The 44,626-nt window shown below is 41.7% G+C and carries 43 protein-coding genes and 1 riboswitch; of the genes, 20 read left to right on the top strand and 23 right to left on the bottom strand.

What is annotated here, in order from left to right; translation table 11 throughout:
* The first annotated feature begins 169 nt into the window (after nt 1–169).
* Nucleotides 170–955 (top strand): hypothetical protein, encoded by a 786-nt coding sequence (locus H9629_RS13875; RefSeq protein WP_064095440.1) that lies wholly within the window; start codon nt 170–172, stop codon nt 953–955.
* A 432-nt stretch (nt 956–1,387) separates the two neighbouring features.
* Here H9629_RS13875 and H9629_RS13870 read toward each other — a convergent pair whose 3' ends face one another.
* From H9629_RS13870 to H9629_RS13860, 3 genes are all read right to left on the bottom strand, one after another.
* Nucleotides 1,388–2,437 (bottom strand): 3-deoxy-7-phosphoheptulonate synthase, encoded by a 1,050-nt coding sequence (locus H9629_RS13870; RefSeq protein ID WP_191731311.1) that lies wholly within the window; start codon nt 2,435–2,437, stop codon nt 1,388–1,390.
* 521 nt (nt 2,438–2,958) lie between these two features.
* Nucleotides 2,959–3,489 (bottom strand): hypothetical protein, encoded by a 531-nt coding sequence (locus H9629_RS13865; RefSeq protein ID WP_191731310.1) that lies wholly within the window; start codon nt 3,487–3,489, stop codon nt 2,959–2,961.
* A 220-nt stretch (nt 3,490–3,709) separates the two neighbouring features.
* Nucleotides 3,710–4,822, bottom strand: coding sequence for an S-(hydroxymethyl)glutathione dehydrogenase/class III alcohol dehydrogenase (locus H9629_RS13860; protein WP_064095363.1), 1,113 nt, complete (start codon nt 4,820–4,822; stop codon nt 3,710–3,712).
* Nucleotides 4,823–4,943: 121 nt separating this feature from the next.
* On the opposite strand from H9629_RS13860, the gene H9629_RS13855 reads away from it, so the two are divergent.
* From H9629_RS13855 to H9629_RS13845, 3 genes are all read left to right on the top strand, one after another.
* Nucleotides 4,944–6,500: a phospholipase D family protein gene (locus H9629_RS13855; RefSeq protein ID WP_191731309.1), complete on the top strand. Its 1,557-nt coding sequence runs from the start codon at nt 4,944–4,946 to the stop codon at nt 6,498–6,500.
* Nucleotides 6,501–6,773: 273 nt separating this feature from the next.
* Complete coding sequence (locus tag H9629_RS13850; protein WP_191731308.1) at nt 6,774–7,211, top strand: hypothetical protein; 438 nt, start codon at nt 6,774–6,776, stop codon at nt 7,209–7,211.
* Nucleotides 7,212–7,370: 159 nt separating this feature from the next.
* Nucleotides 7,371–7,847: a pyridoxamine 5'-phosphate oxidase family protein gene (locus H9629_RS13845; RefSeq protein ID WP_191731307.1), complete on the top strand. Its 477-nt coding sequence runs from the start codon at nt 7,371–7,373 to the stop codon at nt 7,845–7,847.
* Between the two features lie 92 nt (nt 7,848–7,939).
* On the opposite strand, the gene H9629_RS13840 is transcribed toward H9629_RS13845, so the two are convergent.
* The 7 genes from H9629_RS13840 to H9629_RS13810 form a co-directional block, all read right to left on the bottom strand.
* Nucleotides 7,940–8,524, bottom strand: a complete 585-nt coding sequence (locus H9629_RS13840) for a uracil-DNA glycosylase family protein (protein ID WP_191731306.1) — start codon at nt 8,522–8,524, stop codon at nt 7,940–7,942.
* Nucleotides 8,525–8,556: 32 nt separating this feature from the next.
* On the bottom strand, nt 8,557–9,267 hold the full coding sequence (locus tag H9629_RS13835) for an SGNH/GDSL hydrolase family protein (RefSeq protein WP_191731305.1): 711 nt from the start codon (nt 9,265–9,267) through the stop codon (nt 8,557–8,559).
* Nucleotides 9,268–9,473: 206 nt separating this feature from the next.
* The gene (locus H9629_RS13830; RefSeq protein WP_191731304.1) at nt 9,474–10,532 is read right to left on the bottom strand and encodes a fatty acid desaturase; all 1,059 of its coding nucleotides are present in this window, start codon (nt 10,530–10,532) and stop codon (nt 9,474–9,476) included.
* Between the two features lie 292 nt (nt 10,533–10,824).
* Nucleotides 10,825–11,568, bottom strand: coding sequence for an SDR family oxidoreductase (locus H9629_RS13825; protein ID WP_191731303.1), 744 nt, complete (start codon nt 11,566–11,568; stop codon nt 10,825–10,827).
* A 47-nt stretch (nt 11,569–11,615) separates the two neighbouring features.
* Complete coding sequence (locus H9629_RS13820) at nt 11,616–12,314, bottom strand: histidine phosphatase family protein (RefSeq protein ID WP_064102936.1); 699 nt, start codon at nt 12,312–12,314, stop codon at nt 11,616–11,618.
* Complete coding sequence (locus tag H9629_RS13815; RefSeq protein ID WP_064102937.1) at nt 12,311–13,432, bottom strand: phosphotransferase family protein; 1,122 nt, start codon at nt 13,430–13,432, stop codon at nt 12,311–12,313. Before H9629_RS13815 ends, H9629_RS13820 begins: the two co-directional genes overlap by 4 nt.
* 54 nt (nt 13,433–13,486) lie before the next feature.
* Nucleotides 13,487–14,728, bottom strand: a complete 1,242-nt coding sequence (locus H9629_RS13810; protein ID WP_191731302.1) for an acyl-CoA dehydrogenase family protein — start codon at nt 14,726–14,728, stop codon at nt 13,487–13,489.
* Nucleotides 14,729–14,822: 94 nt separating this feature from the next.
* On the opposite strand from H9629_RS13810, the gene H9629_RS13805 reads away from it, so the two are divergent.
* On the top strand, nt 14,823–15,740 hold the full coding sequence (locus H9629_RS13805; RefSeq protein ID WP_064102939.1) for a LysR family transcriptional regulator: 918 nt from the start codon (nt 14,823–14,825) through the stop codon (nt 15,738–15,740).
* Between the two features lie 228 nt (nt 15,741–15,968).
* Nucleotides 15,969–16,529 (top strand): thermonuclease family protein, encoded by a 561-nt coding sequence (locus H9629_RS13800; protein WP_064102940.1) that lies wholly within the window; start codon nt 15,969–15,971, stop codon nt 16,527–16,529.
* An 80-nt stretch (nt 16,530–16,609) separates the two neighbouring features.
* Here the strand turns inward: H9629_RS13800 and H9629_RS13795 are convergent, their stop codons facing one another.
* From H9629_RS13795 to H9629_RS13785, 3 genes are read right to left on the bottom strand one after another with little or no spacing between them, the layout of a single operon-like run.
* The gene (locus H9629_RS13795) at nt 16,610–16,717 is read right to left on the bottom strand and encodes a DUF2474 family protein (protein ID WP_144724873.1); all 108 of its coding nucleotides are present in this window, start codon (nt 16,715–16,717) and stop codon (nt 16,610–16,612) included.
* Between the two features lie 9 nt (nt 16,718–16,726).
* The gene (cydB, locus tag H9629_RS13790; RefSeq protein WP_064102941.1) at nt 16,727–17,731 is read right to left on the bottom strand and encodes a cytochrome d ubiquinol oxidase subunit II; all 1,005 of its coding nucleotides are present in this window, start codon (nt 17,729–17,731) and stop codon (nt 16,727–16,729) included.
* A complete protein-coding gene (locus H9629_RS13785; protein WP_064095351.1) occupies nt 17,728–19,173 on the bottom strand; it encodes a cytochrome ubiquinol oxidase subunit I in 1,446 nt (481 codons plus the stop codon). The genes cydB and H9629_RS13785 overlap by 4 nt, the downstream gene beginning before the upstream one ends.
* A 256-nt stretch (nt 19,174–19,429) precedes the next feature.
* Here H9629_RS13785 and H9629_RS13780 point away from each other — a divergent pair, with 256 nt between their 5' ends.
* Nucleotides 19,430–19,870, top strand: a complete 441-nt coding sequence (locus H9629_RS13780) for a MarR family winged helix-turn-helix transcriptional regulator (protein WP_064095350.1) — start codon at nt 19,430–19,432, stop codon at nt 19,868–19,870.
* Nucleotides 19,870–21,072, top strand: a complete 1,203-nt coding sequence (locus H9629_RS13775; protein ID WP_064102960.1) for an MFS transporter — start codon at nt 19,870–19,872, stop codon at nt 21,070–21,072. The genes H9629_RS13780 and H9629_RS13775 overlap by 1 nt, the downstream gene beginning before the upstream one ends.
* 6 nt (nt 21,073–21,078) lie before the next feature.
* Here H9629_RS13775 and H9629_RS13770 read toward each other — a convergent pair whose 3' ends face one another.
* Nucleotides 21,079–22,059: a GlxA family transcriptional regulator gene (locus tag H9629_RS13770; protein WP_191731301.1), complete on the bottom strand. Its 981-nt coding sequence runs from the start codon at nt 22,057–22,059 to the stop codon at nt 21,079–21,081.
* A 114-nt stretch (nt 22,060–22,173) separates the two neighbouring features.
* On the opposite strand from H9629_RS13770, the gene H9629_RS13765 reads away from it, so the two are divergent.
* Entirely contained in the window at nt 22,174–23,961 is a 1,788-nt protein-coding gene (locus H9629_RS13765; RefSeq protein ID WP_191731300.1) for an acyl-CoA dehydrogenase, read from the top strand.
* A gap of 54 nt (nt 23,962–24,015) precedes the next feature.
* On the opposite strand, the gene H9629_RS13760 is transcribed toward H9629_RS13765, so the two are convergent.
* The gene (locus tag H9629_RS13760) at nt 24,016–25,230 is read right to left on the bottom strand and encodes an alkane 1-monooxygenase (RefSeq protein WP_191731299.1); all 1,215 of its coding nucleotides are present in this window, start codon (nt 25,228–25,230) and stop codon (nt 24,016–24,018) included.
* Nucleotides 25,231–25,417: 187 nt separating this feature from the next.
* On the opposite strand from H9629_RS13760, the gene H9629_RS13755 reads away from it, so the two are divergent.
* Nucleotides 25,418–26,368, top strand: coding sequence for an AraC family transcriptional regulator (locus tag H9629_RS13755; RefSeq protein WP_184413633.1), 951 nt, complete (start codon nt 25,418–25,420; stop codon nt 26,366–26,368).
* 2 nt (nt 26,369–26,370) lie between these two features.
* On the opposite strand, the gene lpxB is transcribed toward H9629_RS13755, so the two are convergent.
* Nucleotides 26,371–27,543, bottom strand: coding sequence for a lipid-A-disaccharide synthase (lpxB, locus tag H9629_RS13750; RefSeq protein ID WP_184413635.1), 1,173 nt, complete (start codon nt 27,541–27,543; stop codon nt 26,371–26,373).
* Between the two features lie 387 nt (nt 27,544–27,930).
* Here lpxB and H9629_RS13745 point away from each other — a divergent pair, with 387 nt between their 5' ends.
* The 3 genes from H9629_RS13745 (at nt 27,931) to H9629_RS13735 (ending at nt 30,629) form a co-directional block, all read left to right on the top strand.
* A complete protein-coding gene (locus H9629_RS13745; protein WP_064095344.1) occupies nt 27,931–28,821 on the top strand; it encodes a sulfite exporter TauE/SafE family protein in 891 nt (296 codons plus the stop codon).
* A gap of 127 nt (nt 28,822–28,948) precedes the next feature.
* On the top strand, nt 28,949–30,040 hold the full coding sequence (locus H9629_RS13740) for a 3-deoxy-7-phosphoheptulonate synthase (RefSeq protein WP_191731298.1): 1,092 nt from the start codon (nt 28,949–28,951) through the stop codon (nt 30,038–30,040).
* A gap of 64 nt (nt 30,041–30,104) precedes the next feature.
* A complete protein-coding gene (locus tag H9629_RS13735; protein ID WP_064095343.1) occupies nt 30,105–30,629 on the top strand; it encodes a protein tyrosine phosphatase family protein in 525 nt (174 codons plus the stop codon).
* Nucleotides 30,630–30,631: 2 nt separating this feature from the next.
* On the opposite strand, the gene ispF is transcribed toward H9629_RS13735, so the two are convergent.
* Nucleotides 30,632–31,120: a 2-C-methyl-D-erythritol 2,4-cyclodiphosphate synthase gene (gene ispF / locus H9629_RS13730; RefSeq protein WP_064095367.1), complete on the bottom strand. Its 489-nt coding sequence runs from the start codon at nt 31,118–31,120 to the stop codon at nt 30,632–30,634.
* 100 nt (nt 31,121–31,220) lie between these two features.
* On the opposite strand from ispF, the gene H9629_RS13725 reads away from it, so the two are divergent.
* Nucleotides 31,221–31,874 carry an A1S_1983 family putative colistin resistance protein gene (locus H9629_RS13725; protein ID WP_064095342.1) on the top strand — a complete coding sequence of 218 codons (654 nt, stop codon included), beginning with the start codon at nt 31,221–31,223 and terminating at the stop codon, nt 31,872–31,874.
* 286 nt (nt 31,875–32,160) lie between these two features.
* Here H9629_RS13725 and H9629_RS13720 read toward each other — a convergent pair whose 3' ends face one another.
* The 6 genes from H9629_RS13720 to H9629_RS13695 form a co-directional block, all read right to left on the bottom strand.
* Entirely contained in the window at nt 32,161–33,405 is a 1,245-nt protein-coding gene (locus H9629_RS13720; protein ID WP_191731297.1) for a D-amino acid dehydrogenase, read from the bottom strand.
* A 135-nt stretch (nt 33,406–33,540) separates the two neighbouring features.
* A riboswitch (glycine riboswitch) is annotated at nt 33,541–33,628 on the bottom strand.
* Nucleotides 33,629–33,949: 321 nt separating this feature from the next.
* Nucleotides 33,950–34,858: an AEC family transporter gene (locus H9629_RS13715; protein ID WP_191731296.1), complete on the bottom strand. Its 909-nt coding sequence runs from the start codon at nt 34,856–34,858 to the stop codon at nt 33,950–33,952.
* A gap of 155 nt (nt 34,859–35,013) precedes the next feature.
* The gene (locus H9629_RS13710) at nt 35,014–35,448 is read right to left on the bottom strand and encodes an Imm44 family immunity protein (RefSeq protein WP_191731295.1); all 435 of its coding nucleotides are present in this window, start codon (nt 35,446–35,448) and stop codon (nt 35,014–35,016) included.
* Nucleotides 35,449–35,580: 132 nt separating this feature from the next.
* Entirely contained in the window at nt 35,581–36,675 is a 1,095-nt protein-coding gene (aroC, locus tag H9629_RS13705; RefSeq protein ID WP_144724904.1) for a chorismate synthase, read from the bottom strand.
* Nucleotides 36,676–36,688: 13 nt separating this feature from the next.
* Nucleotides 36,689–37,699: a 50S ribosomal protein L3 N(5)-glutamine methyltransferase gene (gene prmB, locus H9629_RS13700; protein ID WP_004647103.1), complete on the bottom strand. Its 1,011-nt coding sequence runs from the start codon at nt 37,697–37,699 to the stop codon at nt 36,689–36,691.
* Between the two features lie 204 nt (nt 37,700–37,903).
* Nucleotides 37,904–38,290: a lysozyme inhibitor LprI family protein gene (locus tag H9629_RS13695; RefSeq protein ID WP_191731294.1), complete on the bottom strand. Its 387-nt coding sequence runs from the start codon at nt 38,288–38,290 to the stop codon at nt 37,904–37,906.
* 200 nt (nt 38,291–38,490) lie between these two features.
* Here H9629_RS13695 and H9629_RS13690 point away from each other — a divergent pair, with 200 nt between their 5' ends.
* The 6 genes from H9629_RS13690 (at nt 38,491) to H9629_RS13665 (ending at nt 44,400) form a co-directional block, all read left to right on the top strand.
* Nucleotides 38,491–38,799: a hypothetical protein gene (locus H9629_RS13690; protein ID WP_064095336.1), complete on the top strand. Its 309-nt coding sequence runs from the start codon at nt 38,491–38,493 to the stop codon at nt 38,797–38,799.
* A gap of 160 nt (nt 38,800–38,959) precedes the next feature.
* Entirely contained in the window at nt 38,960–40,336 is a 1,377-nt protein-coding gene (locus H9629_RS13685; RefSeq protein WP_191731293.1) for an ABC1 kinase family protein, read from the top strand.
* A 242-nt stretch (nt 40,337–40,578) separates the two neighbouring features.
* Entirely contained in the window at nt 40,579–41,865 is a 1,287-nt protein-coding gene (locus H9629_RS13680; protein WP_191731312.1) for an acyl-CoA dehydrogenase family protein, read from the top strand.
* A 23-nt stretch (nt 41,866–41,888) separates the two neighbouring features.
* On the top strand, nt 41,889–43,088 hold the full coding sequence (locus H9629_RS13675) for an acyl-CoA dehydrogenase family protein (RefSeq protein ID WP_191731292.1): 1,200 nt from the start codon (nt 41,889–41,891) through the stop codon (nt 43,086–43,088).
* Between the two features lie 112 nt (nt 43,089–43,200).
* On the top strand, nt 43,201–43,692 hold the full coding sequence (locus tag H9629_RS13670; protein WP_064102955.1) for a GNAT family N-acetyltransferase: 492 nt from the start codon (nt 43,201–43,203) through the stop codon (nt 43,690–43,692).
* 126 nt (nt 43,693–43,818) lie between these two features.
* On the top strand, nt 43,819–44,400 hold the full coding sequence (locus H9629_RS13665) for a lytic transglycosylase domain-containing protein (RefSeq protein WP_144724910.1): 582 nt from the start codon (nt 43,819–43,821) through the stop codon (nt 44,398–44,400).
* Nucleotides 44,401–44,626: the final 226 nt, after the last annotated feature.

The following is a 44,626-nucleotide window of genomic DNA, read 5'->3' as shown; positions in this document are numbered from 1 at the left end:
GAAATTGCAAAAGTGCATATTCTAAAAGCGGACATTTTTACTTTGGAGAAACCGGACATTTCTATTTTGGGCTTACAATTTTGACTTCGCATAAGGTGTATTATGTTAATTTTAGGAAAACTAAACTCACTCAGACTTAAAATAATAAAATCCATTCAAGAGAAAAATAATGCAGAAAAAGATAATGGTCTCTTTATGTTTGGTTCTTCTCACAGGATGTTTTCAGCGAGAGAAACCTATGTTTCCAAAAGAGGGAAATATTGAGACATGGAAGCAAAATGATCATTTAGTTGTGAAAGCTAAACTTGGTCCAAGGAGAGAACATGTTGATACAGGTTGTAAAAGATGTGAAGCAGAGTTTTATCAACCAGAACATGAACAATATATTGGTCAGTTTCCAATAGATTATGTACCTGAAAAATTTCCAAAAATTAGTGTAGTAGAAGCGGAAAGTCTGCCATTCCCTTATTCTAATGGACAACTTGAGTTTGACTTAATGCTCAATGGCTCAACTGCACAGGCAACAGATCGAACGATAAATAGTGATCAAGGATTAGATCATCCAGATCAAGTAAAAGTTAGACTGCTAAATACAAGGCTTGATGGTAGAACAAGTGATGTAATTAATTACAGGTTGAAAAATAAACCGAATGATTTTAATGCAGAAAATTCAAATAAGTATGGTATGCAATGTTGGCGTAATCAATCAACAGATAGTTTGCGATGCTATGGACAATCAAAACATAAAGTAGACGTGGGTGTTCTTTTTAAGAATATGGGTGGGGATCAAAGTAATTGGGTGTTGGCAGAATCATGGGAGCCTTTATATGGGGGGATTACAATAGAGTGGAGTATAGATAAACGTAATTTGCATAGATGGAAAGAGGTGGATGCTGCAATTTGGAGACTTTTAGACACATGGAATGTATCTCCAATTTCGGATTCAAGCCAGTAAAATAGTCATCACTATCTTTTATTTAACATAATAGCGATTATGCGAAATGCATTTTTAAATAATGTTATTTATCAAATATTTAACTCAATAAATCCAAAACCCAAAAGATCAAAAAACATACGTTTTAATAACTAGTGTGTTTTTTGATCAACTTTGTAATGTTTCGCCAATAAAATTGATTGTTTTTTGATCAAATCGAGGATTTTTTCAATGTTCCCGGTCTTCCCAGGGCAAAAACTATCCCCAATTTCTGGGGATAACATTTAGACATATATTATGCATATCTTAGTAAAAATTAATCTCGACCTTTGCATCTATTTATTCATTATATTTTTAAACTATTTAATGAGCAATTTTAAACATCAAGGTAAATTCCCTCATTAGCTTCTTCTGCCTTCCCCCAATGACTTGGAGAAAGACAGAACCTGATTTTTAAGCACTACGCCTTAAACCTTCAAGTCGCAGTGAGTCAGTCATATTTAACAACATCTGTTCGGTTTTAGCCCAACCCAGACATCCATCAGTGATTGATTGACCATAAGTCATTTGCTCAGAGATTTTCTGATTTCCATCGACCAGATGACTTTCAAGCATTACACCGCGAACCTTGGTGTGTAAACGTTCTGCCAGGATCTGTTTCAGCACTTCAGGTTGTAGCATCGGATTTTTTGAGCTGTTGCCATGACTACAGTCAATCACCAGTGCCGGCAATTCCATCTGATGTTTTGCCTGTATTTTCTCGATTTCAGCCAGCTGGTAATTAGGTCCACTATTTGAACCACGTAAAATTAAATGCGCTTTAGGATTACCTTGAGAATGTAAAATACATGGCAAACCGGACTGGCTCATACCCAGGAATTGATGCGGATGAGAGGCAGACTGAATAGCATCTAGGGCAATCTGGATCGAACCATCAGTACCATTTTTGAAACCAATGCTATATGGCATATGACTTGAGATTTCACGGTGAATTTGTGATTCGCTGGTACGTGCTCCAATCGCGCCCCAAGCCAGCAGATCATCGAAATAAGCGGTTGCCATCGGGCTGAGAATTTCCGAAGCGATTGGCAGACCCATTTCAATAATTTTAAGATATAAGTCACGGGATTTTTCCAGACCCAGTTGCATATTGGATGAACCATCCAGATTCGGATCGTAAAGGAAACCTTTCCAGCCTACCGTAGTCCGCGGTTTTTCAATATAAGTACGCATGACCAGAAAAATCTGATCAGAAACCTGAGTTTGTAGCTGTTTTAATTTTTTTGCATATTCTAGCGCGCAAGCTTCATCATGAATGGAACATGGGCCTGTAATCACCATTAATCGATGATCTCTGCCTTCTAATATATTTTGAACAGTTTGACGATGTTCAGCGACCTGGCTAGCTAATTGTGGAGACAGTGGCAATTGCTGCTTAAGTTGCTGGGGTAAAGTTAAAATGCTTTCAGCGTGATGTTGTTGTGATGTATTTGGGGTATTCATGACTTTAATCCTGGGACTGTAAAGCAGTCCAAACTTTTATTTGAGCGTTATGGGTCTAATCGAAACTGTTTTGAGGGTCATTAGCTGACTAAAATAAGACCAATAAAAGCTATTAAAGTATGAATAGTTAAATGTTGTCATGATTGTCTCCAAAATATTCTTAAAAATTAAAGGCATAAAAAAACCTGATCAGGGTTGCCGATCAGGTATAAACTGGTGGGCAACCTTTTCATTGCCCAAACGCATTCAGGCAATTATCTAAACTGCCAGAAATAAAAATATGCGTTTGAAATGAGAGGTTGCGTTAACATATTATGTCTTTCATAAAATATGAATCTGAAATTAAAATACGCGCTCTAGGATCATTTGACAAGTATTAAATATAAAAAAATATTTATTAACTTTTCTACTTTTTTTTATGATTTTATCACACAGTTAAATATATCAATAAAAATGGCAAAACCCACAGAAATGTAGATTTTGCCAACAGTACTTCACTTCATTTTCATGAAGATGAATAATTAACGTGAAACACGATTCCAGGCATCACGTACTGCAAATTTCGCCTGTTCCCAGTTTAAACGAGATTCGCCTTTCATTTGTTCCCATTTTAATTTCAGATCTGGTTCTGCATCTTCAAAACGGGTGTGGGCATCATAGCTGCTACGGTTTTCATAACCTACGCGGTAAGCAGTATCGTAATCACGGTCATAATCCAGATCGCTGTATGTGGTACGGGCATCTGAATAGTATGGGGTATTTACAGAATTATCACGCCAGTAAGCCTGTTCTTCGGTTGGATTTACTGCTTCGCCTATACCTTTACCGGCCAGACCACCGACCACAGCACCCACAACACCACCTACAGCAGCACCAACAGGACCACCTGCTGCACCAACTGCTACGCCTGCGGCTGCACCGCCTGCAGCACCCAAACCTGTTCCTACAGGATGTGCACCAGGTTCACCAGTAATCGGATCTGCATTTAAATCGTCGCGGACATCTTTTGGAGAGTTCTTAATAACATCACGATCAAAATTATCATTCGACATAAAACTTATCCTTATTTTTTAAAATGGTTTCAATCACGTATGTTGATACGTTCTATTTAATATAAACATCTGGAATGTAATGACCTTAGTTTGCTTGTGTTCTTTGGGTGAGTCTGTGTGATGCTTTAATGCACTAATGTATCCTGAATCAAGTGAAATCCGCATAAAAAAAGACCGGTTTAATACCGGTCTTTTTTTATCTTAAGCCTACGATAATCATTTATTCAAAATGAATAACCGTACGGATTGATTTACCTTCATGCATCAGGTCAAAAGCTTCATTGATCTGATCTAATGGCATGGTATGAGTTACAAAAGGTTCAAGCTGAATTTCACCTTTCATTGACTGCTCTACCATTCCCGGTAATTGTGAACGGCCTTTCACGCCCCCAAAAGCGGTACCCATCCATTTACGCCCTGTGACTAACTGGAATGGACGGGTTGAAATTTCTTTACCCGCACCGGCTACGCCAATAATCACCGACTGGCCCCAGCCACGGTGCGCGCATTCCAGTGCTGAACGCATCACATCCACATTACCGATACATTCGAATGAATGGTCTACACCCCAACCGGTCATTTCGACGATCACTTGCTGGATTGGCTGATCATAGTCTTTTGGATTCAAGAAATCTGTCGCACCAAACTGTTTTGCCAGTTCAAACTTATCTGGATTGGTATCTACCACAATAATACGGCCGGCTTTTGCCTGGCGGGCGCCCTGTACCACAGCAAGACCAATACCGCCTAAACCAAATACAGCAACACTGTCACCTTCCTGTACTTTGGCAGTGTTATGGACAGCACCAATGCCTGTCGTCACGCCACAGCCCAGCAGGCAGACATGCTCATGGTTAGCTTCAGGATTAATTTTTGCCAAGGATACTTCAGCAACTACGGTATATTCAGAGAATGTTGAACAGCCCATGTAATGGTAGATTGGCTCGCCGTTATAAGAAAAACGCGTAGTTCCATCTGGCATGACACCTTTACCTTGGGTCGCCCGTACAGCAACACACAGGTTGGTTTTTCCAGATTTACAGAACAAGCACTCACCACATTCAGCAGTATAAAGTGGAATTACGTGATCACCTGGTTTCAGACTGGTGACACCTTCACCCACTTCAACCACTACACCTGCACCTTCATGACCCAGGATTGCAGGAAATACACCTTCAGGGTCTTCACCAGACAAGGTAAATGCATCGGTATGACACACACCTGTATGGCTAATTTTCACCAGTACTTCACCTGCTTTTGGTGGAGCAACATCCACCTCAACAATCTCTAAGGGTTGGCCCGGACCAAACGCAACCGCTGCACGTGATTTCATGTAAAACTATCCTTTTTTTGCTGGTTTACAGATGACTAACAGTAACCTCTTTCTATTCGTAGATTCAACTATTAACATCGGGAGTTAAGGAATAAAAAATCCTATAATCAATGGAAGATCAATGACTAAACCTTCACCGTTTATCTGTTTAAGTGTTTTTACTTTAACCCTCATGATTTCTGGCTGCGAACTGGCTCCCAACACTGCCAAAGATGCAGAAATTACTCCAGCCCAACCCGCGCAATGGATAGAGGGTCAATTTTCAAAACAGCAGATTCATGAAGGGAAAACTGCTTTTTTACCCTTATATGACGGCTTTATAAGCATGGCGGCACGCCTGTACCTGATTAATAAGGCCCATCACCATCTTGATCTGCAATATTATATCTGGAAAGATGATTATATCGGTAACATGATGTTGGCCCAACTGTTAAAAGCTGCGGAGCGTGGAGTCAAGGTACGGTTACAGATTGATGATCAGAATGGTACGCAGCTAGATGACAAATTGCTGGCCCTAAGCCAGCATCCAAATATTCAGGTAAAGCTTTTTAATCCCTATAAATTTCGTAAATTACGTGCACTTGATTATGGTTTCCGGATGAAACAGGTTAATCATCGCATGCATAATAAACTGATCATTGCTGATGGAACTGCAGCAGTGACTGGTGGTCGTAATATCAGCAGTGAATACTTTGATGCCAGTGAAGATTTCCAGTTTACCGATGTCGATATCTTTTTTACAGGTCAAAGCGTAAATGCTGCGAATCAGACCTTTATCAAGTTCTGGAATGATGATCTTAGTTATAATCTTCAGCAGGTGCTAAATGATGCAGGCAATCCTGAAATGCTCAAAAAACTCAAAACTGAGTTTGCGCGCGAAGATGTTGATGAAACTGAATTAAAACGCCGGGTAGGAATAGCCGAGAAACAAGTCGAACAGCAATTGAAAAAACAGCCCGTTCACTGGGCACCTGCTTATTTCGTCGCGGATACTCCCGCTAAAGCACGTCCCCATGCAAAAAATGGCGATTATATTTATACTCATATGCTCGAACTCATGGGTGAGCCCAAAAAACATCTGGAACTGGTGTCTTCATATTTCATTCCAACACAAGAAGGCACCGACTATTTAACTCATCGTGCTCAACAAGGCGTCAAAATCAGAATCCTGACCAACTCTTTTCAGGCCAATGATGTGGCTCTGGTATATGCCTATTATCAACAATATCGTCAGCAGTTACTACAAAACGGCATCGAACTCTGGGAATTTAAACCTTATATTATCCGGCCTGAACGTACCTGGTATGAAGTCATGACTGGAAATATTATTCCGGCAAAGAATAAAAATAGCTCAAGTTTGCATGCCAAATTCTTTGATCTGGATGGCATGGTATTTATTGGTTCCTTCAATTTTGATCCGCGTTCAGCTTTTTTGAATACTGAAGTCGGCCTCGTGATCCAGTCGGAAGATTTCCAGAAGGAAATTACTTACGCAATGGATCAGTATTTGCCACGTATCGCTTATCAGCTCAAGCTGAATGAAAAAAATGAAATCATTTGGCTGGAATATCAAAAAGATGGTCGTATCATTCAACATTTACATGATCCAGACACTACAAAATTCCAGCGCTTCATGATGAATCTTGTGACCAAATTTCCAGGCGAATGGTTAATGTAATGACAAAAAAATTACGTTTTAATTACACAAATTATTTTAATGATTAAAAATCATAAATGAAATTTCATTTTTTGAGTAATCTCCTTCTTATCATTCCAGTCTATTCCCTGTGGGAGGAGAGATTTTCAATATTAATTAAATTCTTATACTTATATTTATTAGTTTTTTTCTTATACATTAATCAGCTCAATCACGACAAAGCTTTTACCTCCTCCCTCGATTGCTTTAAAATTACACTTTTCCAATCTTTTGCGATTATTCGCCCTCACTCCCATGCAATTTTTTGATTTAAGTCGCCAGTTTAAGTTTAGTGACATTCTGACGCCTGTTAAAACTCTCCATGATTTATCCCAGCAAGAGTGGTATCTGGCCAAGATTCGGGTTGAACATGACTGTCTGTCTGAATCCGATACAGTCGAGGGTCAGGTAGTTTTAAAATCGAATGAAAATATCCAGCTCGAACTGGAATGGCTGATTCAGGATAATGGCTATGAGTTACAGGTTTTATTTAAAGGTGTAGAAACTGAAGCTACTGATGAGGCTGGCATTATATTAAAAGGTGCTCAACTGGTCGATGAACAGCAGCAAGTGCTCTCTGCACAAGCTTTGAGCTTATGGATTGATGGTAGTTTATTACCGATGTTACCTGAAATCCGCCGGGAGATTAAAGCACGTTTAAACTTGTGGGATTATGTCGAATACGATGGCTAATCGCCTGCTCCCATTTTTCAAAGAGCCATTTGGCTCTTTTTTTATAATCTGAAACATATTTTAGATTGGTAAAGCTACCTGTGTTCAAGGTTTTTTCAGACAATGCTATATGGAAAAATTTACTATAAGCTTTATAAAAAATAATAAGAGAATCAATACATGATTTCTGATAGTGAATGGCAACAGATTCGCCAGATCGTTGCTGATGCACAACGTGCTGCCATGCATTGCTCTATTGCAACAGTCAATTCCAAAGGCTTTCCTAGTATTACCCCGATTGGAACGGTATTTTTAAATCAAAAGACCAGTATAGGTTTCTTCTTTGATACCTATTCCACTACCTTTACTGAAAATTTACAGCATCAGCCACTGGCCTGCATACAGGCTGTGAATACTAGTAAACTGTTTTGGTTGAATGCGCTGCTCAAGGGTAAATTCAAACGTTATCCAGGAGTACGTTTGTATGCAGAAATTGGCCCTTTACGTTCAGCCACATCTGAAGAAATACAGCAGGTGGAATCTCGTATTCGAGTTTTAAAATGGACTAAAGGCAGTCAGTTAATCTGGTCCAACTTTCATCATGTTCGGGATATTCAAATTCATAGCTATCGTTGGGTCGAATATCCAAATATGTGAATAATAAAAACCAAGTTACTAAGCATAAGTTAATTTCATATTTACAGTTTTAAACTTTTCTAGCTATTTTCATCTGAATATTGAATTAAATATTAAATCAGCCCCACATGCTTAAACATCAATCTGTAACTTTCGGCTTTTTTCTCTAAAGAAACCGGATAAGCGCGGGAAGATGAAGGCATACGATATAAATACAGATCACGTCCGGCAAAATGAGCCTGACTTGGTTGACCAATGCTCGGTTTGACCGTACCTTCCGGCATGGACAACATCATAGTATCTGTAGCCTTATCTCCAGTAGTCATAATATGATTGCACTGCGGCATTTGACTAAGCAGTTGCTCGATATTGGTGGGCACGACAATTTCCAGAAATTTGTCTGAAGCATTACCTTTTAAACGCCGGATCTGATAACCACTGTCAAAGATTGCAATTCCCCTTTCTTTCAAAAACTCCCGGATTAAATTTTCCTTAAACTTTTTGTTGGATAGATCTAAAAAATAATCTTTATTATTAAAAAAAATCAGTCCAAAAATCCGCCACATATCATTTTGATAGTTTGGATAATAAAAATTCATTTTCCAGCGTGTGGCAGGTGGCGGAAAACTACCCAACATCAGCAATTTGGCATTGGGCGGTAAAAATGGCGGTAACGGATGGGTTTCAATATCGGACATAGGATTAACTAAATTGAGAGATTTTTACTATTTTAGAATGCCTTCTGAATCTTGCCAGCCACTTCTTGTCCCCAAAGTGTATAAACTTCCTTACTCGGGTGAAAACCATCTGCAGCCATTTGTAAATTCATGGCACGGTATTTTTCAATATCGTATTCAATCCATTGCATATTTACCTGCTGATTTACAAATTTTTCCAGTTGCAGATTCATCTGTTTGGCATATTGGCCAAATAACCAGGCTAAAGGATTAGGCAGTGCCGGGAACATATTCATGGGGGGAACACCGGCAGCAATAACCAGCTTCGGACTAAATTTTTGCTGGATTTTGCTATAAAGTTGTTGCTGTTTCTGAATCCAGACTTCTGCAGACATGAGCCTAGTTACATCATTGACCCCAACTGAAGTAACAATTACATTATAATGCTGGACTTCCATCTGGTCCAAAGTACGCAGTACATTCGAGGTGGTATCACCGGTTTTGGCTTGCAACTTCCATTCAACCTGAAAGTCATTTTTCAGTTCATGCAGAATTGCACCCAGTAATGCATCATCCTGATGTTCTACGCCTACGCCTGCTGCCGCGGAATCTCCTAAAATGAGCAGAGACAGTTTTTTGCCTGTTCCGATTTTTCCTTTACGCGCACCTTCAGGTTCCGGAAGCCTTAAGGTATTTTTCTTAACGCGACTACCTTGAATGACAAGTGCAGGAATCAAGGCAATGGTGGCGGCTTTCAGCAACATAGCGGGCTATTTTATATAGAGATATATTTGATTTTACCTGAGTTTGTTCTTTTGAACTATTTCCTCAGCAGTCACTTTAGATGAATAATCACCTAAATTTGACTGAGATAGGATTCTTGCAAAATATAGGCTTAGATATCTTTATCTTATCTTCGATAAATAATAAAAAATCCCGCTAAAAAGCAGGATTTTTACAAGCTCACTTATCAGATTTTATAATCATTCCAGCGATTCATACGCTTGAAGGTTCCAACATCATTGAAACGTACACCTACTTCTTTCATCACTTTATGCGCCGTTTTGGATGTCAGTTGACGGATATAAAATGGCTCCTTGACCACAAAATGATGAATGGCATGAGTTGAACCAAAATTACAGCAGAATAACTGGAACGGAACCATCCACCATGGATTGAGTACCTGGGTTTGTTTGATCACATCACGTGGATCAATATCGCCATAATAATGCATATTTGAACTGACAAACTGCAAGCTAAAAGAACGGATAAAGTTCGGAATCACCCAGATGACTGCCAGCAGATTTACGATCGGCATAGCATCGACAATGCCTTGCGACCAAAGCATCTCATAACCGAACAGTGGTGTAACTGCATTTAAACCATGAAAGACCACAAACAGATAGCACAATCCATAATAAATAATGCTGAGTGGCAAAAAGCCGAGTAACTGGGAGATCATGGCAATTTTACGTTCTTTTTCAGGCTGTTTTTCCAGAAAAAGATGAATCATTTTAAACATCTGAAATGGACGCAGATACACTGACATTAACTGGTCACTAATCACCAGAATTCGGTGAATGCCCCAAGGCATACCATTACTGATGCCACGTTCTTCCAGGTCATGTTCAGTGCCTGAATATTTATGATGATGCAAATGTAAACGACGACGTGCCCAGGGACTAATCGTGTTTGGACGCGCCAGCCAGACAAGTGCCAGCATCAGATGATGGGCCCAAGGCGTTTTCTTGAAATACATATAATGAATCAGGTCATGTTCCAATTCATGCGTTAAAGATGCAAAAATCGCGATTAAAGGAATGGTAAACCATGCTGAGAGATAACCCGTTCCATATGCTACTGCGCATGTAATCATACCTGCCCACGCCAAGCCTAGAATACTTGCACCGATAAAATTCTGATGTTTAAGTATGGGATAACGAGCACGCACCTCTTCCCCAGCCTGAATAACGATACTTCTAACCTTGGAGATTCGCTGCTGGTCAGTCATATCGGAAGATGTAGACATATGGACAACCTTTGATTTTTGAACAGTTGTACATTAAAGGAAATTCTAGAAAAAAGAAGTTATCTTTCCACTTTTGAAGCGAGTATGTCTAAGTTTTGGACAGTTGAGATAATTCTTTAAATTGGAGGGAATTATGAAAATTGAGAGATTATCTTTTTCATGAAATCAACAGTCAAAATTAGTCGAATTAACTGGTCATTAATCATTAAAGTTTTTTAAGGTTTGGCTGTAATATCGTTATCATAAAAAGAGAAGCATTCTCGCTTCTCTTTTTAAATATCTAAAATTGCTTTTAGCCCAATTTATTTACCAGTTTAAGTGGTAATACTTTCATGGCTAGACCAAGTGGCAACCAAGGCCATTTCGGTACATAGGCTTTAACTGGCGCTTTTTCAATTTCTGCTGCCAATAAACGTGAACCAGTTTTCTCATCTACTTCAAAAGGTAGCTTTTTCGCCCCCTCATTGATTTCAGTCCGAATATATCCTGGGAAAATGGTGGTCACTTTTATTGGCGTATCGATCAATTCAGCTCGAATGCCTTCCGCTAAATGAGCCACGCCGGCCTTACTTGCGCCATAAGCCGTTAAATGTTTTGGCATACCACGCATGGCACTCATGGATGAGATCATGACCAGATGGCCAGAGTTTTGGGCGCGGAAAATTTCCACTGCAGCTTCACATTGTGCCAATGCCGAAATAAAGTTGGTTTCAACCGTGGCTTTATTGATAGCAAAATTACCTTTACCAATCCGGCGACCTTCACCCACACCTGCATTCACGATAATCCGGTCAATGGTGCCGAAGTCTTCTTTAAAAGCGCGCAAAACTTCAAAAACCTGATCGTAATCGGTGACATCCAGTGTTTTGGCAATGACTTTAATATTATATTGGCTTTCCAGTTCCTGCTTTAAGGTTTCCAGACGATCCAGGCGACGTGCACAAATCGCCAGGTTATAGCCTTTCTTGGCAAATTCACGTGCCATACCGGCACCGATCCCTGAACTTGCACCGGTAATTAAAATTGTTTTAGCCATGGGTTTATCCTATTCCTTTATTTTTTTACAGTAGTATTCGATATGATTTAGATCCAGGTCAGCAATTCCGGATGCTGTGCCTTGATAAAATGATGTTCATTTAAACTGAGTAGTTGTGGTTCATTACCTACCAGCCGCAGTGTCGTAATACTGGTATTGGTAATCGCCCAGTTCAAAGCAAAGGTTTTTTCTGGGCTAAGGCCCAAAATTTTGCCTACAGCCACAGAAATCACGCCACCTGAGGTATAAACGACTGCATAACGTGGGCGGCTTTTGGCCAGCTGGTCACACAGATTTTGCAAACCGGTTTCCACACGGTCTTTAAAATTCGGCCAGGATTCATCATATTCATGGTGGTAATCATCGCCGGTCCAACGTGCAATCGCACCGGTAAAAATTTTGCTGAGGTAATCCCGAGGATTTGCATGCTCTGACACGTCCTGTTTGAGCAATTCAGGCTGATTAAAACGCGGTTCATAACGTGCAAATACCTGCTGATGATTAAATTCATTCCAGGCACTATCCGTCAGAATCTCACTTTCCGGAAAACATTCTTCCAGAGATAATTTTGCTGTCTGTTGATGACGCTGCATGGAGCCTGCAACCACATAAGGTGCTTCTTTCAGAATTTCATCAAAATAGCGGCCCAAAAGCTTTGCCTGTAACTCGCCATTGGGCGAAAGCTGATCATAACTTTCTGCGCCAAAAGAGGCTTGGCCATGCCGGATCAGGTAAATAGTGGTCATTTTGGCATTATCTCTTTAAATTTCAGAATATATTTCTGTGCGATCTCATTAGCTTCCAGTTTTTGGCTGCCAATCAGTTTTAAAGCACGAATATGCAAGGCATGAATTATCACCCAGAAATCCTTAAAGGCCGGATTATTGGTTTGTTTGTGGTAATAACGATAATAAATCTGCTGGGCGATGACCGCGAGGCGGAATACACCAAACACCTCATAAAATGTCCAGTTCTCAGGCTGCAAACCGGTTTTTTCAAGATAGTAATCTACGACCTCTTTACGGGTAAACATACCTTTTAGATTGGTTGGCTGACGACGAGTCGCTTTAAAAATGGCATTATCGGTATCTTCTACCCAATAGGCCAAGGCAGAACCCAGATCCATCAGCGGATCGCCGAGAGTGGCCATTTCCCAGTCCAGTACACCAATCACTTCAGTCGGATTCTCTGGATCCAGAATGAGATTGTCAAAACGCCAGTCATTATGAATGACGCAGGTTTTAGAGTCGGAAGGAATATTTTCATTAAGCCAGTTGCGTACATATTTAAAAGATGGAACATTTATGGTCTTGGCTTTCTCATAACGATTATCCCAACCTTCTACCTGACGGCGGCAATAACCCTCACCTTTGCCCAACTTTTCCAGCTCGGTGCCTGTATAAGGAACCTGATGCAATTCGATCAGTTTATCAATCATATTGATACATAATGTCCGAATATCAGACTCAGTCAGTTGCAATTCAGGTGGCATTTTGGCGCGTGGAATAATGCCTTCGATGCGTTTCATCACATAGAAGTCACAGCCAATCACCGATTCATCCTGACAAAGCGCGACCATTTCAGGTACGACCGGATAGTACCCAGCCAAAGCTTTCTGCACATGATATTCACGTGCCATATCATGGGCTGATTTGGCTTTGGTGCCTTGTGGCGGGCGACGTAAAATTAGATCGGCATTGGCATACTTTAGACGATAGGTCCAGTTTGAAGCCCCACCTGAATATTGAGTCACTTCAACGGGGCTTTCAACATTGTTACCGTTTTGGATTAACCATTCGGTAATGGCCTGTACATCCAGTTCTTCACCTTGACGAACTCTTCCACCAACATCAATAACCGCCATAATGTTTCCTCAAAATTTTTTAATACGTTTCAATCTTCTTGTTAAAAAACCAGATTACTTTTTGCGACGAGTACTGTAGCCACGTTTTGCCAGTTCCAGTTTGGCAATCATGCCTTTATGCACTTCATCCGGGCCATCGGCCAGACGTAAGGCACGTGCCTGAGCAAAGAATCCTGTCAATGGCGTATCCCGAGAGACTCCGGCACCGCCGTGGATCTGGATCGCCATATCGACCACTTTTTCCAGCACACTTGGCGCAACGACTTTAATTGCAGAAATTTCAGTCAATGCAGCCATATTCCCTAAAGTATCCATTTTATAGGCAGCATACAAGGTCAAAAGACGCGCCTGATCAATTGCAACCCGTGCTTCCGCGACACGCTCCAGGTTGCCGCCAAGTTTTAAAATCTCTTTGCCAAATGCGCTGCGGCTCATACCACGGTCTATCATCAACTCCAAAGATTTTTCCGCCGCACCAATACAGCGCATGCAATGATGAATACGACCTGGTCCTAAGCGACCTTGAGCAATTTCAAAGCCCTGACCGGCACCACCAATAAAATTTGAAACAGGGACACGGACATTATCAAAACTGATTTCGCCGTGGCCATGTGGTGCATCATAGTCACCAAACACTGGCAGCATACGTTCGATTTTAACGCCGGCAGTATCTACCGGAACCAGAACCATCGAATGCTGATGATGACGGTCTTTTGTTTCATTTGGAGTATGCGCCATAAAAATAATGATTTTAGCATTCGGATCACCCAGACCTGATGACCACCATTTACGACCATTCAGAACAATCTCATCACCTTGAATTACCGCCGTTGCCTGCATATTGGTGGCATCACTGGATGCAACTGCAGGTTCAGTCATACAAAAGACCGAACGGATTTTTCCTTCTAAAAGTGGCATCAACCATTGCTGTTTCTGTTCTTCAGAACCATAACGCCATAAAACTTCCATATTGCCGCTATCAGGCGCATTACAGTTAAATACCGTTGGCGCAATCAGGCTACGGCCGGAAAGTTCCGCGATATGTGCATATTCCTGAACCGACAGGCCTTGACCAAGTTCTGGACAAGGAAGAAACATATTCCAGAGGCTTGCAGCTTTGGCTTTGGCTTTTAAATTTTCCAGTTCTACAGGCCATTGCCATTTGGTCCAGTCTCCCCCTTGGTTCAACTCGTGAACCTGCTGCCAGAATTCAGCTTCGACCGGTTCAATTTCTTCAGTAATAAACTTTTTAGTTCTGTTTAAATAATCCTGTGCATGTGCTGAAAGTTCAAACATTGATTCATCTCTCTAAATATTCTAATTCATACTCTTTACAACACCTTAACCCAAATTCTATTATGAACAAAATGATTTTAACCCATATAATATTATGCATAGTATTCATTCTAAAACCGTGATGGATCTTCGAAATTTCCATCGTATTGACATTAACCTTTATCCACTTTTTATTGCGATTTATGAGCAAAATAGTATTTCTAAAGCTGCACAGATTTTATCAGTTAGTCAGTCTGCTGCCAGTCACGCGTTGCAACGTTTAAGACAGCATTTACAAGATGATTTATTTGTGCGCACCGGTAGCAAAATGCAGCCTACCCCATTTTCAGAACAGATATATCCTGGAGTAAAAAACGCACTTTTTGCGATTCAAAATATTTCGATTCAGCATCAGCAGTTTAACCCTGAAATGATCCAGAGCCTGAAGATTGCGGTTCATGATGAAATTGAGCCGATGATTTTTCCTAAACTGGTTCAGCACTTTCAGCAGCTTAGCCTCGATATTCAACTTAGCAGCATGAAGCTGGATCGTAAAAATATTGCAGCAGATCTGGCGTCTCAGCAGGTCGATTTCGTCATAGATCTGGAACAAAATATTGCTGAAAAAATTCAGTTTGAGCGCCTGGTACAAGATGAATTTGTAGTATGTACACAATTGACAGAAATGAGTGAACAGATTTATCTTGCCTCCCCTCATATTGGCGTGTCCTCACGTCGTACTGGGGTTTTAGTTGAAGATATTTATTTAAATCGGAAACAGTATTCACGGCAGATTTTTTTACGTTGTCAGCATTATTCAACTGCACTACAAATTTTGCAGCAACAAAAAACAGCTATGTTGACTATTCCTAAAAATGTATTGGCACATTTACAACTGGCTTCTTGTCTTAACGTTTTTAAAGTTCCTGTAGAACTGCCTGAAATTAATATGGGTATGTATTGGCATAAAGATTTACAAGAGAATAAAAGATATCAATTTTTGAGAAGTGAAATCTATAAAATTTTTACTTAGGCTATTTATAAAGGAATTTAAATTTGCTTAGGCTATTTAAAATATTAATTTTTGATGGCCGTGGATTTATCTTATCAGCAGAAAAATATACTTAGGCTATTTTAGTCGGTACAAAACTAAACACTAAGTGATTAGCTTTTAATCCGTAGATCTACTGGCTTTGCTCTAAAATGACCCAACTTTTAGCTGTGTTCTCGCAGCTGTATCTTGCTGATTTGGATCTCGCCCTTGTTAAATCTCTCCACCAGCTGGCAAATTGTGCTGGGTCTAGTACTGCTGTGTTTTTCCTATTATCTGCTGCACAAAATTACGGTCTATTTAAAAGACATATTCCGTCCCTTTAAGAAAGGTAAAAAATATTGGTGCCGCGTAAAAGCTGTGAGTGATGGGGATACACTCACCTGCTACCGTTTTAATATCCGTCGCTCTGAAACCAAATTACGCTTTGCTTTTGTAGATGCACCAGAATCTAGTCAGGCCTATGGCAAGGAATCACAGCGACTAGTCAAAAGTATGGTGCATAATAAAATGGTTCGGGTAAAGATTACCGACATTGACCGTTATGGCCGTTGCGTCGGGGTGGTCTACCGCTATCGTAAAAATATCAATGAAGAGATTGTTAAACGTGGTGCAGCTTGGGTTTATGAGGAATACATTAAAGATAAAAACCATTTACGCTATATGATTGGACTGCAAGATAAAGCTAAGAAGCAGAAGAAGGGCCTTTGGAAACATACTCGTCCTGTACGTCCAAGTGTTTATCGCAAACAGTTAAAATCCTCAATTTAATTTTTTTATAATAGATTAATTGCAGCTAAAAAAAGTGATCAGGACATCCAGATCACTTTTTTCATCTTGGTTTTAATAATTTAGTAAGCTAAATGCACCATAAAGCGGAATGCACCGGCAATCACTGCCAGCGTTAAAAATCCCGCTAGCCATAATCCTACAAACCATAATACCTGTTTGCCTTTCATGACCGCTCCTTAATGATAGCCATCATCGCCGACCCTGACCTTATGCCGGAATACCCAATAGGACATACCCGTATAAATCACAATAATCGGGATCAGGATCAACGCACCAATCAAAGTGAATAACTGGCTATTTTCATGCGCTGCTGCCTGCCAGATGGTCACGCTTGGCGGAATAATATATGGCCACAGGCTGATTAAGAAGCCAGTATAAGCGAGGAAAACCAGCACCAGCATATAGGTAAATGGACCTAATTCACTGCGTCTCTTACAGGCACGCAAAGCCAGCCAGGTAAATAGCAGAACCAGAATTGGAACCGGCATAAAATACGTAAGTTGAGGCTGGCTAAACCAGCGTTCAGCAATTTGCGGATGGGTTAACGGCGTATATATACTCACACCGGCCAGTATGATCAGCAAGGCAATAATCAGCTTTGGCATCAGTTTAAACATTCGATCCTGCAAGTCATCTCCAGTTTTATAGATCAGCCAACCACAACCCAATGCTGCATAGAGTACTACCACACTAATACCAGTAAAAATACTAAATGGACTAAGCCAGTCCAGACCACCTCCGACATAGACACCGTTCCGGGTTTCAATGCCCTGAATATAGGCTCCTAGAATCATGCCTTGCAGAAAACTGGTAAGTACAGAGCCGCCTATAAAGGCTTTATCCCACCAATGCTTGCTACGGTTTGCCTTGAAGCGGAATTCAAAAGCCACGCCCCGGAAAATCAGAGCAATCACCATCAGAATAATTGGCATATACAATGCCGAGAGTACGGTTGAGTAAGCAAGGGGGAAAGCTGCAAATAGCCCGGCACCGCCCAACACCATCCAGGTTTCATTACCATCCCAAACCGGAGCAACAGTATTCATCATGACATCACGTTCATCCTGATGCGGGAAAAAAGGAAACAAGATACCGATTCCCAGATCGAAACCATCAAGAATGGTATATACCAGTACACCAAGACCAATAATCGCAATCCAGATTAATGATAAATCAATCATTTTTTATCCTCCTGATCCGGTTGTTCAGGAACTTCTTCAATACGCTCGCGAATACTACTTAATGGTCGACGCGAAGCCTGAACCACATCGCTATCTGTTTCATGATGCGGTCTGGAATGAATGAACTCTGGACCTTTGTGCATAAGACGTAACATGTAGTAGATCCCGATGCCAAATACCACACAGTAGACGACTACAAAAATTATCAGGGTTAGCCCCACCTGTTCGGCGGATACCGGTGACAGTGCATCCTTGGTCCGCATGATGCCGTAGACTACCCAAGGCTGACGGCCGACTTCCGTCGTAAACCATCCAGCCAGCAAGGCAATAAATCCGGAGGGACCCATAATCAAGGCAAAACGGTGTAATGCGCGGGACTCATAAAAACGACCTCGGTTACGTGCCCACGCCCCCCATAATGCCAGTAACAGCATGAGGACTCCCAGACCGACCATGATCCTGAAGCTCCAGAAAACGATTAATGAATTAGGCCGGTCTTCAGGTGCAAAATCTTTGAGTCCTGTGACCGTTCCATCCATTGAGTGAGTCAGAATCAGGCTCCCCAAGTTCGGAATTCCGATTGCATATTTGGTTTCTTCAGCTTGCATATCGGGAATCCCAAAAAGATATAAAGGCATGCCTTCATCATGATTGGTTTCCCAGTGCCCTTCTATTGCGGCCAGTTTCGCTGGTTGATGCTCAAGAGTATTAATACCATGCATATCACCAATAACCACCTGCAATGGCGCAAGTACCAGAATCAACCACATTGCCATAGAGAATGAAGTTTTAACCAGTGGATCACGACGTCCCTTGAGCAGATGCCAGGCTGCTGCAGAAGCTACCAGCAAAGCAGAAACCAGAAAAGCAGCTGTACCCATATGTGCCAGACGATAAAGGAAAGAAGGATTAAATATGATAGCAATCCAGTCTTGCGGGATAATCAGGCCATTTTCTATTGCAAAACCGTGTGGAGTCTGCATCCAGCTGTTGGAAGATAAAATCCAGAACATGGAAATACAGGTTCCAAGCGAAACCATCAAGGTCGAGAAAAAATGTGCCTTCGGTCCCACTCGTCCCCAGCCAAATAACATGATGCCGAGAAATCCGGCTTCCAGAAAGAAAGCGGTTAAAACTTCATAGGCCAGTAAAGGTCCGGTGACACTACCCGCCACCCGTGAAAACTCACTCCAGTTCGTTCCGAACTGATAGCTCATGACCACGCCTGAGACTACACCCATCCCGAATGCAACAGCGAAAATTTTCACCCAGAATTTGAACAGATCCTGAAAAATCGGGTTTTTGGTTTTGAGCCAGCGCCATTCCAGAATAGCCAGAAAACCGGCCAGCCCAATTGAAATGGCAGGAAAAATGATATGAAAAGATACAGTAAAGGCGAACTGTATTCGTGCTAACTCTAATGCAGTTAAACCCAGAGTCATAAGCTTCACCTATGTATTGTTATTTGGCATCTTTGCCTTACAATTTTTAAGTCATGAATTCTTCTAGTGACATGGCTAGCTTAGGCGCGACCATTATAAAAAGTATGTATTCTTTTGTTGGTTATTTTTTAATCATGTTAAACCATGTAACTATAGCTAGCAAAAAGAACATGCTTAATCATTTTAAAAATCCCCCCTTGAGCTTTAGATAAAACAGGCGTAAATTAAGCAAAAATTAGTTACCCAGGTTAACTATATGTTCTATCAGACTTCCAGATTTCGTTCCTTGTTGTTGCGGTGCGCACGACTCATGAGTGATGAGATCAATACTATTTTATTATCCTCTCAGCTCAATTACTCCCTATGGCAAGTGCTTTACATCATTCAAGCCCACCAACAATGTACATTGGTTGATATTTCAAGCTATTTGAATGTGTCGAAGCCCGGTATTACCAAGCGGATTCAGCAACTGGTGGAGCTGGATCTGATCGCCCAGATCGAAACTGAAGATAAGCGTCAAAAACTATTCAAACTGAGTGAACAAGGCATAGAAACCTTTGCCATGTGTTCCAAGCAGATTGATGCATTTGAAGATCAGTTACTTGAACAGATTGAGGCAAATGATCTGCAAAAAAGTAAAACCACCCTGGTACAACTTATTCAGCAGTTACAACCTAATTCTCAGGAAAATTCATGATGAGCCAAGAACAAGAAGCGCCTTTATGGACGCCCAACTTTATCCTGATCAGTCTGGTAAATTTTCAACTGGTTCTGGTGTTTTACTTGCTAGTGATTGTCATCGTCGGTTACTCGGTTGCTGAGTTAGGTGCGTCGACTGCTCAAGCCGGTCTGGTATCCGGTCTGTTTATTGTGGGTACGTTATTTGGACGATTATTGATTGGAAAATTACTGAATCGTCTAGGTTTGAAAAATACTCTTGTTATTGGTTTGACTGGTTTCCTTCTTTTTTCCGGACTGTATTTGATTCCAGCCAAGCTGGAGGTTTTATTAGGGATCCGGCTGATACACGGTTTTATGATGGGTATGGCTTCTACTGTACTGGGTACAGTGATTGCACAGACCATTCCTGCCACCCGGCGTGGTGAAGGAATTGGCTATTACAGCATGAGCAGCACCCTTGGCACAGCGATTGGTCCCTTTGTCGGAATCTGGCTGATGACAAATTTTAATTATCAGGTTATTTTCATCTTTACCAGTATCGTTGCGCTCAGCTGCCTGATTTGTGGCTTGTTCATCCAGCCACCACGCCTTAAGGCAAGTCATTCATCAGCAGATTCTACCTCGCAAAGCACCAGCAAACTGGCTCAGTATATTGAACCGAATGCCCTACCGATTGCACTGATTGTACTGCTGGTGGCTACTTCTTACTCAGGTGTACTGTCCTTTATTCATTTTTATGCCAAAGACATTAATCTGGTCGAAGCAGCATCATTCTTTTTCTTAATGTATGCCTTTGCCATTTTGCTTTCGCGTCCTTTTACCGGCCCGCTCATGGATCGTAAAGGCGAAAATATCATTATCTATCCTGCCATTGTGATTATGGCACTGGGGATATTGCTACTCAGTCAGGCGCAAAACTCTGTGATGTTACTTGCCAGTGCTGCCTTGCTTGGTTTTGGTTTTGGTAATATCCAGTCGGTGTGTCAAACCATTGCGGTGAAAAGTACGACATTGCAGCGTATGGGACTCGCAACCTCAACCTTCTTTATTGCCCTGGATGCAGGTCTTGGTTTTGGCCCTTATTTCTTGGGTATTCTGCTGGATCAGATTGGTTATCGCCAGCTTTATCTATTCTTGGCACTGCTCACCCTGAGCTGTCTGGTCTGGTATTACCTTGTGCATGGCCGTAAAGCAGGAAAAGTACAGCCTTCTCATTAAACACTTTTAAAAGCGCCGGCTAAACCGGCGCCGGTATTCCAACGGCGTCAGACCGGTTTTTTTATGAAATAAACGGCGGAATGAACTTGGATCCTGATAGCCGACATTTTGCATGATCACATCCACAGCTTGATCGGTTTCTTCCAGTCGTTTACGGGCAGCTTCAATTCGGATCGCTTGTAGATACTGATTGGGCGGTATGTCTAAGGCTTGTTTAAAGCGTCGAATCAGGGTTCGGCCAGTCACATTAAACTGCTCTGCCAGCTGGTTCAAACTAAAATCTTCATGAAAATGCTGCTCTAGCCAGTTCTGGATTTTTTGTACCAGTTCATCATGGTGCGGCTGGCCAATATTCAGCAATGAATAAGACAACTGGCTATCTCTGCGGTAATCAATTACGAAAGATTTAGCCGATTGCATGGCCACCTCAAAGCCATACAAGCGCTCAATCAGATGCAAACCCAGGTCAAACCAGGCCAGGCCTCCACCCGCGCAATAGATATTCTGATCCCGGCTAATCATCAGATCGGCATTCAGTTTCACCTTTGGATAGCGTGAACGGAACATTTCCTGAAAACCCCAATGCGTTGTTGCAACTCGGTCATCTAAAATGCCTGCTTCTGCCAGAAAGAAATTCCCGGTACAGTTTCCTGCAATTAAAGTCGCATCTGCATGTGCAGATTGTAAAAAATGAATCAGTTCTGGATTCTGTTGCAATACATCCTGAATCGGTGCGGCAATAGTCGGCACCACCAGAATATCAGCAGTTTGAATCTCTTGATAAGAAACATGTGCCTGCAACTGCAGCCCATTGATACACCGAATCGGGTGTCCATCCGGACTGGCGATACTCACCTTAAACAAGCGCTTTACATCCTGCTGCTGGATCCGGTTCCAGCTTACGCCAGCCATGGCAAATAAATCGACCACACCCGTAATGGCCGAAGCCAGAGCGCCATCAAAGCCTAAAATCACCACATCTTGCATATTTTTCTATTTGTCATTTTTCACCCGATTCATGTCATTATTGACAATCCTCCTCAATAAAAGCAACTGCTAGTCTTGATGCTATCTCAAGGATTGCACATTTAGGATAGTACCGTGACCCAACTGATTAATGATAAAGATCTGTATTTCCAGCTTTATGACGTATTCAAACTTGAAGCGCTGACTAAACTGCAACGCTATCAGGATCATGACAAAAATACTTTCGACAGTATTCTGGAAACGGCAAAAGGTATCGCGACTGATTATTTTGCACCGCATAATGCCAAAGCTGATCAGCATGAACCGAACTTTGATGGCAAACAGGTCAAAACCATTGATGAAGTGAAGACAGCCTGGCAACAGTTTGCCGATGCCGGCCTGCTTTGCGCCCAGCATGATTATGCAGATGGTGGCATGCAACTGCCCACTTTGGTGAATATGGCTTGTAATGCGTATTTCATGTCGGCCAATCCGTCCACCGTGGCTTATTCTTTTCTAACAGCCGCTGCGGCGAACCTGATACAGGCTTTTGCTTCCCCAGAACAAAAGCAAATATTCCTACCGCATATGCTGAGTGGCCGCTTTGCCGGCACCATGGCCATGACCGAGCCGAATGTAGGTTCCTCTTTGGGCGATCTGACCACTAAAGCCATTCCTCAAGCAGATGGAATTTATAAAATTAAAGGCCAGAAAATGTTTATTTCGGGGGGCGATCAGGACATTAGCGAAAATATTGTGCATCTGGTCTTGGCGCGGATTCATGATGCACCACAAGGCGTAAAAGGAATTTCCCTGTTTATCGTACCAAAATTCAAAACTCATGAAGATGGTTCACTCGGTGAAGCCAATGATGTACAGCTGGCTGGCTTACTGCACAAAATGGGCTATCGAGGTACCACATCCACAGTTTTAAGCTTTGGAGAAAATGATAATTGCTTAGGCTATTTAATTGGTGAACCCGGTCATGGCTTAAAATACATGTTCAAGATGATGAATGAAGCACGTGTGGGTGTCGGTCTGGGCGCAGCCATGATTGGTTATCGTGGCTATCTGGAATCTCTGGATTATGCTAAAAACCGTCCGCAAGGCCGGCCAGTTCATGAAAAAACACCTGACTCGAAACCAGTGAATATCATTGAACATACAGATGTCAAACGTATGCTGCTGGCGCAAAAGTCGTATGTAGAAGGTTCGCTGGCACTTTGCTTATTTGCCGCCCGATTAATTGATGAACATCAGGCAGCTCAAGATGAAGATAGTGCAATTCTGCTTGATCTCATAACCCCGGTGGTCAAATCTTTCCCTTCTGCCTATGGTCCGAAAGCCAATGATCTGGCCATTCAGGTCTTGGGCGGCGCGGGTTATACCCGTGAATATCCGGTGGAGCAATGTTATCGTGATAACCGTTTAAATCCGATTCATGAAGGAACTTACGGCATTCAATCTCTGGATCTGCTGGGACGTAAACTCTGGCAGCATAATGGCAAAGGGCTCAATCTGCTCATGCAGCGCATCCAGAAGACCTTGTCAGAAATTCATGAACCTAAGCTAGTGGAACTCGCAGATATCTTTAAACAGCACCTTGCCACTGTGCAAAAGACTACACAGATTTTAGGCCAGGCCTTGCATCAAGGCAAAGTCAGTGAAGCTTTGGCCAATTCAGGACTGTATCTGGATATGATGGGAAAAACCATCCTATCCTGGCTATGGCTGGAAATGGCGAATCAAGCTCAACTCAAGTTTGGCACATCTTTGCAGACAGAAGATCAGACTTTTCTGGCAGGGAAAATTCAGGCAACTCAATATTTTATTCGCTGGGAACTCCCTGAAATTGAACATCACGCCAAATTACTGATGAATCTGGATGATACTTGCCTCAATATGCAAGCTGACTGGTTCTAGACAGAATTCATCAAAAAATGCGCCTTTATCGGCGCATTTTTATTTTGTAATTCATTAAGCTATAGAGTCTTTTACACGAAATTTTTTAAACAGCTTGGCACGCTTGGAAGGCAAGATATTGGCCTTGCTTAAATCGCCCTGATAGTGCTGATATACCCGCTGATCCATGATTTTGTACCATAAAGGTGGAATCAAGGCTGGAATTAACATGGTTGCATAACCGCTCGGTAATTCTGGCGCTTCATCAAAATGCCGTAACGCCTGAAATGGCCGGCCTGGAAAGGCATGATGGTCAGAATGGCGCTGTAACTGGTACAAAAACAGATTAGTCACGATATTGTTGTTGTTCCAGCTATGTTCCGGCAAGGTTCGCTCATAACTGCCATCCGCTTTCTGTCCGCGTTTTAGTCCGTAGTGCTCGATATAATTCACAATCTCAAACAGGCTGACGCCATAAAATGCCTGTGTCAGTGTATAAGGAATAATTTTCTTGCCATACGCCTTCAGCATCAAGGCATGATAGCCAGCACTCATGGCCCAACCATGAAACAGTTCATTTTCCTGACTAAAGAATTTCAGTCCTTTACGCTCGAGCCGTCTTTTTTCAATCTGGATTGCAGATTTTAATCCGCCTATTACGGTACGTGGCCAGAAACGGTAAAAAGATTCACCCATTTTCGAAGATGCCGGATCTTCAGGCGTGGCCACCCGTTTATGGTGTCCATAAGGATGTTCAATCCGGAAATGGTTATAGCCCAAAGGCATCAGGCTGGCATGAGACCAGTAATGGTCTTTTTTCTGTGGACGATGGCTGAGTTCATGTGCGGTATTCACGCCCACCCCATTAATCGCACCCATAGAAACTCCCAGCAGTATCTGATCCAGCAAAGACACATTTGGCCGGCTTACGACATAGCCGGCAAAGGCATTGGCTGCCATTTGCAAGGGAATAAATGCTTTTACAATGCGGTCATAATAAGGATCGTTAACCAGTGCCTTGATCTGCGCATCATTTGGGTTATTGGCATCATCGCCAATCAGGGCATCTAAAGTGGGAATAATTACATGCAGTAATAAAGGCCCGCCCATCGCAAAGATTTTTTGAGTGGCTTTGGGACCAAAATGATAACCAGCCAGAATTCCCATTCCGATCACAGGCAGACCTGGGCTGAGCAACCAGCCAAAACGTTTTTTATCCAGCTTGACACCCTTTAGTGCCGACGCTTCCTGCGTAAACTGCGCTTTCTGGATTTGTGCAGGGGCATTCATTGCGACCTTCCTTTTTTATGTTACTCTGCACTTATAGTTGAATATTTCAGCAGCAGCGAACAGTATTCAACGTCCAGAAAAGCTATGTCAGCGTCTTTGGCACATGCTGCCAAATTCTGGCCTAAAATCACAAAGTTAAAAATTTATAGTCAATTAAATGAAATAAAACAGAAGAATAGAGTTAGGCATGGATGCTTTAAGTAAAATTTTTGATGATATTCATCTGGAAAAATCAGAATATCTTTATCTGAATGTATTTCATCCAGGCGGCTTTGACTATCAGCATGAGCCTTTTATGCTAGCCTATATCCTGTTACAGGGACAAGCCCAATTAAAGTTCATGAATGGTGATCGGCTGGAGCTGCAGCAAGGTGATCTGGTGCTATTACCTGCAGGTTCTGCCCATCATGTTTCCTGTCCAGACAATGCCGATTTTTCTGAGCATCATGCGATTAATCCTTATTTTCAGAGCCATGCACAGCAATGTGTCGATCTCAATCGGGAAAATTCGGCGGAGCATAGTTTCATACTCGCCATTCGTTCCAGCCTGGATATCCAGATGGCCAAACCTCTTTTGAGTGCCTTACCTAAATACCTGCATATTCAACATATTCTGGGTGATACGGCGCCGGAATGGTTACAGGTCGGCTTGCAGTTTCTGGCACTGGAAACCCAGCAACTTCGTCCGGGACGTGACAAGATTCTGGATCATCTGGTCAGTATTCTACTGATTGAATGCGTGCGTGATTATATTTTAAACCTGGAAAATGCCTCGAGCTGGCTGAATGCTCTCTCGCATCCGGAATTATCCAATGCACTGGCAGCGATTCATGGCAAACCTGAACAGTCCTGGACTGTGGAAAGTCTGGCCGAACAGTGTCATATGTCACGTTCCAAATTCGCCCAGTTGTTTAACCAGATTGTCGGTGAACCGCCACTGGCCTATCTGCAACAGCACCGTCTGCGTCTGGCTGCGCAATATTTGAGAAATAGTGGATTTGGTATCCAGCAGATCGCTTATCTGGTTGGTTATTCATCCGAGACGGCGTTTAGTCAAAGTTTTAAAAAACAGTTTGAACAGACGCCGACCCAATACCGGCTGAATTCTCAGAAGAATCAGTCTATATTACCAGACTAAAATTACTGGACTAAAGCGAGTACCGCTTTGACCGGGTCTTCACTATTACCAGAAAGCAGCTGCTTGTGCATAGTAATATGCTGCATGACCTGAGTCTGCGCCACTTCAATATCCATTAACTTTTCAATTTCAGCAGCCAGATTTTCCGGAGTAGCATCGGACTGAATCAATTCCTGAATCACTTTTTTGCCGGCAATAATATTTGGCAATGAAAAATAAGGGATTTTTACCAGTAATTTGGCAATTTGATAAGTCAGCCAGTGCAGTTTATAAAAAGTCACCATCGGACGGTGCAGCAACATCGCTTCAAGCGTTGCAGTTCCGGAAGCCAATGCAATGATATTGGATGCATTCATGACCTGACGACCAATTTTGGACTCAGGGCTGGTATTTTCCATCAGGCGCATCTGGGCCTTTAGGCTCTCAGAATAAGTGACCAGTAAACTTTCGATTTGCTGCTTGCGTGCATCATTAATGGCAGGAATCAGAAAGGTATATTCCGGATATTTCTGATGCAAAATATTGGCAGCATCCAGAACCAAAGGCCCTAAACGTTCAATTTCACCACGACGGCTGCCCGGCAATAAGGCAATATATTTCTGATGTGGATCGAGACCTAGTTCTGTCTTGGCCGCCAGAATTGGATTTTCAAGCGGTAACTGGCTGGCCAATGGATGTCCAACAAAAGCTGCTGGCACATCCCATTGCTTGAAAAAGGCTTTTTCAAATGGAAATAAGCACAGTACCAGATCAATACTGGCTTTAATCCCATGCACACGTCCCTGACGCCATGCCCAGACCGAAGGACTGACGTATTGCACCGTTTTAATCGGTAACTGTTTTTGTTTAATAGTTTTTGACAAACGCAGGTTAAAATCAGGCGCATCAATCCCGATAAAAATATCGACCGGGTCTTTAGTCCAGGTTTCCACCAGACCATCCCGCACAGCAAAAAGTTTTTTAATATCTTTTAAAACTTCGACAATGCCCATCACCGATAAAATATCCATCGGATAATAGCTTTTAAAACCTTCCGCGATCATTTGCGGACCACCGATACCTTCAAATTCAGCATCAATGCCTTGCTCACGAAAACGGCGAATCAATTTTGCGCCAAGCGTATCTCCAGAAACTTCACCGACCACGATTCCAATTTTAAGTTTTCGATTTAGCAAGTGGGTTTCCTCTCAGATCCGCATGGAAATTTATTGAATCGGGATTCTAACATAATCCTGTCGCTATTCCGGAATAAGCTTAAGCATCTTCTAATTTTAAGAAACTCACCGTTTAGAATGACTTAGTCAATGATCGAGCTTGCATAACAAGAATTAAATCGACATTTACAGGTACATTAAATTAGACAGAAATGGGTTAAATCGGGCAGTTAAAATCAATCATCATATTCGCACTTTATACACAACCCGGTGAATCAACATGAAAGATCACCTAATATTCTTCACCTAGCTTTATCTTTTTTATGCATAAGTAAATCAATAATCAAGACAACGACTTATATCCAAAAGTCATAAGATATGCTCGTTTTTTGATTTTGGCATATATGCATGTTTGGTCCGATTGAATTTATTTTAGCAGGGGTTCTGGTAGGTTTTTGTGTAGGTGTCACCGGTGTAGGTGGTGGTTCATTGATGACGCCAATTCTCATCAGTTTATTCCGGATTGAACCACATATCGCGATTGGTACTGATCTTCTTTATGCCGCGATTTCTAAATTCTGTGGCTCGTTTGTGCATGCCAAGAAAATGAATATTGTCTGGCCGATTGTGATCTGGCTGGCTGTCGGCAGTATCCCCGCTTCTTTTGCAACGCATTGGGTTCTTGATAACTATCTGAGCCAATCAACGCATTACAAGGCCGTCCTGACCATGGTATTGGGCTTTATGCTGACCATTACCGGCTTATCTATTCTGTTTCGCACCCAGATCGAAAATCTTATCAATAAATACAGAAAACAAGAACTGCCTGACATGACGCAGGATCTGGAAAAAATAAAACTGCAAGCCAAAGATAAGCGTGTAGCCATTATCATTATGGGCATTATCTTAGGCATATTTGTCACGCTCTCTTCAGTGGGGGCCGGTGCATTTGGTATCATGGCTCTTGTAGTGATGTTCCCGAATCTACCGATGATTCGTATCATTGGCTCAGATGTTGTGCATGCAGTGTTACTGACCCTGGTTGCAGGGCTGGGTCATATGTCTTCAGGCAACGTCGATTTCATGCTACTCATGTGGTTATTGGTGGGATCTATTCCGGCGATTATTGTGGGGACCTTGCTTAGTTCACGTATGCCGGAAAAACTGATCCGCAAAATTTTAGGTATCACCCTATTTGCCCTAGGTGTAAATTTCATGATTAATCCTGTGAAATCAAAACCGGCCCAACCTGCTGAAACAGCAATGATAATCATGAGCCAAAATTCACAATCTGTTTAACTTAACTATCCGATTCATCACTTTTTTTTCAAAGAAATATTCATCTTTTTTATAACAAAGTGACGCATCATTCATGTTATATTCGGGCTATTAAACAACCTTTTGTATGATCGAACCAGTGACGGCAATGAATACACAACAGTCAAATCCTATTTCAGCATCAGATATTGATGACGTGAATATCCACAGCATGATTCCTCTTGTAACCCCTGCCGAGCTTAAAGCAGAATTACCGTTGACTGAAACTGCTTATCAAACCGTACTGCATGGTCGTGAAACGATTCGTAAAATCCTGGATGGCGAAGACAAACGCCTGTTCGTAGTGATTGGCCCTTGCTCTATACATGATCCGGCGGCTGCACATGAATATGCAGAACGTTTAAAAGTACTGAGCGAAAAAGTTAAAGACAGCTTATATATTGTGATGCGGGTTTATTTTGAAAAACCACGTACCACAATAGGCTGGAAAGGCCTGATCAATGATCCAGATATGAATGATTCATTCAATATTGAAAAAGGTCTGCGTATTGGTCGCAAACTGTTACTTGAACTAAATGAAATGGGCTTGCCATGTGCCACTGAAGCACTTGATCCAAACTCTCCACAGTATTATCAAGACTTGATTTCATGGTCAGCGATTGGTGCACGTACGACTGAAAGCCAGACCCATCGTGAAATGTCTTCAGGCCTTTCTTCTCCGGTCGGCTTTAAAAATGGTACTGACGGCGGTTTAACTGTCGCAACCAATGCGATGCAGTCGGTGAAACACGGCCATAGTTTCCTGGGTCTGAATGACCAGGGTCAGGTGGCTGTCATTCGTACCTCTGGTAACCCATATGCGCACGTGGTATTGCGTGGTGGTAATGGCAAACCGAACTATGATGCAGGCTCGGTCGCAGATGCAGAAGCTGCACTGGCCAAAGCCAAGGTCAGCGGCAAGATCATGATCGATGCCAGTCATGCAAACTCGAACAAAGATCCGTACTTACAACCGCTCGTCTTAAAAAATATTACGGAACAAATTCTTGATGGAAATAAGTCAATTGTTGGTATTATGGTAGAAAGTCACCTGAAAGGTGGCCGTCAGGATATTCCTGCCAATCTATGTGATCTGGAATATGGAAAATCAGTTACTGATGGCTGTATCGACTGGGAAACGACTGAAAAAGTTTTACTCGACATGCATGAGGCATTGAAAGACATTTTACCTAATCGTTAAATGATCTGACAAACGCCATCGCCAAGATGGCGTTTGCATTTCTAGAACAAGGAAATTATATCTGATGAATGACATTGAAACGGCATTAAGCCAGATTGAGAATTTTCAGTTCATACATGAACATCTGTTTAGTTCGGGTCAGCCGACCATTGCCCAGCTACAGCTGATGAAAGAATACGGCGTGTCTACAGTCATTAACGTAGCATTAACCGATAGCCAGCAGCATCTACCACATGAAGATAAAATTTGTCTTGAACTGGGATTGAACTATATTCAGGTTCCACTTTCCTGGGAAACGCCTTCAGACAATCAGTGCCTGCTGGTACTAGACCTGATCGATCACCTGGTAAAAGATCAAATGATCTGGGTACATTGTTCGCAAAATTACCATGTCAGTTGTCTCATGTATCTATATCGCCAATACTATATGGATATTGAACTGCCTCACGCACAACAGCATTTGCATAAAATTTGGGAACCTAATGAAACCTGGACCGGTTTAATGCATGCGGTTGCCCTACAGTTACAAGGCCGTAAAGCAACACAGGAACTGGAACTTTCCCTGATTAATCCGAATCATTTTACTTGAGCTTATTTACTATGGCTCAACAGCACGATTGCCGTGGACATAATTCCTTCCTGACGACCAGTAAAGCCTAGCTGCTCAGTAGTGGTGGCTTTAATACTGATCTGTGTCACATCGACATCCAAGACATCCGCGATACTTTGACGCATTGCCAGATTGTGTTTCGCCAGTTTTGGACGTTCACAGGCTACGGTAATATCGGCATTATTCAAAAGATAACCACGATCCAGAATCAACTGATAAACATGTTTGAGTAATACCCGGCTATCTGCACCTTTAAACTCAGGATCTGTATCCGGAAAATGCTGGCCAATATCTCCAAGCGCCAAGGCCCCCAACAAAGCATCACAGAGTGCATGCAACACCACATCACCATCCGAATGTGCTTTCAGACCATGAGTATGCGGAATTTGAATGCCTGCCAAAGTGACAAAATCACCTTCTTCAAATGCATGCACATCCAGCCCCTGGCCAATACGAATTTGTGCGATCACCTTATACATCCTTTAGAAATAGCCAATTGAAATCTTGTACACTTGCTTTCTATTTCGCTATAGTTAGACCAAGCGTAACACAGTGAAAGTATAAGCGATCATGCTACTGAAAACTGATATAAAAATGTTGAAAATAATTGCAATGATGCTCGGTCTGGGGATGATTTCTACGGGCAGTTCGGCGATTACACTAGACTGTAATAACGACAGTAAAAAAACGGCTGCCATGAAGAAACTCTGTTCAGCAGCACTGGCCGAATCTCGTGAAAAACTTACAGACCAATACTTTACTGCTTTCCTGATTACTGATGCACCTGTACGCTTATTGCAAGATACCCAAAAATTATGGGTAAGCCGCTTGCAGCAATGCAAAACCATAGACTGTTTTAAACAGCAGTTCGAATGGCGTTTAGATGATTTAAATATCTATATTTCGCTGAATCAAAGTTTAACCCAGCATTATATCAAGTTTGAACAGGGGCAAATTGCCAAGCAGCCTGTTCATCTCAAGATTCATCAACTGACCAAAGACCGGATCAAGATTGAAGGCCTGGCATATCGCAATCCGAATAACCGGGCCGAGACGCAGACCATTCCCTTTTTAGCTTATACCACACCTGAGGCAAAAAATCAGATTACCGACAATGAAAATGACTGCCGCTATGAGTTTGACTATAGTAAAGCCATTTTAGTTGTCAGCAGCCAGCAGAAAGGTTGTGAGCGATTTACTGGCATTTATCGTTTATATGATTAAATAGCTAATCTAAAGTCATCAAAAAGCGAGCATTAATTAGTATCTAAATTTCCTTCTCCCTCAGGGATGAGAAGCACTGCTTCCCAAGGAGATAACCAGATATTTATAAGAACCTCTCCCCAGAGGAGCATGCTCCACACTCCTATAAAAAGAGGAAATTTCCTTGCTCATTTTGAATGGTTTAAAAATAATTTATGAAAGAACTACACTATTTTAAAGTTCAGATAACCCTTTAAAGATTTTTAAAATTCATCTTTAAAAAATAGCCCGAAAGCGGGCTATCAGTTCAAGCAGGATAATATTGAGCCACTTCCTGACCAATCATGGCTGCGGTTGCTGCTGATAAAGTCCACCCCAGATGACCATGTCCGGTATTGTAAAATACCCGCTCATGTTTGCCACGGCGTACTACCGGCATCATATTTGGCATCATTGGGCGTAAGCCAGCCCAAGGCACGACATGTTCGGTACACAGGTCAAAATTGCGATTGGTCCAGTCAATCAGCGGTTGAATCCGGTCCGCGCGAATATCGCGGTTATAGCCATTAAACTCGGCGGTGCCTGCAACACGTAAACGGTCCTTGCCTAGACGTGACAAGACAATTTTAGCACTTTCATCTAGCAGGCTGACCCAAGGCGCATTGTTCTGGCTCTGCTCATCATTTAACTGTAAGGTTATGGAATAACCTTTGACTGGATAAACATTGACCCGCTCACCGAGAATTTCAGCCAGCTGATAACTGCCAACACCTGCACATACCACAATGGCATCTGCATTAATTTCCAGAATATCCTCTGGAGAGGAATGGACATTTTCAGTACTGGGTTTGCATTTAACCCGAATATTCTGAGCTTGATAATCAACAGCGAAAACATCTTGACCAAACTCAAATTTTACGCCTTTTTGCATACAGGCTTTAGCCAGCCCGGTGCTAAATTTATGAATATCCCCGGTGGCATCGCTCTGGCAGTAAAATCCTGCGTAATAATCGCCCGTTAATGCAGGTTCGATCTGCTTGATTTCTGTATCGGAAATGGCATTTCGCTCCAGCCCCCCACTACACAACAAATCATTGACTTTGATCGCAACGTCATAATCTGTCTTGTTATGATAAAAATGTAAAATACCGCGTTTTTCCAGATTAAAATCAATACCTTCTGTTTGAGCAATTTCAAACAAACGCGCTCTGGCCAGTAACGCCAACCGTACCGTTTCTCGGGTATTGGCTTCGTAATGTTTGATATTGCCTAAAAACTCCATGAGCCAGCTGTATTTATGCACACTAAAAGAGGGATTGAGCAAAAGTGGTGCAGTTTTTTGTGACATCCATTTAATGCCTTTCAGCACCGTAGCTTTCTGGTTCCATACTTCGGCATTGCAGGCAGAAAGCTGGCCACCATTGGCAAAGGATGTTTCCATCGCCGGATATAGATGCCGATCCACCACGGTCACCTGATAGCCTGATAATGCAAGCTCATAAGCGGTAGTTACTCCAATAATACCAGCCCCAATCACCACGACATGACGCATAGACACCTCCTTGATTATATTGATGTCTTTTCCCATCTGTCATGTGTACCTGAGAGCTTCGGTAGATGCATTGCACATCAATGCGGCCACCTTCCCCTTCGGTGAGTGATTGAACACTTCTCTCCAGAGTCTTTATCCATTATCACAGTCCTTTTGCCTGAGAGTTTCCTGGGAACTTGCTCCTTCGGCGAATGCAGAAGCATTTCTCTCCTGCAATAATGTTTTATTATCATGAGCAATTTATATACCATTTTTAAGAAATACGCTGTTTTAATTTATGTTAATTCACGTGAATCAATCTTTAATTGCTTATTTTAATCAATAATTTATTAGTTAAATTGAAAACTTCAACCCTATAGCAGATTTGTATATCTTTCTTACTTACAGTCACTGAGTCGCAGCCCTTTCCTAGGATTTGTAACAGTCTAAGAGTTAAATGATTAAAGCCAGTCAAAAGATCACAATTTGCTTAGGCTATTTTAATCACTTAAAACAGGTATGATCTGGAGCAAAATGTAGACTGTTTCATTATCCATTTAAGAATTTAAATCATCCAGGAAAGTACCAATATTAAGCTTCCTGCTGCGACCACTGTTTGTACGCTGATGATACTGGCCATTAACTCGCTATCACCGCCATATACCCGGGTTAAGACATAGGAAGCTGAGGCAGTAGGAAGTGCAAAGAACAGGACCAAGACCTGAGTAGTTAATGCATCAATCTGAAAAGTTTTGCATACTAAAAATGCAATGAGCGGCATTGCGAAAAGACGCCCGAAAGTCATCATACCCAGTGGCAACACCTCACGCTGAAAGCCCTGAAACTGTAGGGCAGCTCCCACACACATTAGTCCTAAGGGTAAACTGCACAGTGCAATCTGTTTAAGAAAGTGTTCTGACCCAATCCAAAGTGACCACCCCGAGAAATTAAATAAACCGCCTATAATACAGCCCAGAATTAATGGGTTTTTAGCCAAGCCCAGAATAATTTTGGTGAGCTGCATTTCGTGACTACGGGTAAATGCCAGTACCGATAAGACATTCACCAAAGGAATACACAGCACCATGATCACCGCGAAAATAGTCATACCCTGCTGCTGAAATAAGGCACTGACAGCAGCAAGGCCAATATAGGTGTTAAAGCGTAGTAAACCTTGGACATACACGCCGAAACGCACATAAGATATCTGGTAAATATGACGCAAAATATATAATGCAATACTGACCACGGCCATAATGCTAAATACAACCAGCACCACATCTTCAATGACTGCCATTTGAATCTTGGCAGTGGCCAGATTTAAAAATAGCATCACTGGAAAAAGCACATAATAATTTAACTTTTCTGCACCGCGCCAAAAATCATCTTCCAGCCATTTTCTTTGTTTTAATACATATCCCAAGCTAATGAGGCCAATAAGCGGAAACAGTACGGTGAAGATAGTCTGAAACATTGAGCAACTCTTGATATGCAGTTTTGTGGCAATCAACCCTAATTGCCCGTCAAGTAACAAGCATACAACAACCCTCGTATTACCGTATAAAAAACAATGGAAAAATAAATGGATAATAAATAAGAGCGACTCTATCTGACTAATGAATAAATCGTTTAAATCCAGCTTTCTTCTTTTGCAATATTTAATACATCTATTTTAAGTTTTTCTAACTCATCAAAAACTGTTGAATCCAGTTTTGGACGAACTTTTTCTAATTTAACTTTTAATAAGTCTAAACTTCTTAAGAGCATTCTAAAAATAAGTTTCTTTCGGCCCAAATCATCTGTAGCCTTAAAGCTTGTTGGATCTATTCTTAAGCGAAAATCCATGTTTTTTCGTTTAGGAGAATAATAAATACGTTCATCAAAATTATCCGTTCCCATTATAATTGAAATACATTTCCACTTATTTATCGGAATATCATAAGACTTATTTTGAAGTTGAGCATTTAATACATCTTCAACTGCATTACGTGCTTTACATTCCTGTAGAGTTTGCTCTTCACTTAAAACTTCACTACTCAGCTCAGCACTTAACCATATTTCCATAAATACCTCCCCTGATCATTATTTTTAGAAAAATCTTAGCTTAATCTGATTTCTTTTTAACATGATAGTTTTTATACAAAAAAAAGCCAGACCGAAGTCTGACTTTAATTTTATTCACTTCTATAAAGCAAATTATTTCGGTTCAATCGGTGCGAACGGCGCAACTACATCCGCATTTTGTGCACGGTGACGCATAAAGTGATCCATCAGCACAATCGCCAGCATCGCTTCTGCAATTGGCGTAGCACGTACACCCACGCAAGGATCATGACGGCCTTTGGTCAGCACATCGGTATCTTCACGATCAATATTAATGGTTTTACCCGGAGTAGTGATTGAAGCAGTCGGTTTCAAGGCAATCGCAACACGAATGTCCTGACCGCTAGAAATACCGCCTAGAATACCGCCAGCATGGTTCGCCAGGAAGCCGTCCGTAGTAAGTTCATCACGGCTTTCATGACCAAACTGTTCAGCGACGCCAAAACCATCACCGATTTCAACACCTTTAACGGCATTAATCGACATCATGGCATGTGCGATGTCAGCATCCAGACGATCAAAGACTGGCTCGCCCCAACCCACAGGTACTTTAGACGCAATGATCTCAAGTTTAGCACCACAACTGGTACCTTGCTCACGCAAAGACGTCACCAGTGCTTCAAAACGTGGTACTGCATCCACATCGCCACAGAAAAACGGATTGTTTGGAACTTCGTTCCAGTCCAGTTTCTCTGCTTTTTCAGGGCCGATCTGGGTTACATGACCACGAATCTCAATGCCAAATTTTTCGAAAAGGAATTTCTTGGCAATTGCACCCGCTGCAACACGCATTGCTGTTTCACGCGCACTTGAACGGCCGCCACCACGATAATCACGGAAACCATACTTTTGGGTATAGGTATAATCGGCATGACCCGGGCGGAATGTCTGTGCGATATTGCCGTAGTCTTTCGATTTTTGATCCGTATTACGAATTAACAAACCAATTGAAGTACCGGTGGTTTTACCCTCAAAAACACCGGAAATAATTTCTACTTCATCAGGCTCTTTGCGCTGGGTTGCAAATTTCGATGTACCCGGCTTACGGCGATCCAGATCTTTTTGCAAATCCGCTTCAGTCAGCTCAATGCCGGGTGGAACCCCATCGATGATGGCCATCAAGCCAACACCATGAGATTCACCACAAGTCGTTACACGGAACAGTTGCCCTATACTATTACCTGCCATGTCAAACGACTCCTTATGCTTGAATAGACTGAATGAATAAATCACGGTAGGTACGGCATTGCTCTGCAGTCAACGCAAAGATACCAGTACCACCTTTCTGGAATTGTAACCAGTAGAAATCAACCGAATTGAAGTTTTGGCGCATTGCCCATTCTGAGTTACCCACTTCGATCACAATCAGGCCATTCTCAGTCAGATAATCTGCAGCTTGAGCCAGCATTTTACGTACTAGATCCAAACCATCCTGACCTGCAGCAAGTGCAAGCTCAGGCTCATGATGGAATTCTTCAGGCAAATCAGCCATATCTTCCGCATCGACATATGGCGGATTAGATACGATTAAATCGTACTGATTTTCGGCTGGAATTTTTTCGAACAAGTCGGATTCAAGCAATGCGATCTGATATTGCTTGTCATGATGCTCAGTATTGATTTGCGCAACTTCCAATGCTTCTTTCGAAATATCGGTGGCATCTACTTCCGCTTCAGGGAAAGCATAAGCCAAGGCAATTGCGATACAGCCGGAACCGGTACACATATCTAGAATGCGTTGTGGTGTCTTCGGATTCGGGTTTTCCGGCAAGTTATTAACCGCTTCACCCATTTGACCATGTTCACCCAGGAAATACGGGGCAAAACGGTTCTGAATCAGTTCAGCAATCGGTGAACGTGGAATCAGCACGCGTTCATCAACGTAGTAGGGTTTGCCGTCAAAGTAAGCCAGATTCAATAAATATGAAGTTGGAACTTTTTCATTAATACGGCGTTCCAGCAGACTTAAAAATTCGGCTTTTTCACTTGGCAATAATTTGGCATCTAGAATTTCAGCGTCCGCTTTCCATTCTAGTGACAGGGTTTGCAACACTAGCGCTGAACTTTCAGCAAAATAATCTTCTGTGCCTTGGCCCAAATGTGCATCGTATTGACGTAATGCTGTCACACCAAAACGAATAAAATCACGAATGGTGGTTAAATTTTCAGCGGCTTCCTGCATATGTTCAGGGCTAATAGTCGGTCGATCCACTTAAGGCGTCTCCAAGGTCATTTTTTTAAACGCCTTATGATACCTTGTTTTGCGTGCTTTTATAATGCTAAAAGCATGAAAAACACGAATTCTCTACGCCTTCAAAAATTATAAAATTCCTGTTTTTGTGAGTAATTATCAGCATAAATTTTGACTTTATTCGTAAATGTTTCAGTTAAATGCCGATGCTAATACTATGGCATTTTATCTGGAAGCTGATGCATAAGAGCGAGATTGATAAAGATTGGCCTGATCCATAATCAAAGTCAGCATACATTGACCTTGTTGCTGTTTGGCATATTTTCCTGACATTCTAAAATTACATTGCTGAGTCAGTTTACGCTCCCAAAGCACATGCTGACTGCGGATGGCAGCAGTCTGATTCGGATTTAATTTTAGATAAGTTTTATAGTTTTTCTTCAGGCGTTTATTGTGAAATTTTAGCTCTTTATTAAGGCATTTTTCAATTTTAGCAGTATTTCCATAACTGAAATTCATACATTGTGAATATTCTTTGGAATACCCCATAGCAGCCTGTGTTTGAGCGGAAGTACCCACAAAAATTGCAACTAAAAACCACGCAAGACGCATAACATCCCCTTTACCGAAAGCGGTACAATCCCAATAAATGTTTAACAATCAATATTGTTTAAATTATCCACTGATATTAACGTAGTCCGGACAAAAATCCTATGCATTTCTTGGAAAGAAAGATTCCACAGTTCCACAATTGAAAATTGGCCTGTGACCCTCATATAATTCATATTCAATCTTCAAACGAGCCTCTATCTATGAGCTATAAGCACAATAATCTTATGGCGATGCGCCAGAATTACTGGAATGATCAAGCATCCGGTCAGGTGCAGCAAGAAAAGGGATTTTTACAGTCAGCCTTGATACAGCATGGCGTATTTACCGATGCAACGCTGGAAGATGCCAAATATCTGTTCTTTGGCTTGCCAAGTATTGTGATTGTTAAAGGCTATTCTCTGGGCTTCATGCATGACAGCGTACAGCGTCTGATTCATCAACATATTCAAACAAATAAACAACAGTTGCAGCAACGATCTGAATTAAAAATCCAATTTCAAATGGCATAATGCCCTGTCTAAACTGATACTGGTTGGTGAATAATTGAAAGCTTGCCTAGCTTTTACTATGAATTCAGCCGCTTAAACTTTTTTAATACGTGCAGAAACGCTAATATCTCTTACAATGATTTATTCTGCTTCATGCTGATGATGAAAGGATCGAGTTTACATGTCAGATCAGAACGATAAGCTTAAACAACTGAAAACCTCCTCTATGGATCGACGCTTATCGATCGCAAAGGCATCCTTGCTGGCAGGCACACGTTGGGCGGCTTCTAGTGCAAGCTCCATGTTCTCAAGCGAAGAAGATAAAGAAAAGAAACGTAAAAAAGCCATGAAAGAACAGGCTGACTATCTGGTTGCAGAAATCGGTAAGCTCAAAGGTTCTATTGTTAAAATTGGGCAAATGATGGCGCTCTATGGAGAGCATTTTTTGCCTGAAGAAGTCACTCAGGCTTTAAATACCCTGAATAACCAGACAGTTGCACTGGCATGGCCAGCCATCAGAACCCAATTACAGCAACAGCTTGGTTCAAAACTAGATGACCTCACCATTGATCATGAGCCTTTAGGCACAGCCTCTTTAGCACAGGTACATCGCGCTACCCGAAAATCCGATGGTATGGAGCTGGTTTTAAAAATTCAGTATCCCGGTGTAGCTGAAGCCATTGATTCAGATATGAGCCTGTTTAAGAACATGCTTAAATTAACCCGTATGGTGCCGCAAACCCGCGAGTTTGACCAGTGGTTCGACGAAGTCCGCGAGATGATGCATCGTGAAGTGAACTATCAGATTGAGGCAGATACAACGCGTCGTTTTGCTGCACGCTTGAAAGATGATCCACGCTATATTGTACCGACGATTATTGATGAATATTGCTCTGATCGGGTGTTGTGCATGACCTTTGAACGTGGTGTGCCAATTAATAGTCCGGTGATGTTATCCCTACCTCAAGAACGCCGCAACCTGTTAGGCGAAGCCTCTCTGGAAATTGCAGTACGTGAAATTTTTGAATGGGGCGAGATGCAAACCGATCCGAACTTTGGTAACTATCTGGTTCGTCTCGGCAATGGCGCTGATGTGCATGACAAGATCGTTCTGCTCGACTTTGGCGCAATCCGCCAGTTTGACCAGCACCTGCTCAATGTTGCGCGCAACCTGATTCAGGCAGGCTATCATCATGACTCGGATATGATGGTCAAGGCCATGACGGGTTATGAATTTTTTGATTCAATTCCACAAAGTATCAAACCCGATATGGCCAAGGTCTTCTTATTAGCTACTGAAGCATTTAGCTCACCACTGAATAATCAGGAGCTGCCAGCCGGCGTAATGGACGAACATAATCGTTATGACTGGAAAAAGAGTCAACTGCATAGCCGTGTCATGCAACAGGCTTCAAGATCTATGGCGTCGCGTTATTTCAGTGTACCGCCAAAGGAATTTATGTTTATTAGCCGTAAATTTATTGGTGCCTATACCTTTATGACCGTCATTGATGCCAAAACCAATGTACGTGCCATGATTAAAAAACATCTCTCTTAAAATAAATACCTCATAAAGACCCGGATGATTTTGTCATCCGGGTCAATTTTTATTTATTAAAGTTTTTTTTAATTTAGATCTTTCTTCTTATTTTCATTGATTTACATTTTAATTTATTAATCTTAAAAAACCTGTGAACTGACAATTAATCTTGTCACCTACGACATAGTTTTATCCTTGAGCACATGTCAGTATTAAAAAAAATAATGTGACGACACCTTAGGATAATCAGAATGAATAATATGGTGAATAAAGCCCAGGGATTTGGCTTGTCTATATTGACCAAAATCGCAGGCAGCGAAGTATTAGACCAGTTAAAGCTGCGTAAATTTGTAGAAAAATCACTTTATCAAAGTTCAAAAGCAGGATTCAAAACTCTGAGTCAAACCCAGAAAATCCTAAAATCTGGCCAGAAGATTGAAAAACAGCGTCTGCCGCATCAGTCCAAATCCCTATTTGACCTGAACTTGACTGAAGAACAGCAAATGACTTGTGATGCCATGCAGCAATTTGCACAAGAGGTGCTATATCCTTTAGCGCATAATGCAGATCAACACGAATTATTTCCTCATGAGCTCTGGCAATACAGCACTGATTTAGGCTTGAATCTCTATGCCCTTCCCGAAGCCTTAGGGGGTGTTGCAGCAGAACAGAATATCGTCAGCAATATTTTAATCACTCAACATTTAGCACAAGGAGATTTCAGCCTGACCGCTGGTTTACTTACGAATTTTAGTGTCATCAATGCGATCACTCGCTGGGGCTCAGAGCAGATTCAGGCAGAATATCTGGGCGCTTTCGCAGAGAATCCTGAGTTGAAGGCCACCTTTGCAGTGCAAGAAGCCACGGCTGCATTTAATCCTTATCAGCTTAAAACCACCGCCATTCATAGTCAGAATCATTATCTCATTAACGGTGAAAAAACCTTGGTAATACTGGGAGAAATTGCGGATATCTATCTGGTCAGCGCCGACCTGCATGGCAAAGCTGACGTGTTTGTCGTGCAACGACATAATACGATGACTGTACAAAATTCTCCGGCAATGGGCTTAAAAGCTACTGAAACTGTGACGCTTAAATTCGTAAATACCCCGGCTCAACGTCTGGGAGATGAGGATTTTGATTATGCAGCTTTTGTTGATCTGGGTAATTTAATGTGGTGTGCGATGGCAGTAGGCACCTGTGAAGCTATTAAGAAATATTGTGTGCAATATGCCAATGAACGTATCGCCTTTGGTGAACCAATTTCTCATCGTCAGAGTGTCGCTTTTATGATTGCCGATATGGCCATTGAAATTGATGCGATGCAGATACTGATCCTGAATGCTGCGAGTCTGGCTGAATCGGGGCAAAGCTTTCATCGTGAGGCCTATCTGGCCCGTCTGCTCTGCGCAGAAAAATCCATGAAAATCGGCACCGATGGTGTACAGATTTTAGGTGGTCACGGGTTTACTAAAGAACATCCGGTAGAACGCTGGTATCGGGACCTGAGAGCCACTGCTATTCTCCACTCTGGCTTGCATGCCTGATCAGAAAGTAAAGAAGAATAATTATGAATCTACAAAATCCGCCAAAATTCAAACTCTTGATTGATCAAGCACATGAAGTTGCCGTCAATGTTTTGCGTCCGATTTCACGAAAATATGACAAGGCTGAACATGCCTATCCGATAGAACTAGACATACTTGCTTCTGTGGTCGACGGTATGAATCATGGTAGCGAAGGCATGAATGCCGGTGCAGCAGTCAATAAACGTGGTGATGCAGACAGCAGTAATAAAAATGGCATTAATATGTCTACCGCCCTGAGTATTATTGAAATGTGTTATGGCGATACTGGTTTATTACTTTCGATGCCACGTCAGGGATTAGGAAACTCAGCGATTGCAGCCGTAGCAAATGAGGAACAATTGCAGCGTTTTCACGAAATTTGGGCCGCCATGGCAATTACAGAACCAGGCTGTGGTTCAGATTCCGCTGCGATCCGTACAACTGCAATCAAAGATGGTACTGATTATATTTTAAATGGTGAAAAAATCTTCGTAACTTCCGGTGAACGGGCAGATGCAGTCGTCGTTTGGGCAACTTTGGATAAAAAACTGGGACGATCAGCAATTAAATCATTTGTGGTGACCAAAGGTACCCCGGGCATGAAAGTTGAACGGCTAGAACATAAATTAGGGATTAAATCATCTGATACTGCCGCCATTAGCTTTATCAACTGCAGGGTCCCCGCAAAAAACTTGCTTGGTCATGCGGAAGTTGATGTCGCCAAAGGTTTTGCCGGCGTCATGGAAACCTTTGATAATACTCGTCCATTAGTCGCTGCAATGGCAATTGGTTGTGCGAAAGCTTCACTAGAACGAATTAAGGAGATTTTTGAGGAAAAGTTAGATGCCACATATGCTACACCGTATTTGCAAAGCTCCAATATCGCAGCACAAATCTATCGTATGGAAGCCGAATGGGAAGCCGCACGCCTGCTCATGCTGAAAGCTGCATGGATGGCGGATAATCGTAAACCAAATTCGCGTGAAGCCTCTATTGCCAAAGCCAAAGCAGGCCGGATCGGTAATGAAATCACCTTAAAATGTGTTGAACTGGCAGCAGCCATTGGTTATAACGAAACTGAACTTCTAGAAAAATGGGCACGTGATTCCAAGATTCTGGATATTTTTGAAGGCACTCAACAGATTCAGCAACTCATTATTGCCCGACGGGAATTAGGGAAATCATCGAGCGAATTAAAATAATGATTGCTCATTAAATAACGAATTAAAATTATTTGAGTTGATTAAACGATGGATTTTTTATGGGTTTAAGGCTATAAAAATTCATCTTTTTTTAAAATAAAATCAGTTCAATATGTACTCTATTCGTCCTATTCAGCCTCAAGATAATGCACAAATTGCCGAGGTCATTCGTGAAGTTTCTATAGAGTTTGGTCTTGCCGCAGAGTCCGGCTTTGCGGTAGGTGATTCAATTCTAGATAATTTATATGAATTCTATAACCAACCGTATGCAGCTTACTGGGTTATTGTGGATAAATGGAATCAGGTTTATGGCGGTGGTGGAATTGCTCCCTTACAAGGTGACGCAAACATTTTAGAAATTCAGAAAATGTACTTTTTACTTGAGATCCGTCAGCAAGGTTTTGCCAAAAAAATCTTAGAATTATCCTTTGAATTTGCACAGGCTCATCAGATTAAGGCTGTCTATTTAGAAACAACTAAAACGCTATGGCAAGCAATAAATCTCTATGAAAAATTAGGTTTTCAGCATCTACCTCAGCCTAAAGGCAATACCGGACATAGTAAGGCCTGTGAAATCTGGATGCTTAAAACTCTTGCAACTTAGAACAAGGTTTTATCAGATTTATAAGATTAGTGCAGAAATATAATACTTTTATCTGCACCAGGCTTGACTCTTATATATAGGCTACCTAACATCGAAATAGGTTTATTCAGGCATGGAATCCACAGTTTGTTTTTTTCTTATTTCTTCAATCCAGCTCAATCTCAATCTTCATTATTTCATTCTCATTCTTTTAAATTTTCCTCTATTTTATTGAGTACCTTTCTTTTTGCTGGCTGCTCATCCTTGGGTGGAGGCTCTATAGAAAAACGTGCAGCTAAATTGTCTAAAGGCATTCAAACTGCGTATTCTACTCCTGCGGATACAGCTAATCGTGTTTCTCCTTTGATTGTGCAGCATGCGCAAAATCAGGGTGTAGATCCCCTACTAGTAGCAGCAGTGATTCGTCAGGAATCTACTTATCGTAGCCAAGCGACTTCTCCTGCAGGTGCGGTAGGATTAATGCAAGTAATTCCAAGATACTGGCAACAAACTTGTCCAGGTGATTTATATAGTGAGAACAGTAATATCCAGTGCGGTACTTATATTCTTGCTAAGTATAATCAATCATCTGGCAACTGGAAAAAAGCTCTTGCCTACTATAATGTGGGTCCGTCAGGTTATGAGAATAATCGCAAAATGCGCAAACAGGGTAAACGGTATGCCAAACAAGTGAAACAACATAAAAAAATATTAAAGAACTCTCTTTAATTACTTAATGATAGGAGTCCAATAATCATGCTTAGGCTATTTTAAGTAAATTAAGAAAAATTTTTAATTTCTCATCATAGTGGATTCTAGATTCGTTACTCTGTGTAGTCCATCTATAAGTTATTTCGCAACAACAATGTATGTATATAGCTAAAATAGCCAGCAGTAAAAAACCAGCGAATCGCTGGTTTTTTTATTTCCTGCATTTCAACAGCGGCATCTATAC

The organism is Acinetobacter pecorum (assembly GCF_014837015.1).
Lineage (GTDB): Bacteria > Pseudomonadota > Gammaproteobacteria > Pseudomonadales > Moraxellaceae > Acinetobacter > Acinetobacter pecorum.
Note: the sequence above shows the minus strand (reverse complement) of the source record. Positions and strands in the feature narration are given on the sequence as shown.

Excerpts from the sequence above, each read along its gene's own strand:
- H9629_RS13815 (WP_064102937.1), bottom strand. The coding sequence starts at position 13,432 with ATGGCGGTTATTGATGTTGGTGGAAGAGTTCGTCAAGGTGAAGAACTG.
- H9629_RS13855 (WP_191731309.1), top strand. The coding sequence starts at position 4,944 with ATGACTAAACCTTCACCGTTTATCTGTTTAAGTGTTTTTACTTTAACC.
- H9629_RS13675 (WP_191731292.1), top strand. The coding sequence starts at position 41,889 with ATGAATCTACAAAATCCGCCAAAATTCAAACTCTTGATTGATCAAGCA.
- H9629_RS13770 (WP_191731301.1), bottom strand. The coding sequence starts at position 22,059 with ATGCAAGATGTGGTGATTTTAGGCTTTGATGGCGCTCTGGCTTCGGCC.
- H9629_RS13825 (WP_191731303.1), bottom strand. The coding sequence starts at position 11,568 with ATGGCTAAAACAATTTTAATTACCGGTGCAAGTTCAGGGATCGGTGCC.
- H9629_RS13820 (WP_064102936.1), bottom strand. The coding sequence starts at position 12,314 with ATGACCACTATTTACCTGATCCGGCATGGCCAAGCCTCTTTTGGCGCA.
- H9629_RS13690 (WP_064095336.1), top strand. The coding sequence starts at position 38,491 with ATGAGCTATAAGCACAATAATCTTATGGCGATGCGCCAGAATTACTGG.
- cydB (WP_064102941.1), bottom strand. The coding sequence starts at position 17,731 with ATGATTGATTTATCATTAATCTGGATTGCGATTATTGGTCTTGGTGTA.
- H9629_RS13875 (WP_064095440.1), top strand. The coding sequence starts at position 170 with ATGCAGAAAAAGATAATGGTCTCTTTATGTTTGGTTCTTCTCACAGGA.
- H9629_RS13715 (WP_191731296.1), bottom strand. The coding sequence starts at position 34,858 with ATGTTTCAGACTATCTTCACCGTACTGTTTCCGCTTATTGGCCTCATT.
- aroC (WP_144724904.1), bottom strand. The coding sequence starts at position 36,675 with ATGGCAGGTAATAGTATAGGGCAACTGTTCCGTGTAACGACTTGTGGT.
- H9629_RS13795 (WP_144724873.1), bottom strand. The coding sequence starts at position 16,717 with ATGAAAGGCAAACAGGTATTATGGTTTGTAGGATTATGGCTAGCGGGA.
- H9629_RS13680 (WP_191731312.1), top strand. The coding sequence starts at position 40,579 with ATGGTGAATAAAGCCCAGGGATTTGGCTTGTCTATATTGACCAAAATC.
- H9629_RS13710 (WP_191731295.1), bottom strand. The coding sequence starts at position 35,448 with ATGGAAATATGGTTAAGTGCTGAGCTGAGTAGTGAAGTTTTAAGTGAA.
- H9629_RS13760 (WP_191731299.1), bottom strand. The coding sequence starts at position 25,230 with ATGAATGCCCCTGCACAAATCCAGAAAGCGCAGTTTACGCAGGAAGCG.
- H9629_RS13725 (WP_064095342.1), top strand. The coding sequence starts at position 31,221 with ATGCTACTGAAAACTGATATAAAAATGTTGAAAATAATTGCAATGATG.
- H9629_RS13685 (WP_191731293.1), top strand. The coding sequence starts at position 38,960 with ATGTCAGATCAGAACGATAAGCTTAAACAACTGAAAACCTCCTCTATG.
- H9629_RS13780 (WP_064095350.1), top strand. The coding sequence starts at position 19,430 with ATGTTCTATCAGACTTCCAGATTTCGTTCCTTGTTGTTGCGGTGCGCA.
- H9629_RS13870 (WP_191731311.1), bottom strand. The coding sequence starts at position 2,437 with ATGAATACCCCAAATACATCACAACAACATCACGCTGAAAGCATTTTA.
- H9629_RS13745 (WP_064095344.1), top strand. The coding sequence starts at position 27,931 with ATGTTTGGTCCGATTGAATTTATTTTAGCAGGGGTTCTGGTAGGTTTT.
- H9629_RS13785 (WP_064095351.1), bottom strand. The coding sequence starts at position 19,173 with ATGACTCTGGGTTTAACTGCATTAGAGTTAGCACGAATACAGTTCGCC.
- H9629_RS13805 (WP_064102939.1), top strand. The coding sequence starts at position 14,823 with ATGCATAGTATTCATTCTAAAACCGTGATGGATCTTCGAAATTTCCAT.
- H9629_RS13735 (WP_064095343.1), top strand. The coding sequence starts at position 30,105 with ATGAATGACATTGAAACGGCATTAAGCCAGATTGAGAATTTTCAGTTC.
- H9629_RS13835 (WP_191731305.1), bottom strand. The coding sequence starts at position 9,267 with ATGTTGCTGAAAGCCGCCACCATTGCCTTGATTCCTGCACTTGTCATT.
- H9629_RS13720 (WP_191731297.1), bottom strand. The coding sequence starts at position 33,405 with ATGCGTCATGTCGTGGTGATTGGGGCTGGTATTATTGGAGTAACTACC.
- H9629_RS13865 (WP_191731310.1), bottom strand. The coding sequence starts at position 3,489 with ATGTCGAATGATAATTTTGATCGTGATGTTATTAAGAACTCTCCAAAA.
- H9629_RS13860 (WP_064095363.1), bottom strand. The coding sequence starts at position 4,822 with ATGAAATCACGTGCAGCGGTTGCGTTTGGTCCGGGCCAACCCTTAGAG.
- H9629_RS13755 (WP_184413633.1), top strand. The coding sequence starts at position 25,418 with ATGGATGCTTTAAGTAAAATTTTTGATGATATTCATCTGGAAAAATCA.
- H9629_RS13740 (WP_191731298.1), top strand. The coding sequence starts at position 28,949 with ATGAATACACAACAGTCAAATCCTATTTCAGCATCAGATATTGATGAC.
- H9629_RS13775 (WP_064102960.1), top strand. The coding sequence starts at position 19,870 with ATGAGCCAAGAACAAGAAGCGCCTTTATGGACGCCCAACTTTATCCTG.
- H9629_RS13845 (WP_191731307.1), top strand. The coding sequence starts at position 7,371 with ATGATTTCTGATAGTGAATGGCAACAGATTCGCCAGATCGTTGCTGAT.
- H9629_RS13850 (WP_191731308.1), top strand. The coding sequence starts at position 6,774 with ATGCAATTTTTTGATTTAAGTCGCCAGTTTAAGTTTAGTGACATTCTG.
- H9629_RS13670 (WP_064102955.1), top strand. The coding sequence starts at position 43,201 with ATGTACTCTATTCGTCCTATTCAGCCTCAAGATAATGCACAAATTGCC.
- H9629_RS13840 (WP_191731306.1), bottom strand. The coding sequence starts at position 8,524 with ATGTCCGATATTGAAACCCATCCGTTACCGCCATTTTTACCGCCCAAT.
- H9629_RS13695 (WP_191731294.1), bottom strand. The coding sequence starts at position 38,290 with ATGCGTCTTGCGTGGTTTTTAGTTGCAATTTTTGTGGGTACTTCCGCT.
- H9629_RS13810 (WP_191731302.1), bottom strand. The coding sequence starts at position 14,728 with ATGTTTGAACTTTCAGCACATGCACAGGATTATTTAAACAGAACTAAA.
- H9629_RS13830 (WP_191731304.1), bottom strand. The coding sequence starts at position 10,532 with ATGTCTACATCTTCCGATATGACTGACCAGCAGCGAATCTCCAAGGTT.